Source organism: Gluconobacter oxydans (genome assembly GCF_006539685.1).
Lineage (GTDB): Bacteria > Pseudomonadota > Alphaproteobacteria > Acetobacterales > Acetobacteraceae > Gluconobacter > Gluconobacter oxydans.
Genome location: NZ_BJNM01000012.1, coordinates 1 through 57,671 on the forward strand (window position 1 = coordinate 1; position 57,671 = coordinate 57,671).

Annotated in this window: 55 protein-coding genes (1 of these 55 running past the window's edge); 14 read left to right on the top strand and 41 right to left on the bottom strand. The window is 59.3% G+C overall.

Going from position 1 to position 57,671, the window contains the following annotated elements; genetic code table 11:
• From GOX01_RS06745 to GOX01_RS06850, 21 genes are all read right to left on the bottom strand, one after another.
• The gene (locus tag GOX01_RS06745) at window positions 1–573 is read right to left on the bottom strand and encodes a hypothetical protein (protein WP_194253180.1); all 573 of its coding nucleotides are present in this window, start codon (window positions 571–573) and stop codon (window positions 1–3) included.
• 4 nt (window positions 574–577) lie between these two features.
• Window positions 578–1,816, bottom strand: coding sequence for a hypothetical protein (locus GOX01_RS06750; RefSeq protein WP_011252780.1), 1,239 nt, complete (start codon window positions 1,814–1,816; stop codon window positions 578–580).
• Between the two features lie 42 nt (window positions 1,817–1,858).
• Complete coding sequence (locus GOX01_RS06755) at window positions 1,859–2,896, bottom strand: baseplate J/gp47 family protein (protein ID WP_231139136.1); 1,038 nt, start codon at window positions 2,894–2,896, stop codon at window positions 1,859–1,861.
• Between the two features lie 146 nt (window positions 2,897–3,042).
• Complete coding sequence (locus GOX01_RS06760) at window positions 3,043–3,402, bottom strand: tail protein (RefSeq protein WP_011252778.1); 360 nt, start codon at window positions 3,400–3,402, stop codon at window positions 3,043–3,045.
• Window positions 3,399–4,022, bottom strand: a complete 624-nt coding sequence (locus GOX01_RS06765; RefSeq protein ID WP_011252777.1) for a baseplate assembly protein — start codon at window positions 4,020–4,022, stop codon at window positions 3,399–3,401. The genes GOX01_RS06760 and GOX01_RS06765 overlap by 4 nt, the downstream gene beginning before the upstream one ends.
• Complete coding sequence (locus GOX01_RS06770) at window positions 4,019–5,080, bottom strand: hypothetical protein (RefSeq protein WP_011252776.1); 1,062 nt, start codon at window positions 5,078–5,080, stop codon at window positions 4,019–4,021. The genes GOX01_RS06765 and GOX01_RS06770 overlap by 4 nt, the downstream gene beginning before the upstream one ends.
• Window positions 5,077–5,289, bottom strand: coding sequence for a hypothetical protein (locus GOX01_RS06775; protein ID WP_024717029.1), 213 nt, complete (start codon window positions 5,287–5,289; stop codon window positions 5,077–5,079). The genes GOX01_RS06770 and GOX01_RS06775 overlap by 4 nt, the downstream gene beginning before the upstream one ends.
• Window positions 5,290–5,293: 4 nt before the next feature.
• Complete coding sequence (locus GOX01_RS06780; RefSeq protein ID WP_011252775.1) at window positions 5,294–6,208, bottom strand: hypothetical protein; 915 nt, start codon at window positions 6,206–6,208, stop codon at window positions 5,294–5,296.
• Window positions 6,209–7,250: 1,042 nt separating this feature from the next.
• Window positions 7,251–7,568 (bottom strand): hypothetical protein, encoded by a 318-nt coding sequence (locus GOX01_RS06785; RefSeq protein ID WP_011252773.1) that lies wholly within the window; start codon window positions 7,566–7,568, stop codon window positions 7,251–7,253.
• Window positions 7,565–7,990: a hypothetical protein gene (locus GOX01_RS06790; protein WP_011252772.1), complete on the bottom strand. Its 426-nt coding sequence runs from the start codon at window positions 7,988–7,990 to the stop codon at window positions 7,565–7,567. Before GOX01_RS06790 ends, GOX01_RS06785 begins: the two co-directional genes overlap by 4 nt.
• Window positions 7,991–9,478 carry a phage tail sheath protein gene (locus tag GOX01_RS06795; RefSeq protein WP_011252771.1) on the bottom strand — a complete coding sequence of 496 codons (1,488 nt, stop codon included), beginning with the start codon at window positions 9,476–9,478 and terminating at the stop codon, window positions 7,991–7,993. It lies immediately after the preceding gene.
• 95 nt (window positions 9,479–9,573) lie between these two features.
• A complete protein-coding gene (locus GOX01_RS06800; RefSeq protein WP_062269712.1) occupies window positions 9,574–10,557 on the bottom strand; it encodes a hypothetical protein in 984 nt (327 codons plus the stop codon).
• 12 nt (window positions 10,558–10,569) lie between these two features.
• Window positions 10,570–11,169, bottom strand: a complete 600-nt coding sequence (locus GOX01_RS06805) for a hypothetical protein (protein WP_011252769.1) — start codon at window positions 11,167–11,169, stop codon at window positions 10,570–10,572.
• Window positions 11,170–11,179: 10 nt separating this feature from the next.
• A complete protein-coding gene (locus GOX01_RS06810) occupies window positions 11,180–11,581 on the bottom strand; it encodes a hypothetical protein (RefSeq protein WP_011252768.1) in 402 nt (133 codons plus the stop codon).
• Window positions 11,582–11,635: 54 nt separating this feature from the next.
• Window positions 11,636–13,015: a hypothetical protein gene (locus GOX01_RS06815; protein ID WP_062269714.1), complete on the bottom strand. Its 1,380-nt coding sequence runs from the start codon at window positions 13,013–13,015 to the stop codon at window positions 11,636–11,638.
• 71 nt (window positions 13,016–13,086) lie between these two features.
• Window positions 13,087–13,584, bottom strand: coding sequence for a phage scaffolding protein (locus tag GOX01_RS06820; protein WP_228119251.1), 498 nt, complete (start codon window positions 13,582–13,584; stop codon window positions 13,087–13,089).
• Between the two features lie 14 nt (window positions 13,585–13,598).
• On the bottom strand, window positions 13,599–15,017 hold the full coding sequence (locus tag GOX01_RS06825) for a phage portal protein (RefSeq protein ID WP_011252765.1): 1,419 nt from the start codon (window positions 15,015–15,017) through the stop codon (window positions 13,599–13,601).
• 46 nt (window positions 15,018–15,063) lie between these two features.
• Complete coding sequence (locus tag GOX01_RS06830; RefSeq protein WP_011252764.1) at window positions 15,064–16,377, bottom strand: phage terminase large subunit; 1,314 nt, start codon at window positions 16,375–16,377, stop codon at window positions 15,064–15,066.
• Window positions 16,361–16,813: a hypothetical protein gene (locus GOX01_RS06835; protein WP_024717027.1), complete on the bottom strand. Its 453-nt coding sequence runs from the start codon at window positions 16,811–16,813 to the stop codon at window positions 16,361–16,363. The genes GOX01_RS06830 and GOX01_RS06835 overlap by 17 nt, the downstream gene beginning before the upstream one ends.
• Before the next feature lie 607 nt (window positions 16,814–17,420).
• Window positions 17,421–17,960 carry a hypothetical protein gene (locus tag GOX01_RS06845; protein WP_011252761.1) on the bottom strand — a complete coding sequence of 180 codons (540 nt, stop codon included), beginning with the start codon at window positions 17,958–17,960 and terminating at the stop codon, window positions 17,421–17,423.
• Window positions 17,960–18,265 carry a hypothetical protein gene (locus tag GOX01_RS06850; RefSeq protein WP_062269716.1) on the bottom strand — a complete coding sequence of 102 codons (306 nt, stop codon included), beginning with the start codon at window positions 18,263–18,265 and terminating at the stop codon, window positions 17,960–17,962. The genes GOX01_RS06845 and GOX01_RS06850 overlap by 1 nt, the downstream gene beginning before the upstream one ends.
• A gap of 196 nt (window positions 18,266–18,461) precedes the next feature.
• Between GOX01_RS06850 and GOX01_RS06855 the strand changes: the two genes are divergently transcribed.
• Window positions 18,462–18,770: a helix-turn-helix domain-containing protein gene (locus GOX01_RS06855; RefSeq protein WP_011252760.1), complete on the top strand. Its 309-nt coding sequence runs from the start codon at window positions 18,462–18,464 to the stop codon at window positions 18,768–18,770.
• Window positions 18,771–19,332: 562 nt separating this feature from the next.
• Here the strand turns inward: GOX01_RS06855 and GOX01_RS06860 are convergent.
• From GOX01_RS06860 to accD, 3 genes are read right to left on the bottom strand one after another with little or no spacing between them, the layout of a single operon-like run.
• A complete protein-coding gene (locus tag GOX01_RS06860) occupies window positions 19,333–20,847 on the bottom strand; it encodes a replicative DNA helicase (protein WP_011252759.1) in 1,515 nt (504 codons plus the stop codon).
• Window positions 20,848–20,892: 45 nt separating this feature from the next.
• Window positions 20,893–22,215: a bifunctional folylpolyglutamate synthase/dihydrofolate synthase gene (locus tag GOX01_RS06865; RefSeq protein ID WP_024717023.1), complete on the bottom strand. Its 1,323-nt coding sequence runs from the start codon at window positions 22,213–22,215 to the stop codon at window positions 20,893–20,895.
• Entirely contained in the window at window positions 22,215–23,084 is an 870-nt protein-coding gene (accD, locus tag GOX01_RS06870; RefSeq protein ID WP_011252757.1) for an acetyl-CoA carboxylase, carboxyltransferase subunit beta, read from the bottom strand. The genes GOX01_RS06865 and accD overlap by 1 nt, the downstream gene beginning before the upstream one ends.
• Window positions 23,085–23,356: 272 nt before the next feature.
• On the opposite strand from accD, the gene GOX01_RS06875 reads away from it, so the two are divergent.
• The gene (locus tag GOX01_RS06875; RefSeq protein WP_011252756.1) at window positions 23,357–23,923 is read left to right on the top strand and encodes an HdeD family acid-resistance protein; all 567 of its coding nucleotides are present in this window, start codon (window positions 23,357–23,359) and stop codon (window positions 23,921–23,923) included.
• Between the two features lie 43 nt (window positions 23,924–23,966).
• On the opposite strand, the gene trpA is transcribed toward GOX01_RS06875, so the two are convergent.
• The gene (gene trpA / locus GOX01_RS06880) at window positions 23,967–24,779 is read right to left on the bottom strand and encodes a tryptophan synthase subunit alpha (protein WP_011252755.1); all 813 of its coding nucleotides are present in this window, start codon (window positions 24,777–24,779) and stop codon (window positions 23,967–23,969) included.
• Complete coding sequence (gene trpB / locus GOX01_RS06885) at window positions 24,776–26,014, bottom strand: tryptophan synthase subunit beta (RefSeq protein WP_011252754.1); 1,239 nt, start codon at window positions 26,012–26,014, stop codon at window positions 24,776–24,778. Before trpB ends, trpA begins: the two co-directional genes overlap by 4 nt.
• Before the next feature lie 180 nt (window positions 26,015–26,194).
• On the opposite strand from trpB, the gene GOX01_RS06890 reads away from it, so the two are divergent.
• Window positions 26,195–27,172, top strand: a complete 978-nt coding sequence (locus GOX01_RS06890; protein ID WP_011252753.1) for a magnesium transporter CorA family protein — start codon at window positions 26,195–26,197, stop codon at window positions 27,170–27,172.
• Here GOX01_RS06890 and GOX01_RS06895 read toward each other — a convergent pair.
• The 5 genes from GOX01_RS06895 to alr form a co-directional block, all read right to left on the bottom strand.
• Window positions 27,169–27,615: a DUF934 domain-containing protein gene (locus GOX01_RS06895; RefSeq protein ID WP_011252752.1), complete on the bottom strand. Its 447-nt coding sequence runs from the start codon at window positions 27,613–27,615 to the stop codon at window positions 27,169–27,171. The genes GOX01_RS06890 and GOX01_RS06895 overlap by 4 nt on opposite strands.
• Complete coding sequence (locus tag GOX01_RS06900) at window positions 27,602–29,275, bottom strand: nitrite/sulfite reductase (protein ID WP_011252751.1); 1,674 nt, start codon at window positions 29,273–29,275, stop codon at window positions 27,602–27,604. The genes GOX01_RS06895 and GOX01_RS06900 overlap by 14 nt, the downstream gene beginning before the upstream one ends.
• Window positions 29,272–29,589, bottom strand: coding sequence for a DUF2849 domain-containing protein (locus GOX01_RS06905; RefSeq protein ID WP_011252750.1), 318 nt, complete (start codon window positions 29,587–29,589; stop codon window positions 29,272–29,274). Before GOX01_RS06905 ends, GOX01_RS06900 begins: the two co-directional genes overlap by 4 nt.
• A 208-nt stretch (window positions 29,590–29,797) precedes the next feature.
• A complete protein-coding gene (locus GOX01_RS06910; RefSeq protein WP_011252749.1) occupies window positions 29,798–30,244 on the bottom strand; it encodes an RrF2 family transcriptional regulator in 447 nt (148 codons plus the stop codon).
• Window positions 30,245–30,329: 85 nt separating this feature from the next.
• Complete coding sequence (alr, locus tag GOX01_RS06915; protein WP_062269729.1) at window positions 30,330–31,478, bottom strand: alanine racemase; 1,149 nt, start codon at window positions 31,476–31,478, stop codon at window positions 30,330–30,332.
• Window positions 31,479–31,595: 117 nt separating this feature from the next.
• On the opposite strand from alr, the gene GOX01_RS06920 reads away from it, so the two are divergent.
• Together GOX01_RS06920 and GOX01_RS06925 are read left to right on the top strand one after the other, a co-directional pair.
• Window positions 31,596–32,060 (top strand): Lrp/AsnC family transcriptional regulator, encoded by a 465-nt coding sequence (locus GOX01_RS06920; protein WP_011252745.1) that lies wholly within the window; start codon window positions 31,596–31,598, stop codon window positions 32,058–32,060.
• 90 nt (window positions 32,061–32,150) lie between these two features.
• Entirely contained in the window at window positions 32,151–32,351 is a 201-nt protein-coding gene (locus GOX01_RS06925; protein ID WP_024717021.1) for a (2Fe-2S)-binding protein, read from the top strand.
• Window positions 32,352–32,404: 53 nt separating this feature from the next.
• Here the strand turns inward: GOX01_RS06925 and bfr are convergent, their stop codons facing one another.
• The 4 genes from bfr to GOX01_RS06945 form a co-directional block, all read right to left on the bottom strand.
• Window positions 32,405–32,893, bottom strand: a complete 489-nt coding sequence (gene bfr, locus GOX01_RS06930; RefSeq protein ID WP_024717020.1) for a bacterioferritin — start codon at window positions 32,891–32,893, stop codon at window positions 32,405–32,407.
• A 161-nt stretch (window positions 32,894–33,054) separates the two neighbouring features.
• Window positions 33,055–35,313 carry a Ca2+-dependent phosphoinositide-specific phospholipase C gene (locus GOX01_RS06935; RefSeq protein ID WP_024717019.1) on the bottom strand — a complete coding sequence of 753 codons (2,259 nt, stop codon included), beginning with the start codon at window positions 35,311–35,313 and terminating at the stop codon, window positions 33,055–33,057.
• A 131-nt stretch (window positions 35,314–35,444) separates the two neighbouring features.
• Complete coding sequence (locus GOX01_RS06940) at window positions 35,445–38,345, bottom strand: TonB-dependent receptor (RefSeq protein ID WP_041242736.1); 2,901 nt, start codon at window positions 38,343–38,345, stop codon at window positions 35,445–35,447.
• A gap of 84 nt (window positions 38,346–38,429) precedes the next feature.
• Window positions 38,430–39,524, bottom strand: a complete 1,095-nt coding sequence (locus tag GOX01_RS06945) for a Gfo/Idh/MocA family protein (RefSeq protein ID WP_011252740.1) — start codon at window positions 39,522–39,524, stop codon at window positions 38,430–38,432.
• 563 nt (window positions 39,525–40,087) lie between these two features.
• Here GOX01_RS06945 and GOX01_RS06950 point away from each other — a divergent pair.
• The 7 genes from GOX01_RS06950 (at window position 40,088) to GOX01_RS06980 (ending at window position 47,246) form a co-directional block, all read left to right on the top strand.
• Entirely contained in the window at window positions 40,088–41,038 is a 951-nt protein-coding gene (locus GOX01_RS06950) for a glycoside hydrolase family 76 protein (RefSeq protein ID WP_024717017.1), read from the top strand.
• A 161-nt stretch (window positions 41,039–41,199) separates the two neighbouring features.
• Window positions 41,200–42,486, top strand: a complete 1,287-nt coding sequence (locus tag GOX01_RS06955; RefSeq protein ID WP_371858527.1) for an extracellular solute-binding protein — start codon at window positions 41,200–41,202, stop codon at window positions 42,484–42,486.
• On the top strand, window positions 42,483–43,355 hold the full coding sequence (locus GOX01_RS06960) for a sugar phosphate isomerase/epimerase family protein (RefSeq protein WP_011252736.1): 873 nt from the start codon (window positions 42,483–42,485) through the stop codon (window positions 43,353–43,355). The genes GOX01_RS06955 and GOX01_RS06960 overlap by 4 nt, the downstream gene beginning before the upstream one ends.
• The gene (locus GOX01_RS06965; protein WP_011252735.1) at window positions 43,352–44,293 is read left to right on the top strand and encodes an ROK family protein; all 942 of its coding nucleotides are present in this window, start codon (window positions 43,352–43,354) and stop codon (window positions 44,291–44,293) included. Before GOX01_RS06960 ends, GOX01_RS06965 begins: the two co-directional genes overlap by 4 nt.
• 9 nt (window positions 44,294–44,302) lie before the next feature.
• Window positions 44,303–45,202: a carbohydrate ABC transporter permease gene (locus tag GOX01_RS06970; RefSeq protein ID WP_011252734.1), complete on the top strand. Its 900-nt coding sequence runs from the start codon at window positions 44,303–44,305 to the stop codon at window positions 45,200–45,202.
• Window positions 45,199–46,026, top strand: a complete 828-nt coding sequence (locus tag GOX01_RS06975) for a carbohydrate ABC transporter permease (RefSeq protein ID WP_024717016.1) — start codon at window positions 45,199–45,201, stop codon at window positions 46,024–46,026. Before GOX01_RS06970 ends, GOX01_RS06975 begins: the two co-directional genes overlap by 4 nt.
• Entirely contained in the window at window positions 46,023–47,246 is a 1,224-nt protein-coding gene (locus GOX01_RS06980) for an ROK family transcriptional regulator (protein ID WP_062269717.1), read from the top strand. The genes GOX01_RS06975 and GOX01_RS06980 overlap by 4 nt, the downstream gene beginning before the upstream one ends.
• On the opposite strand, the gene GOX01_RS06985 is transcribed toward GOX01_RS06980, so the two are convergent.
• The 6 genes from GOX01_RS06985 to GOX01_RS07010 form a co-directional block, all read right to left on the bottom strand.
• On the bottom strand, window positions 47,243–48,235 hold the full coding sequence (locus GOX01_RS06985; RefSeq protein WP_011252731.1) for a CobW family GTP-binding protein: 993 nt from the start codon (window positions 48,233–48,235) through the stop codon (window positions 47,243–47,245). The two genes, GOX01_RS06980 and GOX01_RS06985, sit on opposite strands and share 4 nt — an antisense overlap.
• Window positions 48,232–49,722 carry an amidohydrolase family protein gene (locus tag GOX01_RS06990; RefSeq protein WP_011252730.1) on the bottom strand — a complete coding sequence of 497 codons (1,491 nt, stop codon included), beginning with the start codon at window positions 49,720–49,722 and terminating at the stop codon, window positions 48,232–48,234. The genes GOX01_RS06985 and GOX01_RS06990 overlap by 4 nt, the downstream gene beginning before the upstream one ends.
• Window positions 49,723–49,754: 32 nt before the next feature.
• Entirely contained in the window at window positions 49,755–51,197 is a 1,443-nt protein-coding gene (locus GOX01_RS06995) for a M20/M25/M40 family metallo-hydrolase (RefSeq protein ID WP_011252729.1), read from the bottom strand.
• A gap of 79 nt (window positions 51,198–51,276) precedes the next feature.
• Window positions 51,277–51,798, bottom strand: a complete 522-nt coding sequence (locus tag GOX01_RS07000) for a RidA family protein (RefSeq protein WP_011252728.1) — start codon at window positions 51,796–51,798, stop codon at window positions 51,277–51,279.
• Entirely contained in the window at window positions 51,773–53,176 is a 1,404-nt protein-coding gene (locus GOX01_RS07005) for a purine-cytosine permease family protein (protein ID WP_011252727.1), read from the bottom strand. Before GOX01_RS07005 ends, GOX01_RS07000 begins: the two co-directional genes overlap by 26 nt.
• Complete coding sequence (locus GOX01_RS07010; RefSeq protein WP_011252726.1) at window positions 53,176–55,701, bottom strand: TonB-dependent receptor; 2,526 nt, start codon at window positions 55,699–55,701, stop codon at window positions 53,176–53,178. The genes GOX01_RS07005 and GOX01_RS07010 overlap by 1 nt, the downstream gene beginning before the upstream one ends.
• 428 nt (window positions 55,702–56,129) lie before the next feature.
• Between GOX01_RS07010 and GOX01_RS07015 the strand changes: the two genes are divergently transcribed.
• Window positions 56,130–57,284, top strand: coding sequence for a histidinol-phosphate transaminase (locus GOX01_RS07015; RefSeq protein ID WP_062269721.1), 1,155 nt, complete (start codon window positions 56,130–56,132; stop codon window positions 57,282–57,284).
• Between the two features lie 13 nt (window positions 57,285–57,297).
• Window positions 57,298–57,671 carry the beginning of an FAD-binding oxidoreductase gene (locus GOX01_RS07020; RefSeq protein WP_011252723.1) on the top strand. It continues 1,033 nt past the right edge of the window, so 374 of the gene's 1,407 nt are visible here — the first part of the coding sequence; its start codon is at window positions 57,298–57,300; its stop codon lies off the right edge, out of view.

The following is a 57,671-nucleotide window of genomic DNA, read 5'->3' on the forward strand; positions in this document are numbered from 1 at the left end:
TCAACCCTGCAGGCTGCCGTAACGCAGGGCCGCTGCACCATAACCGTACCCCCCGCCCATGGCAGGCGACGTTGCGCAGCCAAGGGCATGGCAGTCAGAAGCATTCAGGGTTTCAATGATGACCGGCTGCACACCGGTCGCCGCAACAATCGCATTCGTCACAGCCTGACGTGTGTTGCGTTCGGCAAACAGCGAAGCACTGATGCGCTTGCGATAGACGGCATCCGTTTCGGAAGCCTGACGGACCAGACTGCTTTCACCGAAATAATCGTCCGCAGCCATGTCCAGAAACGCGCCGCTCATCGTCGCAAGACGCATCTGGGGGGAACACTCCAGCATCAGTTGCCAGATGCCAGCCAGGACAGTGCCAAACCCGCGCAGAAGAGCCGCCAGTACTGGTGCGGCCTCCTCATCCAGCCCCTGAGGTTCTGAAGGAAACCATCCCTTGGGCAAAAGCCGCCGGAGCCGGCCTGCGAAATCATCTATCGAACCGGGAGCCGGTCTCGTATCGAAAAGGATGCTTCCATCCGATGCCCGGAGAATATCCCGGCCTTCGTCATAAAGAATACCCATCCGGTCATCCCCCAGCCTGGCTGGGGCTCATCAGCGGAATACGATAATCGGTACCATTGACGTTGATATGGAGAAAACCGCCATCTGCTACAGTCGGCATCGTACCTCCGGCTCCAGTGACCGGTGACGTGATCTGAAGTTCTCCCCCGCTTGCGGGAAAAAGTCCCAGATTTCCGGAGCCTCCCGTCCCTTCCTGCACATACAGACCCGCTGCCTGCGTCCCGGCTCCCGCCTGAACCTGAAGCGCATTGGTCGGGCTGGCCATGCCGGCAATCGAGAAGAGTGTTTCCCCCTCGATATTGCCAAACAGGATCCCGTCATTGGTAAATTCCTGCCGCGTGCCGCTGGTGCGTTCCGTCACCGTGGAACGGACAAATGCTCCCACATTGGCACCTGCCACCCCGGAAACGGTCTCGGGCGTATGCCACTCGACAGCATGATTCCGCGCCAGCGAAACAGCCGATGCATATCCGGAATCCTTTCCATCCGTTCCCGTCAGGGACTGGGCCCCAAAAACGATACCCGTCTGCCAGGAGTTCGGATTGGAAACGAATACTATTCCTGCCGCAGCATCAGACGTCCCCGACGTCTGCCCGCCACCCGCGCCAAGCTGAATTCCATACACGCCACCACCAACATTCGGCGCATAAGGGGTGGATTGCCCCACCGCAAGGCCACCGAAATTGACGGCCTCAAGTTCCATCCCGAATGTCGGCTGGTAATCCACCCCTGCCATCCGCCACGCTTCACCATAATAGGCGTAGGCGGTCGTGGTGGTAGGATTGGATGTGTCATCCGAAATTCCCCAGGACGCCACCCCGATGGAGCTTGGCTGAAACCCGAGAACCGACGAGCCGCTCACCGCATCGGACGTCCGCGACGCCGCGACGAACGCACTGTTGCCGAACTGCGCAACCGACGCGCACTGGGCATCCTGCAAGGCCCAGGGACCAATGGACGTCGCCGCCATGGTCTCCGACAGCCAGTCATTTTCCGAAGAACTGGCCCGGTCACTCAGAGCGGGATTTTCCGCCGCAACACCCACCAAAAGCCGGTCCGCAAAACGTTTTACCTGCGCACCCTTGTCGGCATAGAACTGACCACTGGCCGAAACGGTGACAGGAGCCTCAGTTACCTGCGCCACAGTCGCCGTCACTGTCCGTGTTCCGCTGGCATCCGCCAGAACAAGGACCTCTTCTCCCGTCAGGGATTCGAGTTTCGGATATGTATTAAATACCGCCATGAAAATTCCTCATCCCTGCCGATGGATCCAGATTCCGGATCCTCAGCCCTGGGTGACATTGATCTGAATGCTTCCAACCACGAGCGCCTGATTGCCGTTGGCAGGAATATCAGCCTGCCCTCCATTAAGACGGACATTCAGAACCGACGTCACAGAGATCCCCGCGCCCGCATAGGCCAGGTAGGAAAGACGGCTGTACGGATATCCGGCCCCCACAGTCATCGCGACAATATCTTTCGACACGACGGACTGAATGGCGCTTGCCGCCTGCTGAACCGAAACGGAAGAGGGCACCACAACATCCATGGAAACATCCACCGTCAGAACCTGGGGCGCCTGCACCCCAAAACCGACCCCCAGGGCCCGAACAGAATCAATGACCTCATAGACATTCGACAACAGCTGATCCGAAGGCACCCCACTTCCGTCATTGACCACAGCCGTAAAGTATCCGCTCCGCGCAACACCTGCCGCATCAAGACCATCCCGGAGCGAATAACTCAGATCCGTCTGGACATTGGCAATGGCATTCCCCACTGCGGCCCGACTGGCAGACGCCTTTGCCGCCAGCCAGAGCGGAAAACGCGCCCTCAGCTGACTATCCGTCTCCTGGTCGGAGCCATTCAGGAAAGGCGCCGTATTCGTCACGGTATCCAGCCCCGAGACCGCCGTGCCCATCAGGCAGATCGCACCGACCGAGACATTTCCGACCGCCCCCGCTACCTGGCATGAAACAGGCACAGACAGCGTCGTCGCACCTGCCTCACGAACATATCCGCCAGCAGACGCGGACCATGTCGGCAAGGACTGATCCTGCGTCACGACAAAGGATATTCCTCCCACAGTGCGCACAATCACTCCCGGCGGAACAACAGCCGACTGCTCGCTGGCCATAAAGGACGTAAACGTCACAAGCCCTGTCGCCGGCGTTCCCGGCAGACGGGTCATGCCAAAATCATTGACGAAACTGTCACAGTCCGCCCCCGTCGACGTCGCAAGACGGGTCCGCAACAGCGACTGCAATACCAGATACTGCAACCACAATCCCACCCCGCCGACACCTTCCATAAGCGCCCTCACAGGCGATCCGATGGAAACGTCCAGCAATTGGGAACATGAGGCCTGCGCCGTTGTCACTGCAGCCGAAACAGTCGTGGAAAAGGAACGTAAGGAGAGAGACATCGCATCCTCTTGGAGCGGTTCAATACTGTGCCGCTCTCATCATTTCAGTAGGAAAAAGACAGGCTCTGCTGCTGACCGGATGCTGCATCGACATAGGACACGTCGCATCTGCAGACACCGCCGCCCTCATCCGTCACAGTCACTGTCACGGCCTGCGATGAATCCACCCCGGCATCTGCCTGAACCTGCGCCCGGATGACAGATTCCATCGCTTCCGGTGCAATGACCTGACCGACCATGAGTGGCAGCCCCACCCCGTAATCCAGCTGCCAGATATAATCCCCGGGAACAGTCAGCAAACGCCTCAACAGACTCTGTCTCGTCAGCTCCGTGCCAGAGACCGTCTGAAGCGTGCCGGAGTTCAGAACCAGATCGTTCCCGAAAACATGTGAAAGAGCGATCATCCAAGCGGTCCTTCCGTCTTCTGACTTCCCAGCAGATGGACATGCTCATTCAGCGAATGCTGATCCGTACGCACATCCCCCCCCGAAACCGTCAACCCGGCGGATGTCAGGGTCATGCTTGTCCCACCAACAGAAAAACTGATTTCCCCATCCTTCAGAACAATCCGTGCATTTCCCGCACCCACCGCCACACCAGCAGACCCGACATGCAGCCAGCCCGCTCCCGAAGACGTCGTCCCGGAAGCGCCTGACGAGGAAAGTGGCGGACGACCACACCCCCCTTTGACAAGCAGTTCACCAGGCTGAGCAACGGCTCCGGTCAGAGGAGACACAGGCGCCATCACCACCGTGTCAAACACACATCCCGTCACGACAAGATGCTCTCCGTCCCCCTCAACAGGCTGAAGAACAACATGCGTGCCTGGAGAAGACGGACACGCAATCCGCAGATCTCCCGCATGCACCCCGCCAGCATCTGGAATCCAGCCCGTTTCCACGTTTTCAGGCTGGATCCGGACCTTTACGGCATGATTGACAGGATCAACGGCTGAGACGATTCCAAACATCGTATGCGCCGTCCTGCCCTGAAGGGCAGCGGCATCAAAACGGGCATCACTCATGTCCCACCTCCGCGGTCCCTCAGAACAACCTGCTGCACAAATCCCCGCTCCACGGAAAACCGGGAGATCACCTGATCAATCCCCAGGGTCTTTTCCCCATTTCCCGTTACGACAGTCATGTATTTTCTTGGCGCAATACCCGGCACACCCGGGATCCTGATCCGCACAGACAACGCATGCGCCGCAATACGTGCATGCTTGCCACGCGCCAGCCTTTGCAACTCGTCCAGCCGCCGTCCGGGAACACGAAAGGTATGGATACTGGCATTTCCAGACGGGGCGTCCTGAGAGAATGAAACGCCATCATAATAAATCTGCGTCGTACTTCTCTGACGTGAATCCCACGATGCCATGTGCACAACCACACCCGACAGAAGCTGCAGATCCCGCGCAATACTGGTTTCAAGAACCGCGTTCCGCATGTCTGTCACCTGCACACCCGTATCGGAAGATGAGCCCAGTGGCTGGCAAACAAGAGATGTTCCACTGGCGTAAAGGTCGCAAAAAGAGTCGCGGGCAATCGTGAATGCAAGATCCGCCGCCGTCTGAAAACGATGCTGCCCCATGAGAGCACCGCGCTTATGCTCGATCTGCCAGAACTGACCCGCCATGAGCGTAGCCTGATCAGAGGGTAGCGCAATCGCCGCATTCAGGCCTGCGGCCTGCGCCATGATTCCCAGCAATTCCTGCTGGGTATGGTTGAGCCACGCATCCTGAATCCGCAGATCCATCAGAGCCGCCAGCGCATCCCGGCATTCCATTTCCAGAACGGCATGCTCGGCCGCATATTCAATATGGTCGATCCGGCCCTCAAACAGCGTAGTCCACGAAGACGAAACGCTCTGCGTATCCCGCATCTGGAGGATCACCCATTTCCGGGCGGGGTGCTCCGTTTCAAACCACAAAGCCTGCTGCGCCTGATCCCTGACGGCAAAACGCAGCGATGCGACATCACAGGCTTCGTACCGGTTCGCATCAATTTCGAACTGCAGAAGCGCCAGAACCGGATCAACCTGCCCATCAAAAAGAACCTGGACTTCCAGGTTTCTGACGCTCATTCCAACACCCCGTCAGGCAAACCCGATACCAGATCACTCTCGACTGCCGGCACCTTGAGCACGACAGTTTCGGAAATCCATCCCAGATCCGGATCCGTCATCCCGTTGACCTGCGCAATCCTCCACCATTGAGAAGCATTTCCAAGCTCACGCGCGGCCACATGAAACAGCGAAATATCCGCAGCACTGACAATAATATCCTGCATCATGTCCTCATGCGAAAACGGACGGCAAAGACGTCGATTGCCCCTGCGCCACAGCAATATTCGCCGCAGAGCGATTCACCAGACTGCCCGCATCGGCCGCAGCGCTCAGAAGCGCCGCGTTCTGTCCCAAAGCGTTCAATGAAACACTGTTGACCGGCTGAATGGCTTCAACATTCTGTCCGGCTCCGGTCAGAATGGACTGCAACCCACTTCCCGCATTTTCCAGCCCCCCGGCAACAGAGGTCAGCGCGGAAGGCACCGTAGCGAGATTCATACCACTCTGCGCCACGCCGTTGACCGTCCCCAGAGCATCCGTCACCTTCGAGGCAAAACCCCCGGCACCAACAAACGTCGCCAGCGGCATGACCTGCCCGACAACCGAAGACACCTGCCCCACCGCCGTAAAAACACCTTCGGAAACATCCGAAACCACGCTGGAAAAACTGTCGAGAGCACTCCCGACATCGTCTCCCAGCACTCCGGACAGGGTACCGGAAGCCTGTACAGCCGTCGTTTCCTGTGGTCGCTCAAGAACCAGCGTATAAGAACAGACAGCGCCTTTTGCCTGGTAAACGTAATGAAACTGGGCAATCCAGACCTGGACGGAAAGCCCCGCAGCCGAAAAAGCAACCTGCTGCCCGGCCATCCGCATGCGTTCAACCGCCTGAGCCCGCATCTGCGCATCCGGACCAAGAAAGCGCCCTTTCAGCTCCAGACGCCCCGGATCGTTGCCCAGCGCATCAACAACACGCCCGCCCCCCGGAAGACGATGCACAACCAGCATCTGCCGACCGCCAACCTGCAGCGTATCGGGAACTTCAATTCCCGTCAGAACCAGATTTCCCAGTATGACAGGAGATGACGATCCCAGCCGTCCTACGGCACCAATGGCATTTTCGATGTCGGAAAGACCAATACCCATCGGGGAACACTTCCTCTGTCAGAAAAATCCGATACTTCGGCCTGGATACTGAGGCTGCATGATTTCATCCACGCCCCCGCCAGAACGTCGCGCCGCCAGACGGGACCTGCGATTGCCGAACGAGAAATCATCACGCCTCATCTCGTGATCCGCATCACCACTCACAGTGTTCCTGTCGTGATAATTCCGGAGCACCGGAGAGGCTGGAAGCGTGTCATGTCCCCGTCCAGCTCCTTCAGATGATGGCGCGTGAACAGTCTGTTTCCGAACTGGCGGAATACAGGCCGAACCTTCATCCGCCCGTATTGTCCGGCGAACGACAGGAGACACCCCTGTCGCACCATGCCTGATGCGTCCGACAGGCAATGCACGCTCGATCATTTCCCCCCGACCGGGGGATATCATCACTCGTTCAACATCAGCAGCAGCCCGTTTCCGCGCCACCACAGTCCGTCCCGACTTTGCATCCAGTCGCCCCCACCGTTTCGGAAAAGCAGTCATCTCATGCACAGCCGCACGTATTCCCGCTTTTTCTGCAACAACGGAAAAAGGCTTCAAAGGAAGACCTGGTCGCAGAATCCGCACCGCCCGCTGTTTTTCCCGAACGGGAAACAACACCGAATGAAGTACTCCACCCCATTTACGAACAGGCGCAATCTCCTGGATGCCCTCTCTTCTTTGAAAGCCGCCACCTCGCATCGTCCTTCCGGAAACCAGAGCCCCCCTGATGCGCGACGGCACGATCCCAGCCTGTTTTTTCAACCGTGGCACCGCCGCAACCGGAAACGACCGCTGCGCCCATGCCAACCCTCTGGAAGAAGCTGCAAAACACGTCCTGACCGAGAGAAGAGACCGCCAGATGTGCTCCCGCATCATATCTCTCCCCGATAACCCATCATATCCCAGTCAAAACAGTGCCCTTCCCGCTCTCCGGTAATGACACACGCGGCCAGACGCCGCGCTCTCGACCATCCTCGCAAAACATCCCACGGCACCCCGTGATCCAGCAGATACAGCATCTCCTGGAACCCGGAGTGCCGGCTCAGTTTTTTGCGACGTCCCGCAGATCCTCATCCGCATCACGCTCGAAAAGCGGCGTCAGCGCAGCAATTCCGGCCTTGCCGACCCGACGGGCCAGCTCGCGGATTTCATCCTTCGTCTGCGGCATCTGAACCGGCACACCATCAATGGCCGTCACCGAACAGATCATCTCCGCATAACCGAGCCATGCGGATGCCGAGGCGCCATTGATCGCACTGCCAGCCGCCTCGATCAGATCCAGCATATCTGCCGGATCAATCTCGCGCAGCGTCAGACGCCGGTTATCGGACAGAACAACTTCCTGCGGAAAATCACTCACGAAATCTTCGTCCTCGTAGAAGCAAAGAACTGAACCGTCTGATGGATCATGTGGTCCGCCTGCCAGGGATCACTCTTCAGCTGCATGGAAACATTGCTGAATTCCCAGGTGCTGGTCGTCCCATCCGGTTCGGTCACGTACTGATAGATCGTCCCACTTCCGACCGTCCCTGCATTCCAGTAAGCGGCCTCGACAGCCGCCACTAGATTGTCCAGCGCCGCATTGGCCCGGGCAATCTGGAACGCTCCCCGCCAGCCATTCGGAACATTGAATTCCAGTGGCACGCCGTTCAGCGGGTTGGCACGCAGAGCCTGCGTTTCCTGGGCCGCACTGAAAGACGTGACATCCCTCAGATCGACGCGCTGCCCATTCCACAGAACGGTAATCCGGCAATCCCGGCCAATGCTGTATGGATTTGCCATTTAGCCGACACTCCCCGATGCAGAGGACACGGTGACAGACGCACCACCCTGCAGATTGACGATGAATTTCTCGTTGATGCCCTGGTACCGGACCGCAACATCCGCCTGCACATAGCCCAGCGCCGTGCGGGACTGCGGGTTATTGCTCGAATCACAGACCACGCTGTAAGGCAGTTCACCATTCTGAACGCCCAGAATCCCCTGCGACAGCAGCGACGACAGAAAACCCAGAAGCGTCGAACGGATATCGCTGAACAGCGTGTCGTTGATCACCTCGCCGACATAAGCGCCCATGCCACCCGCAAGCGAAGACGCAATATAGTTCGTCAGGCGCGTATAATTGTCACCATTCATGGTGCTTTTGCTGGACGAATTATGCCCGCAGCGTACAGCCCAGTACGTTCCACCCGGCGCCGGATTGCAGATCACATCAATCCCAGCCGTAAACAGCACTGACAGTTCAGCCGTGGAATAGGTCGCACTGCTGCCCGTCAGACCCGCCTTCTGGCTCCCCACGATCCCCGACAGAGCCTTGTTCAGACTGGACTGCTCCGGCGAAAGAGCGGCCAGCCTGCCCCCTGCAAATGCCTGTGGGCTGACCAGCATCATGCCGTTGGTATCATCATTCCACCACAGCCAGTCACCGAACATCAGCTTGACCGACGCCGCATCCAGCCCACTCGCCGCCTTGACCGAAATAGCATTCGTCACCGTATCGGAAGCCGGCCCGACAGCGATCATATAGACCCCTTCGGACGTCCCGAAAGCCGCCTGAGCCGTATAGGACGTGCTGTCCGTCACACCATGCAGCAGCGCCACCGCACAGCCCTGCCCGCGCAACGCATACATACCGGTCCGCACCGTGCTGTCCTGCCCGATGAACTGAGCCGTCGTCGGCACACCGCCATCCGTGCCCCCTGCAAGTGTCACACTCGCTGCAGCCACAGCCGGAACCGTCTCCGGAAGCACGACCTTCACCAGCGCATTCAGATCCTGCGCCACAGCCGCCGCAATGGCAGACCAGTCCGCCCCCGCATAGGTCGCCGCCCCCAGATCCGCATGCGTGACCGCAAGCGCATATCCGGAACCCGTAGCCGTCACGGCGACAACGATGCCATTACCCACGCTACCCGTATGGACAGCCTGGATCGTCACGCCATCCAGCGTGCCGGATGCCGCCACATCCGTCCCGTCCGTCACCCGAACGACAACAAAAGACGATGCTTCCTGCATCACAGCGATATTGACCGCCAGCCCCGCATCCGTCGTCTTGTTCTGCTTGGCGCCGAACGCCGCGACATAGTCGCTCATGCCTCCGATCGGCAGCGGCATCCCCACCGGCCCCCAGCCGGCAGTGCCCACAATCCCCAGCTGCGAAGACGATGCTCCCGCCAGGGCCAGCGTCTGCGGCTGGGCGATCTGCACATAAAGATTTGGCACGGTCAGTGCCGTGGTATTCAGCGTTCCCGCCTGATAGACCAGAGACATCCCCGGATCGCTCTCCAAAATGCAGAAAGCGGGCGCTCCCACAGAAGCAACCCGCTTTCCTGATGAAATTTCAGCGCTTTGACTCAGTTTCTGCGTCAGGCAGCAGCGACCACTGTCCCGAACTGATCAACTCCAAGCCCCGGATAGGCCGTGGCGGCAGCCTGCGCCGCAACCACAGCCTGCATGGCGTCCAGAGCCGCCGTTACCGTCTGGTTCGCTCCCCCGGGAGCCAACTCCCCGAAAGACATCGCTGCCCCGTCATCTCCAGAGAGGTTCCCGATGCCGCACAACATTTCGGAAGCCCACTGCACCTGAAGGGTGTCAAAAACCAGCTCATAGAAATAATCCCGCCGATACAACGCTTCGTTCTGCATCGTGTCGACATCTTCCACGCTCTGGAACCGGAGCTGAGCCTCCCGCCCGTCCAGAGTGCTGATCCAGCTCTGCTCCGCCAGCGCCGTATCCAGAACGGACGCCAGTGTCTCCCGCGCCGTCGCATCCGCAGTCCAGATCGAAACCCGATAGAGCTGCGCCTGCCGCCGCGTCACCCGCACGGACTGCCCATACCCACCGGCATGACCGTTCAGAACCCGCCCCGGCACACTGACAGTCGCCCCGCTCGCCACACCATCCGTCAACGCCGCCGCCAGAGCTGCCGCAACCGTCGCTGGCGTATCCTGCGCCGTCACCGCATAAGCCGCAGAAGGAGCCCCCCCACACGGCATATCATCCAGCCAGACCGCCACCACACCCGCAGACGTGGATGTCCCGGAAAAGACGATTTCAACCGCCCCATCCGCAACGACAACCCCGACCGTAGGCTCAACCTTCTGCTGCACGCGCCAGGGCCGTCCCAGAGGTTCAGCCCATTCCGGCATTTTCCGGGGCGCCATGGTGACCGTAACGAAATCGATGTTGTTGCGGATGTTCTGCGCCGCAAAAAGATCGCTCGGCAACAGCCATCCCCGCCGCAGCACCACCTGCCGCCCCGTCACCGAAGATCCTGACAGACCCTGCGGATAAAGGATCTGCACACAGTTATAGGCCAACGCCAGCCCGACCCTGGAGGCATCCGTCATTCTTATCCTCCCTCAGACCTGCTGAAGCGACATGGTACACCGGATCCCGAAGCCGGAAGTTTCCACCGCATTAACCGTATAAGTCGTGCCCAGATCGGTCGTGACCGTCATGTAAGGCGTCAGCACCACCCCAGGCAGAAGCGGAAGATACATCACGGACTGTCCCGGACGCGTTGCTCCCGGAATCCCACTGCCCGAAGACTCCCCTTTCGCCCGCATGATAACGGCCGCCGGACAGTCCGAGACCAGCGTCTCCACCGTTCCCGTAACCCCGCTGACCGTCACGGTCCGGCTGCACACCACACATAAAGGCGGTCGCACAGGCTCCACGGACGCGACAAAATAGGTCCGCCCGTTTGCTACAAGAATATCGGCAACCTGCGTATCATCCCGCCGATCCGTCAGGACATATTCTGTCGGAATCCCCCACCCGATCGGCCGCGCAAACGAAAACCCTGCATCGACGTCAAAAGCCAGCATGGGCTGCGCATGAAGGGTTTCCATCGGCGACAGACCGCCCGAAGGACGATACTGTTCCCCCAAAGCGCCAAGAACGGCCGCCGCCTTCGCATACCCTCTGGAGAGCCTGGCCGCGATCATTGCCTGCTGCACACAGCCCTCCTCAAACCACGATCGCCCGGCCGTCCTGCAACTCCAGCCCGCCAGCCACCCCCAGAAACGCACACAGACGCCTCCGCCACAGCGTAAACAGCATCACCCGGTCCTGGACTTCCCGACCATTGTGATACCAGCCCGCCGCCCGCGCCGTGTCCAGATTGTCCGACGACGCCGTAATCGCGTTTTCCAGCGGATAAAGCTGCGCCAGATAAAGCCGGATCTGCTGAAGCTCCGCCCCGGACAAACAATTCATCCGCCATTCCAGCGCCCCTTCCACCTGAAAGAAACGCCAGGATTCTTGATTACCCTCCCGTGACCCGATCGCGGGATAACCACAGAACCGACGGATATCCATTTTCTCTCCTTCCGAGAGAATATCCGTCGATAAACCAACCGTTCCGGACATGTCATTCTCCCCGCAAGAGAGGCCCCTGCCTTACAGACAGGGGCCGGAAAAACCTCAGAACGTCAGACCAAGCGCATCCGTGCCAAGGCTCTCGATCACGACACCACGCTTGAGATAGCTGTTCGTGGCCGTCGGAATGACCGTCATATCCGCCGTCACGTCGGTCGGCAGTGCAAAACCGCCAATCCAGTACCAGGACTGCGCAATGATCTGGCGCAGACGATCCAGCGGCTCACGTGTCACCATCGCCACGCTGTCCACCATCTCGATCAGCGCACGCTCGGAATCCGGAATATCGGAATGACCCGTGGGCGCGCAGTCACCCTCAATCAGCGCCCCCTGCCCCAGCAGCAGCGCACGATGAATGGAACCGGAACCCAGAGACACCTGCTGCGGCGCTTCCGTCGTCGGGATGAACCGCACACCCAGAAGCTCGATCACCTGACCGGAACGATACTCTTCCGAACCATAAGCACCACGGTACAGATGCTTGAAATCCGGATCGCGGAACAGCGAGAGAAGCTGCAGATCATCCAGATAACAGTGATATGCACCATTGATCATCGGCACGTTGTTACGCCGCAGCGTCGCCACACCGGCCAGAACCTGCTGAATGCCCAGCGTATCCGCCAGACCACTCGAGCTTGCCGTCTGCAGTGCCGCCGTTGTCAGACGACCATTCGGACGGATCACCAGCGGCGCCGTGGACGCCACAACCGCCTGACCTTCCGTCCCATCCGCAACCGACACGGACGCGGAGAACGTCATCTGACCCGAAACACCGCCCGGCGCTGTGGACACATTCGTCGCATCCGCCGTCACGCTGACAAGGGTATAAACATCGCCGCCCACCGTCACGGTCATACCATTGGTCGCGCTGATCGGCGTCACCTGACCATTCACGATCACGGACTGGAAACCACGAATGTCGTCCACCGCGATGGTGTCGCCAGCACTCCCCAGCGTCGCCGTCACACGCGTGTTGCCACCCAGGTAACCGCCCACACCATTCTGCGCACCGCCAAACAGCGTATTGCGCGCCAGACGATCCAGCGACTGCATCGCCTGCACACCATTGGTGTTGGCATTGGCCAGGAACTGCGACGCAATTCCCACGCCACTCGTGACCATGTTCAGGTCGATCGTATCGCCATACTGGTTGATGGAGAGCGTGTACTGCTCGACCGACCAGCCGGACGGGCTCAGACCGTTATCGAAATTCGTATTACCAGTCGGGTTCAGCGGCGTCGTCACCGGAGCCTTGAGGCTCTTGCGGGTTTTTGTCAGCGTCTCACCGATGGCATTCGGGAACACTTCACGATCGGCAACCTGCCGGAAACCCAGTCGGGATTTCAGACCATTCTCGAATTCACGGGCCAGAAAACCCTGCTGAATGGCGGCCTGAAGCTGAACAGGAAAATTATCAATGCTCATGTGTTTTTTCCGTAAATGTGTTTTCTGAACCCGGCCTGCCATCAGACCCGGTCAAATATCGTCCCGGGCCTTCAGCCCTGGGCCAGAAACTGCCATTTGCGCGCTTCATAATCCGCCTCACTGACGGCGCGCGCATTGAACGGTTCGATCCCGCCCGGACGTGGCGCTGCCTGCCCGACGGTGGTTCCGCTCGAATATCCGGGTCGCAGCACCTCGCCGAACAGATAGGCCCGCTCCTGACGGGCCTGCTGCAAAGCCTCGGCCACACCGACCACGGAACCATCCTCACCCCGATTGATCCTTTCCAGATCAATCAGCCGCACGACATCATCAGGATTATGCGCACCATTGCGGATCGCCTCCGCTCGAAGCGCCGCCACAATGACTTCCCGGTCACTGTCTTCCCGCATCCGGGCGAGTGCTTCCTCATGACTGCGCTGAAGCGTCTCCTGCCGCGTCACAACATCCGTCATTTCCTGACGAACCGCCTCAACTTCGCTCCGCGCTTCATTCAGCGCCCGACGCAGAGCCTCCACATCCTCAATGGTGTCATCAGTTCCGGACATCATTCCCCCGTCAACACTCATGCTTGTTCAGAAGCACACCACTGCTCCAGCATTTTCCATTCCGTATTCGGATCAGAATTTCCCGATGCCATCGCAAACATCCGAACCGCCGTCTCGCGGCTCAGAATTCCATTGGAGACCGCCGTCACCAGACCCTGCGTCAGTGACAGAAGCTCCGGATCGGTAGACGGAAACCATGCCGGCCACCGCAAGCTCATGCGGCAGTACGGCAGGTCCTTGACCAGCCTTCCCCCGATCCGCAGCCCGTTTTCCAGAACACAGGAAAACCGGCACGCCATCCGGTAAATCGAGAGCAGTGCTCCCTCGCCATAGGAATGCCGCAGACGATCCACCAGCCAAATCAGCGGCTGGCACATCATCTCCATGGCCTTGCCCGACTGCGCACCACCAACCCGGTCGCCATGCGCCCGGTTGCCATGCAACTGCTCAAGCACCACCAGACGCAGCTCCCGATAATGATCGAGCACCGCCCCTGCCGCATTCCCGTTGATTTCCAGAAGCTTGGCATCACCTTCCGGCGGAAGCGTCAACGCCGAAGCCGCCCCGCCCTGATGTGCCACACCATCGGAAAACCCACCCGTCTTCAGCACAAGCGTCGGATCGGACCCGTATTTGAGCCCGCGCCCAGCCTGAGACAGCAGATAATCCGCCTCGATGACCGTATCGATCGCCCGCTCGAACGTGCATTCACCTTCCGGATCACGCCCGTAAGGCCCACCCAGATTGCGCGTCCACACGATCGGCACAAACCCCAGCCCATGCCGCACAGACCGGCTCTCATCCCGGACCCCACCATCCATCCCCACAAGCCAGGGTACGGAAACCGCACAGTCCAGAGGCGTCCAGACCCGCTGCCACCAGAACTGCGCGCCCAGAAGCTCATCCGCAATCGGATAACCCTGCGCCGCCAGATCCCGCCCCCGGACCAGAAACCGTTCTTCAACCCGAAGCAGTTCCCCCGTCGCATCATCCCAGAACGGCGTCAGATACGCCGTCTCCAGAACCGACAGCTTCGGAACTCCAGCCGAGACCTCGAACAGGATCGCAACCGATCCCACCGATCCCAGCCGCGCCGCTTCCATCAACAGCGACGCCAGCCTGGTCTGCGAAGCGAACGTGCCCAAGGCTTCCGTCACCCGCGCATCATCCGTCACCAGACCCGGCCAGTGCGTATCCCCGAACAGCAGCGAAACCGACTCATCCACCACCGTCCGGCACAGATTTGTCCGCACCGAAGGACGCCGGCTCGACAGCGGGATATATTCCCCCGCCCCCGACTTCTCCATCGAGAACGGATGCGGCAGCGCATCATACTGCGTCCCGTCCAGAACACGCTTGAGCGCCAGCAGCCGCGCCGTCCGCGCGGACGCACCCGCGGGAACAGCGTAACGCTGTTGCAGGGACAACCAGTCCATGTGTTCTCCATTGTTTCAGGCCGCGATCCCGACCCGGACGGTCGGTTCAGCGCGCCAGCGAAAATCCAGACGGACCCCAGCCCGTCATGCCGCCACTTCCGGCAAGCATCAGTTCACTCAGCCCCCAGACCATCGCATCCGCCCGATCCGGAGACCGTGGCCCGCGATACCCGCTGACCGAGAAATGACAGAGCTGATCCTCCAGAGCCGTAAACCGGCCATGATGAACAACCCTGCCAACCTCATAGAACGCTGCAACCGGCTCAGCGCGCGCCGCCTTGCCCCGCGCCGCCGTCACCAGCTTGACCGAGGCATGCGCCCGCACACTCCGGATCGTGCCCTCTACCAGAGCCCCGCCGAAGTTCCGCTCCGCAACAATGCGTTCAGCACCCCATTCATCAAATGCCCGCAGGGCCCTGGCAGCCCAGCCCGCCGGACTATCCCTGGCAGACAGATCTTCCAGAACATGCCCCACACCAGCCGCATCAATGCCGCAGACCACAATCCCGATTTCATCGGATCTGTAATCTTCCGGTCCCGCAGCCCCCGAAGGATCAACAGACACCAGAATACGCCGCATACGGGCCGCCACATCCGCCCGGCTCTGCGCCGTAATCGCCGCCTCACGCTGGAACAGCTCCAGCCGCCACAGCGCGCCTTCAACAACCGATTGATATTCACCATAAAGAAACCGCCGCTTTTCCCGCTCAGGGAGCGCTTCAAGGCTGGCGAGATAATCCTCGCTCAGATTATCCCGGTTAGCCTGCGGATTGAGGATCATCGTCGCATACAGCGACCTGTCCGCTAACGGTTCTCCCGACTTCGGCTCGATCCCGCTTTCGAAAAGCGCATAAAGCCAGTGTCCCATACTCGGCGGATTGGCATCGATATATTCCTTAACCGCCAGACCGGTCTTCTGTGCCAGACGCGTCAGAAGCATGTTCCGCGCGCCATAACTGATCTGGCTGGCCTCGTTCAGATAAACCGTCGCGAATTCCAGACCGAGGATCTTCTCGGTCCGCTGCTCGTCATCCAGCCCCCCGAAAAAGATCGTCGATCCATTCGGGAACGTCACGACACAGTCCTGCCGGTCCAGCTTCCACCCGACCTGCGGAAAACACATCCGCATGACCTTCGGAAACGTGTCCCGCAGAACCGACGCCTTCAGCGCCGTCAGCCGATGGCGAAAAATGCCATGCCGACTGTCCGGTGCCTTCAGCGCCCGGATCACAACGGCCCGAACCAGAACAAAGGTCTTCCCCGACCGCGACCCGCCCCTCAGAAGAATATGCCGCGCCGGCCCACCAAGCAGCCGCACCGCCTCACGCTGCGAATCATTGAGCCTAAAGGGCGTTGTCATCACTGCTGATGCTGATCGAGATCGTCCCCGAACGCCCCTCGGATTCCATACCCGCCCTGAAACGGGACGGACGATGCGCCCGAAGCAGAAACGCCATCAACCCGTCGCTATAGCGTTTGCGAACAATGGGATTTCCCGTATCCGGATCGCAAACAACACGCCCAGCATAGGTAACAGGCTCATCATATCCCTCGATAGCCCTGCGCCGCGCTTCCGCTTCAAGAGCATCCGCAGCCTCTTCCAGAGCCTCCTCCCACCGGGAAGAAAATTCCTTATCCGTATCTTTCCAGAGGTATAACGTACTGCGCCGGACCTCAGCGACACGCCCGGCTTCAGAAATATTTCCACTCACAGACAGATGTTCGAGAAATCTCTTCTTCCGTTCCCAAGACTGTTCCCGTCGCAAAGAACATTTACCAGATACGTCTTCATCCATCTGCTTCAACCTTTTTCCCCAGATCGCCCTGAGAACCAACCATCAGACGGCTCTCAGCGAAGCCTCCCTGCGGCTCATCATCATGCCACCCTCAAGCCAGACCGCCCGAACCGGCTTGTGCCGGGGCCGATCCCTCGGACCCGCCCCTTTTCGCGCCAGGGTTTCCACATTCCGCTGCGTCTGCTCACGTTCGGCACGCAGCGCCACACGGGAAAGGGTTTCCGGCGCGATCCGTCCAATCACCCGGGCGGAAAGAACCGACCGCTGACAGGGAATGGACCTGCACCGGACATCCAGGCGGGAAAGACCTGCATCCACCAGTTCATGCCACTCCAGAACGACATCCGCCCGATGAACCGGCTCGCCTTCATAAACGAGAGGACACCCGACAAATGAACCTGCATTTTTCTGAAGAACAATGAATGTCTGCCTGCCAGACAACACAACGCTACCAGAAGAAATTTCACACTTTTCCATAAATCAGGAAACTTCCAAAATAAAAGCCGGCCTTCTTTCGAAAGGCCGGCTTCATATTTTCATGTCGTAATTCTTCAGTATGTATTTTTTGTATCAAAACTGTGCTCAGATATCAAGCGGTAATTTATCGTTAACCAGATTTTTTCCTGTTTTTCTTTTTGGACAGCGTTTCATAGACATGTGCCAGCTGCTCCAGAAGCAGTGCACACTGAGCCGACACCTTCATCCGCGCACGCCCTTCCGACAGAGCCGGATAGAGATGCCGCGCCATGGCCGAAAACGACATCTCCCGCGCCAGGAGCATCTCGAGACGAACATGCGCACACAGCCCCAGCATGTCACGAATCTGCGTAATCCGCGCAGAACACTGTCCGCGCCCCATCATCCAGGTGTGAATGTCTCCCCGCTCCCTGACACGGCCATCAGAAGGCGGATTTTCCACCACCCCCAGAGAGGCAAAGACATATTCGCGATACCAGCGATCCGCAGCAGCCAGTTCATCATCCCCGATATCGCCGGCGTCATACATGGACTGCACCGCGTTCACGACCCGGAACGTATTTCCAACCTCGCGGATCTCCGAATGGCGGTACCGCTCCCCAGTCGGCCTGACCACACCATCAGACAGTCCCGCAGCAGCAACCGGTATTTCCCGCACCATCTCGAACATCAGTTGATCTCCAGCCCGGCCTCACGGCCAGCCATCGGCTGCAGTCCCGGAAAGACCGGCACCAGATCCGCACCCCACAGCGCATTCCAGCTCACGGGATGACCGGCAGGAAGCGCCTCAGCCGTTTCCCTGTCCGTCACCATCCGGACGCGCGACGAGGACGTTCCGGATGTTTTTTTAGCAGAACGTCCCCGTCCCTTGCGGGCAATGCCCTGCTCAGGTAGCCAGCCATCGGAAGCAAGCATGGCAGCGAGAGCGCTTGCGGAGACCCGACGGGGTACGGAACCTGACTTGACCTGCCTCATCTCAACATCCTTTATCAGTACAGAACTGTTTCCAACTTTGGCAAAATGCCACAGTGTGTGATAAAAAAAACTTCTTCTGGATTTGGCATAAAGCCATTGCTAAAAAGGCCTCATGGCCAAACACAAGCGCCCGGACTCTCTGACTGCACTCCAACGAGCCATCGGAACTCGCATTTCCTGGGCTCGTGAACTCGTCATGCCCAATCAGAGCGAATGCGCCCGCCTGCTGGGCGTTGACGCTTCGACCCTCAACAAGATCGAACGCGGTGACCGCGCGCCCAGCGTCTTCCTCATTGCGGCACTGTCGAACCGCCTGCGCGTCTCGACAGATTTTCTTCTGAAAGGCGTCCTGAACGGTCGTACCGACGAAGAACTGGCCCTGCGGCTGGCTGCCCTGCACCCAGAACTGGTGCTCCAGCGGCAAGACATGGCTCCGAACACGGACAGAAACACATCTTCCGACACACCTGATCCGCCCAAGAGACCAGATGAGGAGATCCATTAGTGACTGTTTCACCGGTTTCCATACGCATTCAGGCGCCCCCCATTCGATACGACACGATAAGCTCGCCTCATCGATGGAATGAACAAATCGGAAACATCGCCGGTCATCAAAGCATCTGAATTCATTGACCGGTTCCCTTCCTTCCCCGTTGATCGCCCCCATGACAACCACCGATTAACGATAAATTAATGGCACTGTGCCATTGGGTCAAGGAACAAATATGGCTTTGAGCCATTAAGACAGGTTTTGGCCGCCGCCAATTTTCCGCATTGCAGCCACAATCCGGCACAACGGACAGGCATCTTCAACCGCATTTCACAGAGAAATCACGCTGAAGAGTTTCATATTACAGCTTTTTTCTGACTGTATATTTTAATGAAATCAGTACTTTTGAAGTACTGATTCAATTATCGAGACATTCCATGTCCGCCCACGCGGACGCTTTTTCGAAAAAAAGTCCCGACAATTTTTTCACGATCCGAACCGCCAGACGGCCCCTTCCCTCAGACAGGATCGTCTGAGGGGTACCGCGTCATTCAAAGTACTCACCCCGTGCGCAGAGCTACTCGTGAATGACGTCCAGATCTCCGAACCGGGTATATTCCCCTTCGAAATACAGCTGGATCATTCCGGTAGGGCCATGCCGCTGCTTCTCAAGAATCAGCTCTGCCTTGTTGTGCACCAGAGCCATCTTGCGCTGCCACTCTTCTGTCGCAGCCTGGAACTTGTCATTGCTGTCGTAGGCACTGTCCTTGGGCTGACGCTGCTGCAGGTAATATTCGTCGCGATAAACGAACATGACCGCATCCGCATCCTGCTCAATCGAACCCGATTCGCGCAGATCCGACAGCATCGGCCGCTTGTCCTCACGCGATTCGACCTGACGTGAGAGCTGGGACAGCGCAATCACGGGCACGGAAAGCTCTTTCGCAATCGCCTTGAGTCCCTGCGTGATCATCGAGATTTCCAGAACACGACTGTCAGGCTTCGTCCCAATGGCCGGCCGCATCAACTGCAGATAATCCACCACCACCAGGCTCAACCCCTGCGTCCGCGCCAGGCGACGGCATCTTGTCCGCATGGCAGACAGGGAAATCGCCGGTGTATCGTCGATATAGAGCGGCAGTCGCTGAAGCTCGCGCGCAACCCGGACAAACCGGTCAAATTCCTTCTGCCCGATATCACCACGACGGATCTTCTCACCCGAAACTTCAGCTTCACCCGAAAGAATACGGGTCGCCAGCTGCTCGGATGACATTTCCAGCGAGAAAATCGCCACCGATCCCTTGGGCTTCTCGCCGCTGTCTTCGGCATCCCGCAGGATCGAGCGCGCCGCCGAGAATGCGATCTTGGTCGCCAGCGCCGTCTTGCCCATCGCAGGACGCCCGGCAAGGATGATCAGATCGGAAGGATGCAAACCACCTGTACGCTTGTCGAAGTCCCGCAGACCCGACGTCAGACCAACCACGTCGCCACTGCGCTGATAGGCCTTGGTTGCAACACTGACCGCTTCCGTCAGCGCCTTGGTAAACGAGACAAATCCGCCTTCCTGGCCCCGCTCCGTCGCCAGCTTGAACAACGCTTCTTCAGACGCCGCAATCTGATCAGAACCATCCAGATCAGGCCGCGCCCCAAAGGCATTGTTGACGACCGTCTCACCAATATCGATCAATTGCCGACGGACCCAGGCGTCATGGATCACCCGCCCATAATCACCCGCATTGACGATACCCACCATCGCCGTCAGCAGCTTGGCCAGATAGGCCGGCCCACCCGCAGCATCCAGAACACCGGTATGCTCGAATTCCGCCCGCATGGTCACGGGATCGGCCAACTGCCCCCGCTCGATGCGCCGGGCAATGGCCTCGTAGATCCGTCCATTGAGCGGATCGGAAAAATGAGCCGGCTCCAGAAAGTCCGAAACCCGCTCATACGCCTTGTTGTTGGTCAGAATAGCGCCCAGAAGCGCCTGCTCGGCCGCCGTGCTGGACGGCGGACTGCGCCTCAGCAGGACACCCAGATCTCCGTCGTTCGAGGAAGCATCAGAGACGGTCGGAGAAGAATGCGATTCGATCATGTTCACGCTGCCCTTCTACCATTCTGCATCGCGACCAGAAACGGATTACCGCGCGACCCAGCCATCCTCCGCCAGAACCACACCCGCCAGATAAAGACTGCCACAGATCAGTACGCGTGCAGGCGCACCCCCTTCAGCCACCAGACGCTCCAGAGCTTCCCTGACAGTCGGACCGGCAATCGCCCGCCCCCCCGAAGCCGCAATGATCTCTTCGACCGGCATCGCCAGATGCTGCCCCGGCTCCGCCACCGCCTGAACCGAAGCCGCCCGCTCAACAATCGGCTTCAAGAACCCTGATGCATCCTTGGTCTGCTTCACACCCGCGATCACATGGACAGGCCGGTCTTTCCAGCCATCCAGCACCGTTCCCAGCACCTGTCCGGCATCCGGATTATGCCCGCCATCCAGATAGAGCTCCCAACCGGCCGGAAGCATCTGCGCCAGCATGCCATCCAGTTTCTGCAACCGCGCAGGCCAGAAAGTCTCGGAAATCCCACGATAGGCCGAAACCGGCAGACCCAGCCCCGAAACCCGCAATGCGGCCACAGCCAGTGCTGCATTCCCGGCCTGATGCTGGCCTTTCAGAGCCGGCATCGGCAGCGACAGCGCACCATCCGCATCCCGATATTCCAGACCATCGGCGTGTTCGGTAAAAACAACATCCTCCCCGATCACCCGAAGCGGCGCATTCAGTTCCGCAGCCCGACGGCGAATGACATCCAGCGCCTCCGGTGCCTGGGAGGCCGAAACAACCGGCACCCCCTCCTTGATGATCCCGGCCTTCTCCCCGGCAATGGCCGCAACCGTACTGCCCAGAAACGCCTCATGATCCAGACTGACCGGCGTAATCACGCAGGCCGCAGGCTTCGGCACGACATTGGTCGCATCCAGCCGCCCGCCAAGTCCAACTTCCAGCACCACCAGATCAGCCGGAACCTGCGAGAACAGCAGGAACCCCGCCGCCGTCAGAACTTCGAAAACCGTAATCGGAGCACCAGCATTGACCTGCTCGACCTTCTCGAGCGCGGCAACCAGAACATCCTCGTCCACAAGCCGCCCCGCCAGCCGGAAGCGCTCGGTCACGCTCACCAGATGCGGGCTGCTCATGACATGAACGCGCAGACCACCCGCCTCGGCAATCGCCCGCAGATTGGCGCAGGTACTGCCCTTGCCGTTCGTCCCGGCCACATGAATGACCGGCGGCAGATGACGCTCGGGATTGCCCAGCTTCGCCAGAAGCGCCTCAAGCCGCCCCAGCGAAAGATCAATCAGCGCCGGATAAAGCTCCTGCAACCGCGCAAGAACGGCACCCGGCCGTCCCTGATATTCGCCGGACAGCCGAACCGGTGCCCCACGCTCCGCAGTCATCAGGCCGCCGCGTCGGAAACGGTTTTCTGGCGCATCATGATGCCCAGAATCCGCCCCAGCAGTTCCGGAAGCTCGGAGCGCTTGGCCACGATATCGACCATGCCGTGCTCACGCAGATACTCCGAACGCTGGAAGCCTTCCGGCAGCTTTTCACGAACGGTATCCTGAATGACGCGCGGCCCCGCGAATGCGATCAGCGCATTGGGCTCGGCGATATGCACATCGCCCAGCATCGCAAAAGACGCCGAAACACCACCCGTCGTCGGGTTTGTAAACACGACAACATAAGGCAGACCTGCTTCCTGAAGCATCTGCACACCGATCGTCGTCCGCGGCATCTGCATCAGGCTGACAACGCCTTCCTGCATCCGCGCCCCGCCCGAAGCCGTATAGACCACCAGGGGTGCCTTCTGCAGAACAGCCAGACGGCAGGCGGCCACGAAAGCCTCGCCCAGCGCAGCACCCATCGTCCCCAGCAGGAACTCGGGGGCCATGACGGCCACAACAGCCTTCTGCCCCTTGATCATGCCGTGAGCAACGACCAGTGCCTCATCGAGATGGGACTTGTGCCGCGCATCCTTCAGGCGGTCCGTATAACGCTTGGAATCCTTGAACCCCAGCGGATCGACCGGCATCTTCGGCAGCTCGATGGTGGTGTATTCCCCCCCATCGAACGTCCAGCCCAGACGTTCCTTCGCCGTCGCCCGCATGTGATGCCCACAATGCGGACAGACCTTCTCGGACCGCTCCAGCTCCTTGGTGAGCATCATCTGCCCGCAGGACTCGCAGTTGGTCCACAGATTGTCCGGCACGTCCCGCTGAAGCAGGCCACGCAGCTTGGGTCGGACGTAGTCGGTCATCCAGCTCATGTCGTCTCGTTACTTTCTGCCCGCCTTCAGGACAAAGGACGGAATGGGGGGTTAAAGCCCGGCGAAGGGCTGCATTCTCTGGCGCGTTTTAACGCCCGGAGGCCAAATATGCCAGCCCAACCATCAGCGGGCCCGTTTTATCTCTCCCGCCTGCATCACAAATCATGCCATCTTCCCCAACACGACCCACCACAGCGGACGTCACGTCCGGGATCCGGCGTCTTCCCCACAAAGGGCCGCCCGACAGACCACGTCCCTGAACGGAGAAGACCATGTCAGACAGTTTCAACACCATCCGCTTCCCCAGCCCACAGGGCCTCAAACCCGGCTGGTTCATCGGTTTCGGAGCTTTCCTGATCATTCTCGGCATCCTGGCCGCCCTGGATGCCATCACCACCACCCTGACCAGCATGGTCATCCTTGGCGTCCTGATGATCATCGGCGGCGTCGCCCAGGTCATGCAGAGCTTCGCCCATCGCGGCCTGCCCGTCCCGAACCAGTGGCTCTCCGGACTGATCGGCGGCCTTTATATCCTCGGCGGCATTCTCCTGATCGAAGAACCCGCCACGGGCTCCATTTTCCTGACCGCCATCCTCGCAGGCTGCCTGATCTTCGCAGGCCTCGCCCGCACCTTCTGGGCCGGCGGCCACCGCAACAACAGAAGCTGGCTTGCCCTCGCCATCAGCGGCCTCGTCACGCTGATCATCGGCATCATGCTCTACATGACGCTGCCCTGGTCCGGCCTGTGGCTGATCGGCATGTTCATCGCCGTGGAACTGCTCATGGCCGGCGTCGCAACCGTCCTCTTCGGGCTGTCCCTGCGTAACGACGGAATCTGAGTATCCCATTCCGGCAGGTACCAGCCTGCCGGAACATCACAAATCAGGCCCGGACGGCGGCCGCCAGACCTTCAAGCTGCTTCAGAACTGCCGGTACGGTCCGCTCCGTCGCCTGACCATTCTCCAGCGTTGAGGCCATGGTCTTGATCAGGGCCGAAGCCACAACAGCCGCATCCCCGATCCGAGACGCCGTCCGCGCCTGCTCCGGCGTGGAAATTCCGAACCCGATGGCCACCGGCAGGCTGGTCGCCTCCCGGATCCGCGGCAGCGCCTTCTCCAGATCCGCCGCACTCGCACTGTTCGTCCCGGTAATCCCGGTAATGCTCACATAATAGACGAACCCGCTCGCCTCCCGCAGGACATGAAACAGACGGGAGTTCGACGTCGTCGGTGCCACCAGCGAGATGATATCGAGATCAGCTTCCCGCGCATGCGCATCCAGCAGATCCGCTTCTTCGGTCGGCATGTCGACGACGATGATCCCATCCACACCCGCCTGAGCCGCATCAAAGCAGAACTCGGCCGGACCATAGCTGTCGATCGGGTTCAGATACCCCATCAGCACGATCGGCGTTTCATTGTCGGTCTCGCGGAACGCCCGGACCATCTCCAGCACACGCCCCAGCGTCGCCCCGGCCTTGAGGCCACGAAGTGCTGCCGCCTGAATCGTCGGTCCATCCGCGGACGGATCGGAGAACGGCACCCCGATCTCGATCAGGTCCGCCCCGGCCGCCGGCATCGCCCGCAGCAGTTCCAGCGACGTGTCATAATCCGGGTCACAGGCCTGCAGATACGGGATCAGCGCGCCGCGCCCTTCCTTCTTCAGGGCCGCAAAACGTGTCTGGATACGGCTCACAGCTTCACTCCCAGATGATGCGCCACAGTAAAGATGTCCTTGTCCCCACGCCCGGAGACATTCAGGACAATGATCTGGTCCTTCGCCATCGTGGGCGCGATCTTCATGACATGCGCCAGCCCATGCGCGCATTCGAGCGCCGGGATAATGCCCTCCGTCCGCGTGCAGACCTGGAACGCCTCAAGCGCCTCCTCATCCGTCACACCCACATATTCAGCCCGCCCGATATCATTCAGCCAGGAATGCTCCGGCCCGATCCCCGGATAATCGAGCCCTGCGCTGATCGAATGCGCCTCCTCGATCTGCCCGTGCTTATCCTGAAGCAGATACGTCCGGTTGCCGTGGAGCACACCCGGCCGCCCACGGGAAATGGACGCCGCCGTCTTCCCGGAATCCAGCCCACGCCCCGCCGCCTCGACGCCAATCAGCCTGACGGACGCATCATCGAGGAACGGGTGGAAAATCCCCATCGCGTTCGACCCGCCACCGATGGCCGCCACGATCACATCCGGCAGGCGCCCTTCGGCCTGGGTAATCTGCTCCTTGACCTCAACCCCGATGACGGACTGGAAATCACGAACCATCTCCGGATACGGATGCGGCCCTGCGACCGTACCGACGAGGAAATACGTGTCGGCGACATTGGCCACCCAGTCACGCATGGCCTCGTTCATCGCATCCTTGAGCGTCCCCGCCCCGGCCGTTACAGGCTTCACTTCCGCGCCCAGTAGATGCATGCGGAACACATTGGGCTTCTGCCGCTCGACGTCGGTTGCGCCCATGTAAATCGTGCATTTCAGCCCAAAAAGCGCACAGACCGTCGCCGTCGCCACACCGTGCTGCCCCGCGCCGGTCTCCGCGACAATCCGCGTCTTGCCCATCCGCCGGGCGACGAGAATCTGGCCCATGACGTTGTTGAGCTTGTGCGAGCCGGTATGGTTCAGCTCTTCACGCTTGAAGTAGACCTTCGCCCCGCCAAGCTCCTCCGTCAGATGCTGCGCAAACCACAGCGGGCTCGGACGACCGACATAATCCTTCAGATAATAGTCCAGCTCCTTGCGGAATTCCGGATCGGCCTGCGCGGCGCGATAGGCCTCATCCAGCTCCAGCAGCAGCGGCATCAGCGTTTCCGCAACGAAGCGGCCACCGAAAATCCCGAACCGCCCCCGGTCATCCGGACCGGAACGGAGGGAATTGGCCAAAGGAGGGGACAGGGGGGAAGGTGTGTTCGTCATACCGCACTCGGCTCCACTTCAGGGCCCCAATGCGATACCAAGGGCAGCCCGCGCCGTCCATCCATCTCGCTGATTTCCGACGCTTCCTGAAACAATTCCGGGACAGGACCTTGCGATCCCGCTGCAGGCAGGACATGAGAGAGCCTCACAGCCATTTCATTTGTCCCAAGGATCTGCCTGATGTTCCTCGTGCGCCCCGCTGGCGTTCCGGCCCGGGAAATCGGACCGGATGTCGATATTTCCAAAGCGGTCTGGCTCGATCTCATCAATCCGACCACGGACGAAATCGACCGTGCGGAAAAGGCCCTTGGCACCCATATCCCGCGCCGGGAAGAACTTGAGGAAATCGAAAGCTCCTCCCGCCATCACGAAGAAGGTGGGGTCCTCTATCTTTCAACCCCCCTCGTCAGACGCGCGGAAGACACGGCATTTTCCCTGCCAATCGGCTTCGTCCTGACCGACAGACGCCTCATCACCGTCCGTTATGCCGACTATTATGGCTTCGACATCGTCGGACGCCGTCAGGCCGAACGCGACCCCGCCAAAGGCGAGCCCTCCGCCAACGAAATCCTCGTCGAGATCATTGAGGAAGTCATCAACCGTCTGGCAGACATCCTGGAGGGCCTGGGCCGCGACCTCGACGCCATCTCCAAACGGGTCTTCAACACCGACCGTCCCCGTGACCCCGCCCGGGCCGGTGAGATGCTGCGTGAAACCCTGCGCCGCCTCGGTGATGGCGGCGACCTTGCCTCCATGACCCGCGACAGCCTGCTCGGTCTGGACCGGATCCTGATCTATATCGGCGACAGGACAGAAAAAGACCCCCAGGCCCTGAGAACCCGCATCAAGGTCGCAGAACGCGACATCGCCTCCCTCAACGACTTCGATGCCCAGACCGTCAACAAGGTCCAGTTCCTGCTCGACGCCACACTCGGCTTCATCAGCATCGAACAGAATGACGGCATGAAGGTCCTGACCGTCGTCAGCGCGATCGGCATCCTGCCGACCCTGATCGCCGGCATCTACGGCATGAACTTCCACAACATGCCCGAACTGTCATGGAAATACGGCTACCCTTACGGCCTGACCCTCATGGTCCTTTCGGTCGTCCTGCCGCTCTTCTGGTTCTGGCGCCGCGGCTGGTTCGGCGCCCGTTAGGGCGCCTCTTCCACCCGAAGCCCCGGCCCCACGGACCGCTCCGGCAGAACCGAGCGCTGATACGCCACCGGAAACTGCCGGAGCTGCTTTTCCCACAGAGCCGGGTCACCATTGCCGTCCTTCGGCAGGACCACACTGTCCACCCCGCACCGACGTAGAAACGCCGCCTGGTCCGGCAGGATATGCCCTTCCGCCCGGATCTCGCCCGAAAACCGCAGATATTCCCGAAGCTCCCGCGCCTGCGTGAACCCCCGCCCATCCCGGAAAATCGGGAACCGAAGCACCACAAGATCCAGCCGGTTCAGATAAGGCTTCAGAAGGGCGGGATCATCCGCACTTTCCAGCAGAACCGCCCGCGCATCATCCCGCTCTGCCAGTTCTGCAAGCGTCACCAGCACATCATGAACCTGTGCGGTCCGCTCGCCGAGTTCAAACAGTTTCATATGCCGCCTCCCTGAAAGGCTCATGCCCCAGCCGCGTCAGCGTATCGAGGAATGTCTCTCCGCTCTCCCGGCGCCCGAGATAGCAGTCCACAAGCCGCGCAATCGCATCCACCGTTTCGTCTTCCGGCAGAGCCGCCCCCAGAATCGTCCCGATCGCCGCGCCATTCTCGGCCCGGCCACCAACCGTCAGCTGGAAGAACTCTTCCCCGCGCTTGTCCACACCCAGAAGCCCGATATGCCCGGCATGATGATGCCCACAGGCATTGATGCAGCCCGAGATGTTAATCCGCAGCGCCCCGATTTCGGCCTGAAGCGCCGTATCCGCAAACCGGGCCCCCAGCTTCTGCGCAATCGGAATGGACCGCGCATTCGCCAGCGCACAGTAATCCAGCCCCGGACACGCCACGATATCGCCAATCAGACCGATATTCGCTTCCGCCAGCCCGACTTCCGACAGACCCAGCCACAGATCCCGCAGCCGGTCCTTGCGCACATGTCCCAGAACCACATTCTGCAGATGCGTAATCCGGATCTCCCCGAACGAATACGCATCCGCCAGATCCGCCAGCCGTGCGATCTGGGCCGACGTCGCATCGCCCGGAATCCCGCCCGCCGGCTTCAGCGAAATCGTGGCAATGATATGCCCCGGATCGCGATGGACATGCGTATTGCTCCGTACCCAGCGGTCAAAGAGCGGATCCTCCCGCCGCTGCTGCGCCAGAACAGCATCCGCATCGGCCGGAGCCTCAAGCAGAGGCACAGCAAACCGCGACCGGATCGCCGCAACAGCCTCCGGCGTCAACCGATACCGCTCCAGATCCATCTGGGCGAGTTCCGCTTCAACAGCCTCGCGATAGGCCTCGACCCCGATCGCCTGAACCAGAATCTTGATCCGCGCCTTGTAGATATTGTCCCGCCGTCCATGCGCATTATAGACGCGCAGAATGGCCTCAAGCGTCGCCAGAAGATGCTCTTCCCGCACGCTGTCGAACAGCTCTTCACCAATGACCGGCGTCCGCCCCAGACCACCACCCACGAAAATCCGGAACACCGGCGCCCCATCCTCACCCGGACGGGCCAGAATCCCGATGTCATGGAATCGCGCCGCCACCCGGTCATTCGGACTGCCCGAAATCGCAATCTTGAACTTGCGCGGCAGGAACGTGAACTCGGGATGCAGCGTGGACCACTGACGCAGGATCTCCGCATGAACCCGAGGGTCCACCAGTTCATCCGCCGCAGCGCCCGCATACTCATCCGCCGTCACATTGCGGATGCAGTTCCCGCTGGTCTGGATGGCATGCATGTCCACCTCAGCCAACTCACGCAGAATGGCCGGGGTGTCCTCCAGCCGGATCCAATTGAACTGAATGTTCTGGCGCGTCGTGAAATGCCCGTAATCACGATCATACCGCCGGGCAATCTCGCCCAGCTTGCGCAACTGCCGGCTATCCAGAATTCCATAGGGAATGGCAACCCGCAGCATATAGGCATGAAGCTGCAGATAGAGCCCGTTCATCAGCCGCAGCGGCTTGAACTCATCCTCGCTCAGCGTCCCGTCCAGACGACGCTGCACCTGCCCCTCAAACTCGGCAATCCGCGCCTGAAGGAAATCCCGGTCTATCCGGTCATACTGGTAATGGCCGACAGGAATGCTCACTGTTCGGTCTCCACTGCAAATTCGGGATGAACTGTCGGGCCATGCGCCCGGATCTTTTCACGAACCGTGACAGGCTCTGGCGGAACAGCAGCCTGTACCGCCGTATCATAGACGCCCACCACCCCATCACGCTGGGCTTCCCCGGCCACACGCGCGAGCACTGCTTCCGCCTCATCCGCATCCAGAAGGGCCGCGCGTCCAATGTGAAGATCCCACGCCCCGTCCGCACACCACCAGACGGTACGACCATCCAGCAGGCGATTGGCAGTCAGAACCAGCTTCTGGCCAGGTTCAAGTCGGACAGGACGTTTCATCAGCGCTCACCTTCCTGATGAATCCCGACCTGACCTTCAGACCGGACCCATCATGAATCCGTCCCTGTTCCCACGCCTGAACAGCAGAGCGCAGGCATATCAGAAACAGGAAATTCACCACAGCAGATCAAACATTGATCCATCATGGTAAGATATCCAGCCCTGTAAAACCTATTTCGTGGTTTTTACAAAATACTTTTTTTAATAGTTATATGGAGAAGGAAATCGGTGCCCGGCTTGGACGCTGCATTCCGGCCTCTTCCGCATTCTGCAGCAGATGCTCCAGCGTGACGGACGCCATCTTTTCCGAAACCTCATGATCCACTGACTGCCAGAACGGCTCCAGAACCTTGGTCCGCAGAAGATTGACCCCATCCCCCGGCATTTCCGGATCTTCCGTCACAGTCCGGACGATCTCGTTCAGCGTGATGGTCCGCGGCGGCCGCCCCAGGCGATAGCCGCCCTTGGGCCCACGGACACTGGAAAGCAGACCGGCCCGGGACAGCGCCTGCAGCACGGGCTCGATCCCCCGACGCAGCATGTCACCACGTCTGGCAATATCCGCACCACTCACGACCCCGGATCGGCCCGCATGGAAAGCGACATCCAGCATGATGGATATGGCGGTCAAAGCTCTATCACGGCGGAGATACATGAGAATTCCGATTTGCTGCGACAGACGATATCATCATGACATAGTCCGATTTCAGTTCGTCTATCTTGTTTTCCATGCTGGAATGTCAATCGCCCCGTGAGGGGTTCTCCTGATTTCCAACATATTCCCGATGAAAACGGTGCCCCAGAGAGGTCAGGACCTCGTATCCGATCGTTCCCGCCGCTTCCGCGACATCATCGACACTGCGTCTGGGCCCGATCAGATCGACCATCATGTCGGGACCAAGTTTTCCTTCCGGCACATCTGAAATATCCACGATCAGGGAATCCATCGAGACCCGCCCCAGAATCGGCAGACGGATATCCTCGAACCACGCACAGCCCTGCCCGGCGCCATGCCGGGAAAAACCATCCGCATACCCGACAGCCACCGTCGCAATCCGGCGCACCCGCTCAGGCCGATAGGTCAGGCCATAGCCAACCCCCTCACCTGGCAAAATCTCACGGATCTGCAGAACATGGGCCTGAAGCCGGACCACCGGCGACAGCGGATTGGGGCCAGTCCGGTTGGGTGCAATTCCATACAGTGCGGCACCCGGTCGCACGACATCCAGATGATAGTCCGTCCCCAGGAAAATCCCCGACGATGCAGACAGACTGAGCGGCGCAGGCGGCAGCCGCGCGGACATCTGCAACAGCCGGTCTTTCTGGGCGTGATTGGCAGGATGATCGGGCGTATCGGCACAGGCCAGATGGCTCATGACAAGACCGACCTTCAACCCGTCCACAAGCCCCTTATCCGCCTGCAGGGTTTCAAGATCGGCGTCGGAGAGACCGAACCGTGACATCCCGCTATCAACCTGAAGCGCCGCTTCAGGGAGCGCGTCTGTCCGCGAGCCCTCGTCGCGCCACAGCGCAATCTGCTCAAGACTGTTCAGGACAGGCCGCAAACCATAGCGCACGCAGTCCGCGGACGCCCCGGGGCGCGGCCCATGCAGCACCGTAATCCGGGCCTTTTCCGACACAACGGACCGCAGCCTGATGCCCTCATCGACATGCGCGACAAAGAAATCCGTGGCTCCGGCATTCTCCAGAACCGGGGCAACCCGCTCGATTCCCAGCCCATAGGCATCCGCCTTGACGACCGCCGCACAGGAAGCGCCTGAGGCCAGCGTCTGAAGATACCGGTAATTGGAAGCAATCGCGTCCAGATCCACCGTCAGGCGGGCACCGGCACGATAGGAAGGCCACAGAGGATCAGGACATGCACTCATCATGAAAGATGAGAATATCCTCTTCCCGATCAGAATATCCTGCCGGACGACCGCATAATCTTTCAGTTAACAAAAAATCTATGATCGAAAATGCGAAAATAGACCGATAATTCCATCATGATCTTCGACCGCACCACCGAATCCATCCTGCGCATCCTCCAGCACGACGGACGCCTCAGCAATGCCGAGCTGGCACAGCGTGTGGGCCTCTCCCCGTCGGCCTGCCTCCGACGCGTCCGCCTGCTTGAGGAACAGGGCATCATCCGGGGCTACCGAGCCGTCATCGACGAACGCTCGGCCCACAAACTCACCACCGTCATCGTCCAGATCACCCTTGAGCGCCTGACGGATGAAACGCTCCGCCGATTCGAAGCCCGTATCCGCGAATGCCCCGATGTCCGGGAGTGTTATCTCATGACGGGTGAGGCCGATTACCTGCTCCACGTCGCCGCACGCGATCTGGCGGATTACGAACGCATCCACAAGGAAGAGCTCTCCCGTCTCCCCGGCGTCGTCCGCATCCAGAGCAATTTCGCAATCCGCGCCGTCGTCCAGCGCTGGATCAGCCAGGATTCTCCCTGAGTCGCCCAAAATCAAAAATGCATTTGCGAACCATTTGCATTTGAACTAGGCTCGCTTCATCGGTCCCAGTGAACGGAAGCCTGCTTCTCCATGATCGTCTGCTCATGCAACGCGCTGTCCCACCAGGACATCGAAATCGCAATCCACAACGGAGCATCCCGACCGGCGGAAATCTACTCAGCCCGGAAATGCAAGGCCAAATGCGGCAACTGCGTCCCCGGCATCGTCTGCCTGCTGCGCTCGGCCCTTCAGAAAGCCCAGTCCGAACAGACACATCTCAACGCCGCATAAAAAAACAACCCGGACAATGCCGGGTTGCTTGAACGTCATACTGTAACGCTGCTTCAGTCCTGATCGGGTGCCGAAGCGGAGTTCTTCTGGATGTAACGCTCGATCCCAACCTGCTTGATCAGGTCGAACTGACGATCAATGAAGTCCTCGTGCTCTTCTTCGTTGACGAGGATTTTCAGCAGAAGATCGCGCGAGACATAATCCCGGACGCTTTCACAGTAAGCGATCCCTTCCCGCAGATCCTGAATGGCCTTCTCTTCAAGCTTCAGATCGCATTCCAGGACTTCCTGAACCGTCTGGCCAATCAGAATCGGGTTCAGACGCTGAACATTCGGCAGACCACCCAGGAACAGGATCCGCTCGATCAGCCAGTCCGCATGACGCATTTCCTCAATGGACTCGTCATATTCCTTCTTCCCCAGATGGGTCACACCCCAGTGCCGGAGCGTCCGGGCATGAAGGAAATACTGGTTGATCGCCGTCAGCTCATTCGTGAGCTGCGTGTTAAGATGCTCGATCACAACAGGATCTTTGATAGCCATGGTCCCAGACTCTCCGAAAAAAGGTGAAGATATCGAACACGGGGAACAAAGGAAAATCATATTCCCCACAGCCCCCGTCCTCAAAATCCAGAATCAGGCCGTGCGACTACCCTCAGTCGCGAACAGAGCCTTCTTCCGCTTCCAGACGAGGGATCAGGAATTCAGCGCTCCGCACGCCGCACTTCAGAAAAATCCTGCGCCAGAACCTCCGGAGCGCACAATCCGCCAGGTTGCGTACAGCCCGGAACCTGAGGATAGAGCACGACAGGCAGCGCCTTCCCATCCAGATCACGCAGAGCCTGCGGAGTCTGGGACTGGATGAAGACACGGATACGGCGCTCCCCGGTTCCATTTCCATACACCGCAAATCCCAGGGCAGATCCGATGGGAATCTCATCCTCGGCATAGCCGGGAACACGAAAATGAAGACCCAGCATGGTCTGCAGGGGACCGATCGTGTCGTCATGCCCCATATAAAGCCTGAATGCAGGCCCACCCTCATCCCGGAGATCCTGAAGCAGCCGCGCCCTCATCTCGCGAGAGAGCGGTTCGGCCAGAGCGCGGGGACGCACCACCGCTTCCAGCATGCCAGCGTGCAGGGCGCTTAAGGTCCCGAGGTCGCCCACATCCAGAACACCTGACGGTGTCTGAACCAGCGGCTTTCCATCGAGATAGGACAGCATGAGTGCTTCGGACAGGGAAGACGCCTGCGCGACCGGCCCCGTAAGAACAAGCTGGTGCCCCGTCGCATCCACACCAACATGCGCAGGCGCGCTCAGAAACCCACAGGATGCCGGACCACAATCCAGCACACGCCCCAGCAGTTTGAGAGCCTCACCTTTCGCACGGAAAATGCGATCCGCATCAGGCAGTTGCGGAATAATCGCAGACATATCAAAACGCGCCGGATCAGCATCCAGCGGAGAAAAAAGAACATCCGGCTGACCAGGCGGCTTGTGCATGACCGTCATTGAACAGCCCGGCATGAAGCCACGCACAAATGCCTCAGCACTGGCGATAGTCCGCGCGGAGGAATTGGCACGGACCGCCACAGCGCCTGCGGACGGACAGGCTTTCGCCGGCATCAGCCCCGCTTCCGCCATCCACACCCGGTCAAATGTTCCAAGCGCCGTCAGCCCCAGCGCCCCATGAGGCGTCAGATCCCCTGGAGCCCCACTCCATTGCGGCCATCCCCCTGCAATCCCAACACCCGCGGGAACCTGCCCGGCAAGAGGAGAGCGGATGCCATGCCGCATCACCATGATCATCCGCTCAAGGTGAAAATCGCCTTTCGCAGGCGTCTCGATCAAACGGGACTGACAATCGGCCGGCGCGGAGACCGGATTGCAGCGAACAGCGGCGTTATCGAGAAACCCGACATGATAACCGCTCCATCGCGCAGGTTCGGCATCGGGGTAATCCGTACTGACAATCTGCGCCCCACTGGCCAGCATCGCATCCCGACGCCCCACATCTCCCGAACGCCCCTCAACGGTGTCGGCATCAGAGCGCGTCCGCACGAGAAAATGACGGCGTACCAGCGTTGCGATATCGCCCCCGGGCCCGTCATTCATCTCGGTAAACGCAGCATCCGGCGCACCCGGATCAGCATTCGTAAAAGCCACACGCCCGCGCAGCGCGGAATGCCCTCTCAGATACAAGCTCCGGTCACTGCGCTGATCCAGCAGAAACACGACCTTCCCACGCGCCTGCCCCATCGTGGGCCAACCCTTAGTCAGGATCGCGCTGCGCAGATCAGGAGCATCTCCCCGTACGTCATCCGGCGTCAGAAGCTGGGACGGCAAAAATACACTGCGAATGGCCGAATCAAGCGCATCGAATGTCGCCGCATCAAAGGGCTCAGCTTCCGTCCCGCCGGGAATATCGTTGTGCTGCTCCACTTCGAGAATAACGAAAACCGGTACATGCCCCGGATGCGCGACAGACCAGTCCCGGATCTGGCTCAGACACTGAAGCAACGGCTGGCACGTCGCGTGCTGGTCAATGTCCGGAATGTGCATGACCTTAAAACCGGGCTGACGCATGATCGCCTGATCGGAAGGCGAAAGTGACCACACATCTTCCGGAACACCAGGCCGATGCGGACGGGCAAAGCGGCCGCCCGCCGTATCCGCATAGATATCCAGTTCAAGCTGCCGGACACCCCCATCAAGCTGCGCAGCCAATGGCGGATGCTGGTAGTCCAGTTCCCGCACGAGGTCGGGTGCGGATGCCAGAAGCCGGGACCGGATCGCAGGATCAAGACCGGCATGATAGCTGTTATGGGATCCGATGATCTGAATCTGATCCAGACGCAGACTGTCCTGCCGCGTTTCCGCCATGGCCGTCGCCGCTATCGAGACACCCCCCGCAGCCACGAGAGCAATAGCCAGACGCGAAGCAACGGGGAGAGAAATCATGGCTCTGTTCCGCAATAAAATCCGGACGATAACGCTATCCGGACAAATGAACGTCACGGCACCCGCCGCGACAGAATAAAGACAACCGTCCGGATCCCGGGATCCGGACGGCGCATGTCATGTCTCGGAAATCAGAAGCGATAACCGGCGTTCAGGAAGAAGGTCCGCGATGTCAGGATATTCTGCGGAACCGCATTGCTGTGCCGCCCGATCGTCAAACGATAGAAACGGTTCACACCCAGGTTCTGGGCCGAGAAATCCACATGCAACCGCTTGGTCACCGCATATCCCAGATGCGCATCCAGATTCAGGCTCGGCTGCACCCAGGCATCAAGCGAACTGCTGTTCAGGTTCGTCTTGAAGTTGTTCGGCGTTCCCCACAGACCGTATTCGTACAGATAGGCATCCACAAAACGCCAGTTCAGATCGAACTGGAACGACCCCTTGTTGTAAAACGCCCCCGCATTGGTCATCCAGCGCGGCGCATCCTGCATGTTTTCCGTTGAACTGAGATATGCATTGTTCAGATGGGCCCGCGACATTTCCCATGTCGCCGTCCCGCGCACTCCCAGACCATCAAACGGCGCGGGCAGCCCCTTGAACTGATGCTCGAACGCGAATTCGAGACCAAACAGCGTCGCACTGCCACCGTTTTCAGGATGGGAAACGCTGTTGGCAATTCCTGCCGTGGTGGTCTCGTTATTATACGAACCACCATTGTCATAAATATAATTGGAAAGCTGCTTGTAGAACCCGGCCAGCGAGAAGCTCGTGGTCGAACTCGGCATCCACTGCCAGGACAGATCGTAATTGACAGCCGTCGTCGCCTTGAGGTTCGGATTACCTGTCGTAATGCTCAGCGTTCCGTCATCATTGCGGGTAATCTGCGAGCCACCACTCAGCTGGAAGAAGGACGGCCGCGTATAGCTTGTCCACACCGATGCACGATAGACGGTATCCTGCCGCGGACGATAGGTCAGATGAATGCTCGGCAGCGCCTTGAAGTAATGACTGTTGGTCGCCGACCAGCCATAATGGGCATCCGCAGTCGAGACACCTTCATTGCCACTGGCCCAGTAGGTGTTATGCAGATCTGACTGCTCGAACCGGATCCCGGGAACGACCTGCAATTTTCCGAAATGCATCTGGGCGGAAACATACCCGGCATAGACGGTTTCGGTCCCCCCGATCGTGTTCCCGTTCCAGGCATCCTTGTCCATGTATTTCCAGTTATAGGGATCCGCCAGATAGTTGCTGAGCAACGCGGAACGGCTGATGGTCGGCGTATAGAAATTATACGCCCCCGGGATCAGCGAAGAGAGGCTCCCATCCACCAGTCCGGTCTGCGACAGCGTGCCACCGGCAGGATAGGCGCCAGAGCCCCCGTTATCCTGACCTTCCGTGTCCCGGTTGATATAATTCCGCCAGCTCGTCTGATACTTGAAGCCCGCAGAAATCGTGTCGATATGGAATCTGTCGAGACGATAACTCATATCGAGCGACGTCCCTGTACGAAGCTGCCAGGCATCCGACTGGACATATTCGCCGCGGTTATGCGTCGGAAAATCCAGGGTCCCGTTCGCAACAGCGGCCTGCGCAGACGTCAGCCCGACAGTCGGCATCCCGTCCTTGTAAACGAAATTCGGCGCGCCATCGAAAGCCGCAACACCCGACTGCCAGGCCGATGTTTCAATATGATCGCGGCTGATGGTGCCCCAGCTCAGAAAAGCCGAAGGCGAAATGGAAAACCGTCCGAGCTTCTTGTCCATGCCCAGCTTCATGGTGCCAAGCTGTTCAAGTGTCGGGTTTGTTTCGTACCAGTAATGGACATTAGTCCGGGTGATCGACGGCGCATAGGACCCGTCCGCCTGCTCGACATAGGAAATCATGCCAGCGCTGGACGCACCGCTGTCATTTCCGTGAATCGCGACCTGATAGATGTCCTGCTGCGTGTCGGAATAGGATTCCGTGCCCTGAAGATAAACCCGCGTCGAACTGTCCGGACGCCATTCAAAACCCGCAGTACCGCCATAGCGTTTCGTCACACCGATACTGGCCTGCGGATCAACGCCAAACAGCTGGAGACTCTTGACCGGATCCTGCCCCGGATAAAGATCGCCCTGCGCATCCATGGCACGCGACACCCCCCATTCACCACCCGAATAGGTCTGCTCGCCGGCCGCGAAATAGCGCTGATTATAATATCCGCTCATGTAAAACCCGAACTGGTCGGATTTTCCGAAAACGGAGGAAATTTCAGCCGCACCATTTCCGCCAATGGCACTCGCACCGTAATCAGCGGCCTTTTCGTTATACTGCCCCCCAAGCTGGAGAGAGCCATGCGTTCCATGTCCGTAATCAAACGCATTCGGCATTTCAAAATTGACGATACCGCCAATGGCATCTCCATCCATGCCAGGGGTCAGCGTCTTGTTGGCATCAATCCTGAAAAATCCGGTCGGCGGCAGCAGATCCAGCGAAACCGTCCGGCTGAATGGCGCCGCTTCCGCAACATCGATACCGTTGATCTGGTTGATATTGTACTGCCCGTTCATCCCACGCAGCGACACCGTGGCTCCCGTGCCGCGGGCAGCCGTATCAATACCGCCGAAATTGCCCTGCATGCTGGTCGGCATGACGGTCACACCCGGCAACCTGGCCAGCGCTTCCGTCACATTCTGGGCCGGTAGCCGTGCGAGATCTTTCGCACTCAGGCTCATCATTTCATTCTGCGCCTTGAGCTGCCTCCCCGAAGACGTCCCGAACCCCGTGACATGCACCTGTTCTTGATCATGGCTCACCAGATCACTGGGCGGAACATGAGCAGCCTTGGCGGCAGGCGGAACGGCAGCAGGCTTTGCCTGCGCAGCGGCAGGAGCCTGATGCGTTTTCACGGCCTTGCGGGTATGGGTTTTCTTGAGCGACTTCGTTTCGGCGGCGGCCGGCTGCCCAAGCTGGACCCCCACGATCACCACAGGAATAAGACAGCTGAACGCCTTCCAGGGCGACTGCTGCCGGTACGATTTGGACATCAGGACTTCTCCATGGAGCGCGCGAACAGCTTCCCCATCCGGAGATCCTGTCCACACATTGATTTCTGCTAGGGGTAAGCGCCCTCAGACGGGCGACATGCTAGCTTTTGCAACCTCGATGATCTGCCGGCACAGGGTCAGATCAGCGAGCGCATTGGAAAAGGGATCGACAAGCGGCGCACCCGTCACGACCGCGTCGTGAAAAGCGACCAGCTCCGCATTGAACGGATCTTGATAATAAGGACCATATTCCGTAACGCGGTTCTCGGAACCGACGGTTTCCTGGAAGGTGACACCCGCCGGAAGATTCCGGATGTAAGGGGTGTCGTAACGGACCTGAAGCCGCTGCGTATTTGAAAGCACCTCAATGGACGATTCAAATCGCGCAACATCGTCGATCAGACATTCATAGGAAGCAATGAAGCTTCCATAATCAAACCAGATACTGATTTCCGTCCCCGTAGCGCCAAAATGCGCCGCGAGAACACGTTCCGGGCTGCCCCGCAGGACACGCATGGCTGAAAACGCATGAATTCCCAGCCCGGTGAGAACCTCGTACCCCCGCAGAAGCGAGGGAGGAGCATCGGCTCCACAGACGGAAAGAATTGCGTCTCTTCGCGCCTGCCGCCCAGCGACCAGCATATCGTCCGGAATGTCACCATCCGGCACGGCAACCGGCGTCACCTGCCCGAAAAACCACGGCCCCTCACAGATAACATCCCGGATACGGACATGACGGATTGGTCCAAGTTCAGGCAGAAGCGTACACGCCTTCTGGAACGCCGGAGCGTAACAGCGCATGTAACCCACCATCCCCACGCGATCCGTCCGTTCAAAATCCTCGTTAAGAGGCCTGAATTCTGCTTCCGTCAGACATGCCGGCTTTTCGAGAAAAACATGCAGCCCTGCAGCAAAGGCCTTCCGTGCATGTTCCGCATGATACTGGTCCGGACTGAGGATCATGACGGCATCGAACACCCGGTCCGCAAAAAAATTCTCAATATCCGTATGGATATGCGGCACCCCCCAGTGACGCCCGACAGCCTGCGCCACTGAAGGAGACGGATCATAAATCGAAACGACATCAAACCGATCCGACAGCTGGTGAAGAATCGGGAGGTGAATGAGCTGGGCCACTTCGCCAGCACCAATCAGCCCGAGGGTAAGCCGTCTCACCATGATGAATGATCCTTGCCGCGAATTAATTTCCTAAAATTGATTTATTTGAGAGGGCACCCGTTTAGCAACGGTAACTTGATGAAACTATCATGACACCCAAAAACCCTATTCGAACATGTCGGAAAAATACCTCTCCCTGCTGCCCGGCGATATATAAAACAATTTATTTTCAATTACTTGCTATCAACAATCATTTAAAGGAGCAGCTTTTTTCGCGAAAGTTTCACTTTACTTTTGCCCAGACAACATCAAAGCCTGATTGCGAACGGAACGTCCGTTCCAGGGACGAAAACCGCACCAGAAAACATGAAAAAGGTGCGAAATTTCAGGAATAATCTTCTATTTTAATGATTAAATCTTTTAATGAGATTAAATATCTTTCCAAGAATCCTGTTTTTTTACCCACTCATTCTCACCATTCCGAAGACAGTTTCAGCCTTCTCGCATCACAAAAAAAACTCTGCCCGGATTTATTCCATTCTGATTGTCAATTTTCACGATGAACCCACGGATGTGTCATGCCAGCCTGCTCTGCTCCCATAAGCTCAAGGCCTGAAACCCCGATGGCACGCACATGCTCTTCTAAACAGGCGATCCGGACCATCACTACCCTGACAGTCTTTGCGCTGGGCGCATTTCTTCCTGCCCCGAGTGCCTGCGCACAAAATCCGGAAAAAGAGCAGACGGCCCGGACACTCCAGACCCTCATGAACCGCTACGAAACTGCCAGCCCTTCAGACTGGCGGGATCTACATGCGTGGCAGCGTTTCGTGACGGTCAGTACGCTGTCTGATTATGAAATCATGTCGGGGAGTACCCGCTTTCACAACAGCGCCCTCCGTGCGCTCCAGAACCGTCAGGGGCTGGACGGAAACGACGATGACCTGTGGGTCGCGCAGGCGGACCTCGACATGGCACGCCTTACACACAACCCGACCCAGATCCAGGACGCACGCAATATCTTCGATACCATCGCCTCGAAATACTGGGACGGGCATTGCGGTGGCGGCGTATGGTGGGACCATGCACGAACCTACAAAAATGCCATTACAAACGAACTGTTCCTGAGCACGGCAACCCGACTTTATCGCTTCACGCATGAGCAAGCCTACAGAGACTGGGCCCTGAAAAGCTGGTCCTGGTTCCGGAACAGCGGAATGATTGCCCCCGACAACCTGATCAATGACGGGCTGGACAACCAGTGCCGAAATAACGGCGGCCCGGCATACAGCTACAATCAGGGCGTAATCCTTGATGGGCTTCTGGAAATCTCGGCCCTGACAGAAGACGGCGCGCCACAACAGACGGCATCGCGAATTGCATTGGCCGCCATCAGGGCCTTCACGCCTTCTCCCGGAACATTCCAGGAGCCCGGCGGCCCCATGAACACGGATGCAAGAATTTTTCGCGGCATCTTTGTCCGGGCACTCGGCCACGTTGCAGCTTCAGAAGTCGACCATACGACGCGCACCAGAATTGCGGACTGGCTGTCGCAGCAGGCCCGATCCGCCTGAAACAGCAGAAAACCGGACGCCCTCACCAGCGACACCTGGAACGACCATCCCTTTCATGCCTCAGCGCAGGGACAAATCACCGCAGCCTCTCTCTTCATGGCCACCGCCCTTTCCCAAGGCACAGAAACGCCGTGAAAAAGAGGGGACAAGTCGGACACCCGGTGCGCCGGAAAAATATATGGTCATGGACTCTCTGCGGGCTCCTTCTTGCCGGAACAGCCGCTACTTGTCCTGCCAAGGCCGCCACGCTGACCGTTTTCTGCTCATCCAGCGGAACCGAACTGTCCCTGTGCCATCAGGCCGTCCAAAGCTGGATGGAAAAAACGGGCCATGAGGTCCGGGTCATTGCCCTCCCCTCCGACTGGGGAACGGTCCTCCCGCTCTACCGTCAGCTGCTCTCAGCCCATCATCCCGTCGCCGATGTCCTGATCCTTGACAGCACCTGGATCGGAGCTCTGGCCCCGCTCCTTCTGGACATTCCCCCCACCGACGATGACGCGGCCACCCGGCCGCCGCCCTTTCAGATTGAGGGCCGACAGGTCGCACTGCCGTGGTACCGGGACATCGGGCTACTGTTCTACCGTCGCGATCTGCTTGAGCGCTATCACCTGCCGGTCCCGACACGCTGGAGCGATCTCGAACGAACCGCCACACTAATTCAGAATGCTGAATATCAGAGAGGTCACCCGATCTGGGGCTATGTCTGGCAGGGCCGGACCTCGGAAAGTCTCGTCTGCAATGCCCTGGAATGGGACGGCGCGGAAAATCCCGTCGCAACCGATGGTACAGTCAGAACCAGCCTGCCCGGCCTGCAGCGCGCCCTCGAGCGTGCCACCCGCTGGGTTGGCACAGTCTCGCCCCCGGGCGTCCTCAACTACGACGAGGAAAATGCCCGCGGCATTTTCCAGTCCGGTCATGCAGTCTTCATGCGGAACTGGGTCTATGCCTGGGCCCTCGCCAACAGCCCCGACAGCCCCGTTTCCGGAAAGATCGGCGTAGCCCCCCTGCCCCGAGACACGCAGGATGCCCCGAGCGGCATAGACGGCACAGTCTATCTGGGGATCCCCCGCAATACGGCACACCCTGCCGAAGCCCTCTCCCTGCTGCATTATCTGACCAGCGAGGCCGTTGAACGCCATCAGGCACTTGCCGGAGGCTATATCCCTGCCCGGACATCCCTTCTTGATGATCCTGAAATCCGCAGCGCCATTCCCATCCTGGACACCATTCGCCCGGCCCTCGCCTCCCTCGGACTCCGGCCGGTCGCACAGACCGGAATCGACTATCCCCGCGTCTCGTGGATCATGGCGAACCACTTCAAGGACGCCCTGCGCAGCACACACCCGTCGCCGCAGACGCTCACTTCTCTCGTCTCCTCACTGGAGCAGCTTGCCATGCTCGGTCAGTGGACGCTTTCCAACTCAATGATCGAGAGGCACAGACCATGACCATCCGAACTGCCACTGCCCCTGATGCATGGGGCGTCTGGTACGCCAGTGACCCGAAACAGACCCCGTGGGAGCGTTACCTCGATGAGGTCGCAGCCTCCGGTTACAGCTGGACCGAACTCGGTCCGTGGGGCTATCTCCCGACTGATCCCGCACAGCTTCAGAACGTGCTGTCCAGCCGTGGTCTCGGCCTGTGTGGCGCAGCGGTCGTTCATCCCCTGACCGCACCGGATGCCCTGGAAACCCTGCGTGACAGACTGCGCCCCCTGTGCCGGACCCTGGTCGCCACCAACACGCCTTGGCTGCTGCTGATGGATGATTCAGACGCCTATCTCACCCCTGAAGCCCGGATCGCCACCCCGGAAATCTGGAAACGCATGATGCATGTCATCACGACGGTTGCCCGGGAAATCCGGCATGAGCATGGTCTGCACCTCCTGTTCCATCCCCATGTCGGCACTGCCGTCGAAACCGAAGCGGAAATCCTCCGTCTGCTGAACGACACCCCTGCCGATCAGGTCGAACTCTGCTTCGATTTCGGCCACCACGCCTATACCGGAGCGGATGCACTCGCTTTCATGCGCCAGCACGCATCGCGCATCCCGTATTATCATTTCAAAAATCTGGACGGAGCCATCCATGCCCGGGCCATGGCCGCGGGAACACCTTTCATGGAAGTCTTCCAGAATGGTGTGATGTGTGAACTGGACAAAGGTATTCTGGACTTCACCGAAGTCGTGGATTTCCTGCGCAAACAGGACTTCGACGGCTTCGTCGTGGTCGAGCAGGATATGTATCCCTGCCCCCCTGACAAACCCCTTCCCATCGCACGCCACAACAGAGACGTGCTGAAACGGCTCGGCCTGTGACCCCTTCCCTGTCCCGATCTCCCATTCTCGGAATTGACGTTGGCGCCACCAAGATCGCGGCCGGCATGGTCAATCCGTGTACGGGAGAAATATGCTTCCTCACCCGCATCCCCACGCGGCGTCACGTCGCGCCCGGGGAAATCGTCTCCGACATCACCGCTATCGTGGCACAGGTCATGGACGCGGCCCGGCGGGATCCCCACGGCCCCGATGACATGCCCCGGGCCGCAGGCATTGCCGTTCCGGAACTGGTGGACATCACAGGACAGATCCGGAGCGCCTGGAACTTCCCGCTCCCCGATCTTACCCGCACCATCCACGAACATACCGGCCTCTCCGTCCGGCTGGAAAGCGATGTCCGTGCCGCGGCCTTTGCGGAAGCCCGTTTCGGGTCCGGCCAGTCCTGCGACAGCTTCGCCTATTTCTCCCTCGGCTCCGGGATCAGCTATACGCTGTGCCTGAACGGGCGCCCCTACAGGGGCACACATGGTTTTGCCATCCATTTCGCCAGCTCCAGCCTTGCGGTCCCCACGGAAGACCGCACCCGTCTCAGCATCGCCATCCCCGAGGATTTTGCATCCGGGCTGGGGATGGAGCGTCTGTGGGCCGCGCGGGGCGGCGAAAAACTGAAAGAGGGCGTCCATACGCTCGAAACCCTTGCCGCCGCCGGAGACAGCCGTGCAAAAGGCGTCATCGAGGACGCCGCCGGCATGACCGGTCGCCTCATCGCACAGGCCGTCAACATGCTTGACCCTGAAAAAATTGTTCTGGGCGGCGGTCTTGGATGCTCGGAAGGATTTTACCGCCAGAAACTGGAGGAACATATCCGCGCCAATATCTGGGAACGCTCCTTTGCGGACATTCCCATCCTCATCGCCGGACTGGGGGAACAATCCGGCATCATCGGTGCGGCGCTGAGCGCGCTGGCGGCGGACTGACGATCTCCCATGCTGACTGTCCCGCTTTCAAAACGGTTTGACTGGCGCCCCTGGGCTCTTGTCGCTCCGGCACTGATCGTGCTGATGACAGTCACCGCAATTCCGTTCGCCCGAACGATCTGGCTTGCCTTCCATGATGATCCACACGGCTTCATGCAGGCACAACCGGGATGGAGTCTGACCAATTTCCGGGTTCTGCTTCAGGACAGGGCCTGGTGGACCGCCGTCAGCACAACGCTGCTTTTCGCAGCTGGAGCCGTCATCAGCGAAACCTGCGCCGGTCTGGCGATTGCCATGCTGCTTCAGGGCTACAGTCTGAAACTCCGGGGCATCCTGCTGGCCATTATCCTTCTGCCCTGGGCCGTTCCCTCCGTCGTGGCCGCCCGTCTGTGGAACTGGATGCTCAATGACCAGTACGGCATCATCAACGCGATGCTCGTCCGGCTGGGCCTGCTGCATCAGGGCGTTGCATGGATCACCCATCCGCGCAGCATGGTCGCCGTCATGATCGCCATCGACTTCTGGCAGGCGACCCCTTTCATGGCGCTGCTTTCCCTTGCCGGATTACAGTCCATCCCCACCGATGTTTTCGAAGCTGCAAAACTTGATGGCGCCTCACCCTGGCAGCGCTTCATCTCCATCACCCTGCCCCTCGTCGCCCCCGTCCTGTCCATAGCCGTGCTGTTCCGTCTGCTAGACGCCCTGCGGATGTTCGATCTGGCCAGCGTGCTGTACGGAACGGATATGAGCGGCATGACCCTCTCCGCCTTCGTGCAGAGCCAGATCGTCCAGTTCGGAGCACCAGGCTACGGCGCGGCGTCGGCGCTTGGAACCCTCGGCATCATCGCTCTTGCCGCAGCGCTCTATGGTGTGTGCCTGAAGATTCCAGGGTGGATACGCTCATCGTGAGACTCACAACAGAGATGCTGGTCACAGGACGTCTGGTCGCGATGGCCTTCATCATCCTGCACACGCTGTTTCCACTCTACTGGGCGCTGGTTACGTCATTCCGTCACGGAACCACACTTTTTTCCACAGCCCTCTTCACGTTCCCCGACCTTGAAAACTACAGAAAAGTCCTCGGCGGTCCCGAACTGTGGCGGGAGACGTTCAACTCGGTCCTGTGCGCCGGTTCCGTTACGCTCCTCTCACTCCTACTCGGCATTCCAGCAGCCTATGCCCTCGGTCAGATGAGTTTTCCCGGGCGCCGGCTGGTGCTTGGCCTCCTGCTGCTCTGCTCGATGCTGCCCCAGATCGCCATCCTGTCCGGCCTGTTCGAACTGATCTCGGCCATGGGGCTGTATGATCACGTCGAAAGCATCATTTTTGCCGACCTGTTCTTTGCCCTTCCCTTCACGATCTGGTTATTGACGGGTTTTTTCCGGGACCTCCCCCCCGAACTGGACGACGCGGCAAAACTGGACGGCTGCAGCCTGATGCGCCGGATCTTCAGCATTCACCTGCTCCTGGTCTGGCCGGGAATTGCCGCCACAGGACTGCTGAACATCATGACGTGCTGGAACGAGTTTCTTTTTGCCCTGACCTTCACACTCAACGACTCAGCCCGTACCCTTCCGGTCGGTATCGGACTGACTTCCGCTCCAGGCCGGTTTGAACTTCCTTTCGGGACCATCATGGCCGCATCCCTTCTCGCAACCCTCCCCCCGATCCTGCTCGTCCTGTTCTTCCAGAACCGCATTGCCTCCGGCCTGACTGCGGGGGCTGTCAAATGAACGAAAACACCCGATCCGACGGCGCCGGGCAGGCCTATTCCCGGATCTACAACCGTCGCCTGATCTTCGAACTCCTCCATCAGGCCGGGCCACTGAGCCGGGTGGACATCGCGGACCGTATCGGCCTCAAACCGCAGACAATTTCCGGCATCACCCGTGAGCTTCTGACACAGGGCCTCATTCACGAGGTCGGCAAATCCGTGGGCCAGCGCGGACAGCCCCAGACCTATCTCGCCCCCAATCCCGACGCCGGATATTCGCTGGGCATGCATGTCGATCAGGGACGGATCTCGATTGTCCTCGGCGATCTTCTGCTGAACATCCGCCAACGGATCGAATGGGTCGGCGAGACGACCGATCCCGCAGCCACGACGACCGTCATGGCACAGCTTGCAGAGACCATGATTCTCGAAAGCGGGATCGAAAAGCAGAAGATCTGGGGCATTGGCCTCGTCCTTCCCACACTCAACGCGGATACCTACGAAGCCGAAATGACCATGCCTGGATGGGATCTGTGGCGTGGTTTTGACGTGGCTGGAAAACTCGGATCCCTTCTGGACCTGCCCGTCCTGATGGAAAACGACGCCACCGCGGCCGCCATGGCCGAACTGTTCTCCCATCCCGGAACCCCGCCCCGCAATGCCGTTCTGGTCTATATCGGATATGGCACCGGGGCAGGCATCGTCGTGGACGGAATGCCCATGAAAGGCGCCCGCGGGAACGCAGGTGAACTCGGCCTTCTCCCGCTGCCTCTCTGCCTCCCCGACAGTCCCGGCGGCGTGATCGATGACCAGCTTTCGCTCCATGCCATCGCCCGCATGCTGCACTGCCCGGTGGCGGAACTGACCCCCGAGACGATCGGCAACATGCATGCCAGCCGTGACAGCACCCTCATGCACTGGATGGAAACAGCGACGAAGACCCTCCGCTTCCTCGTAGCAATCATAGAAACCGCATTCGATCCCGAAACGATCTTACTGAGCGGCGGATTCCCGGAATCAGTCCTTTCGGCACTGGTGGAACGGGCCTACCCCCTTCTGCCCTCGCTGAGTGCAACCCGGGATCGCGAATTACCGCGCCTCACCACAGCGACCCTCCTCACAGATGGCCCCGTAATCGGCGGAATGACATTGCCAGTCTTCGTCAACACAAAACCGAATTTCCGCCATCTCTACATACGCCAGGTCGGCAGCGACGAACGCCCGTTCGATCATCGCTAAGGATTTAGTCCCGCATTTCGAGAGGCCCTCTCTCTCATAGCGTCAAGATCATCCTTCAGCGCCTGCGGATCAAACATCCCTTTCCGACCAATGAACACAAGTCGGGTGTCGGGATCGGACCGGGCCTTCTCGGGTGCCCGCCCGATGGTAATCCGGGACCCTGTCATCTGAAGCAGCAATGCACGCTTTGGAGCAGTCGCGAGATAGAGGATGCCTTTTGCCCGAAGCAGCACCGGAGCATGGCGTTCGATCACCGCGCGAAATCCCGTCAGGTCCAGCGGAAACTCCCGTCGCCACTCCAGGCTGACGAAATCATCGTCAATGCTCTCCCCTTCAGACCGAAAAAGGGATTTTTCCGTTTTCCGATCCAGGGGACGAAAAAGCCCCTCATGCATCAGCAGGCTGCCTGAAAAAGGCAGGACCGGTATCCCGCGCCCGATCTCCCGAAGTTGGTCTTCTGCATCCCTGACACCAGCTTTTCCAAGCTCGTCCGTATGGGAAAGAACGATCATGTCCGAAGACAGGATCTGCTCTTTCCACAAAGGATCTTCAGTCACCCTGGCCTGCGCGACCACATCGGCAGCGTTCACGACACAGATCACCCCTTCAAGGGCCGCATACTGCCAGAGAATGGGATCTGCCAACGCCCTGCGCATTTCCTGAAGCTTCGAAACCCCGCTGCATTCGATAAAAATGGCCTCAGGCAACGGCCGACGGGACAGAACCATTCTCAGCGTAGAGAACAGATCAGCCTGCAGGGAACAGCAGATGCAGCCATTCCTCAGCGCCAGCACGTCCTCATCCCGCCGCTCCACCAGCAACCCGTCGATATCAATCGCGCCGAAATCATTGACGAGAATGGCAAGACGCCGATGCTGCTGCGCCCTGAGCAGTCGGTTGAGCAGCGTGGTTTTCCCGGCACCAAGAAAACCGCCCACCACGTGCACCGGAACGGCCGCAGCCTCTCCCAGGCCAGCTTCCCGGCTCACACCACCCCGCAATACCCACGGACGGGCTGTCCCGGAAAAGCGTCCCGGTTGAGTTCGCCCCCGGAAATCACGGACTGACCATTGACCAGAAGATAACGAACCCCTTCCGAAGGGCGGTTCATGGCCGCGAAATCCGCACGATCCGTAATCGTATCGGCATCGAACACGACAATATCGGCATCACACCTTTCCTGAAGGCGCCCCTTCCGGCGCATCTGCGGGGAAACCGTCTCGAGGATTTTCGCGGGGCCAAGCGAACAGCGCCGCATGGCCTCGCATAACGAAACCCTGGAGCGCTCACGCAGATATTCCCGCAAAAACCGCGAAAAAGTCCCCGACGAACGGGGATGGGCCACCGCCGTCTCAGGCAAAGGCCAGTCCAGCCCCTCGTAAACGGAACCATCCGGAAGCGTCCAGGGCATGGCATCCGAGGCAATGACCCCGCCCGGATAAAGAACCGACACATCCAGCAGATCCTGCGCCGACGGATCGCTCTCCACATCCAGAAAATGCCAGAGCACGAGCGTATCAGGCCGCTCCCGCTGCACGTCCAGAACCTCTTCACGGCTTTCGAACCGATGCCCGTCATCGACCCGCTGGATTGCCGTATAGGGACTGCCCGTCCGCTCCCGGAACGCCGCCTCACCAAAAAGCGGCGACCCGATCACCGTGGAACCCGTTCCATACGGATAGGCCTCGACCGTGATGTTCAGCCCCTGCTTCTGTGCCGTGGACACAAGCTCCGCCGCCTGCCGGATATCCAGCAGACTCGTGCTGTTGAAATGACAGATATGCATGTGCGCGCCGGTCGCACCTGCATAGCCGATCAGACGGGTATAGGCCTCGATGGAACTGCGCGGATCGATATTCGAGGAGTAGGCGATATGCGTATAGGTCGGCACCTCATGACGCTTCGCCAACGTACAGAGATCCACGAGTTCCTTCGCCCCGACGCCGGGAACATAGGCATGGGGAATACCGATCCCCAGCCCCCCTTCCGACAATCCCTGCCCGACCAGCGACAGAATATCCCGCAGCTCCGAAGAACTCGCCGTATTCTCGCTCCATCGGGGATCATCGTAACACTTCCCCATGAACGAAAGAGAAGGCTCCACCGGCCGGCCGATCATCGCGCTGATCCGCGCAAAGGCCCACGCCACCGAGGCCCCATAATTCAGAACCCGGCCACGCTCCTGCTGGCGGGCATACCAGTTAGAAACCGGCAGAATCCCGACTTCCAGTTCCAGAGATGTCGTCACCCCGTCAAACGCCTGCATGCGATCGGAGGCCACACATTGCCCATGGGCATGAAGATCAATGAAGCCGGGAGCCACCACGAGCCCCGTCGCATCGATTTCACGCTGCGCATTGCCAGAAAAAGAGCCGACACGCTGGATGATCCCGTCCTGGACCGCCACATCGCCGACCTGCTCCAGCCCCGTTTCCGGATCAACCAGCAGACCATTACGGATCACGAGATCAAACACGTGCGCCCCCTTTCACGACGTCCGGCCTGCCCTCAGTGAGACAGATCCGAAAACAGCACCAGCAGATCCTCGATGGCAGGCGCAATGCTGGCCACAGGCGTGCGCTCGTTCAGGCCATGCATGAAGGAATCCGAGTTCTTGATGAAAATCGGACTGATCCCGTAGCTCGGCACATCATGGAAGCGGAACCACATGCTGTCACTCGCCCCTGAAGACAGCGCCGGGAAAACGGCAACACCCGGATAGGCGACCTGCATCCCATGCTCGATCGCCTTGATCACATCCGGACGCATGGGCGATGCGGCAGTCTGAACCGATCCTTCCGTCGCATCCTCGATCTTCATGGACGGATCCTGCGCAGCCTGGCGCAGTTCTTCCATGATGGCCGCGCGAGGGTGGCCCGGGAAAATCCGGCAGTTGATATCGGCCGTCACCTTCTGCGGCAGGGCATTCAGCGCATGCCCCCCCTCGATCATGGTCACGACGCAGGTCGTTCCGATGCGGCCAATATAGGACGGGTCTGAAGACAGCGTGCGAATGGCTTTTTCATCTGCAGGGTTTTTCGCAAAAGCCTTCATGGCAGCAGCCATTTCCGGCTTTTGCCAGCGCGCAGCATTCAGGAAATAACTGCGGCTGAGCTCGTTAACTTCCGGTTTGAAACGGTGCTGCTGGATCCGCAGAAGATCAGCCGCAAGCTCGTCGATCGCATTCACCGGACGCGGCTCGGAAGAATGCCCCCCCGGATTGGTCACGGTCAGGCGGAAATCGGCATAATTCTTTTCCGCACCTTCCCAGGTGAAATAATCCGGCTTGCCCGTCTTCTCATCGAGCGTCCCGTTCGCGCCGTCCATGTTCAGCACCAGTTCGGCATTGGAGAGCTTGTCCGCGATGATGGCACCCGTCGCCATCGTGGTCTCTTCATCCCCCGAAAACTCGATGATGATATCGCGCCGCGGCTTGTACCCCTCGCGTTTGAGCTCCAGAAGAGCAGCAATCGCCAGCGTGTCATCCAGCTTCATATCCGTGGAGCCGCGGCCCAGAAGATAGCCGTTCTCGATCTGCGGCTTGAACGGATCATGCGTCCAGTCCGACGCCTTGGCTTCCACAACGTCCATGTGCCCTGAAATCACCAGAGGCTTGAGGGACGGATCCTGCCCCGGCCAGCGGGCGATCAGATAGGCCGTGTCCTTGTAAGGCGTGATCGTAATATCGGACGGGGCGAAACCGCCCTTGACCAGCGCATCGCGGAACAGCGCAGCCACTTGCGGCGTCTGGTTCCCCGGCCCAGCGACCGAGCGCAACGCAATGGATTTTTCAGCCAGCTCCAGAGCCTGGTCCGCCGCAGCCTGATGATCCGCCGGCGCACTCAATGCCTGGGCCACGGTCAGATCACCGGCCAGCAGCAGAAAGCCGCTTTTCAGCAGAGCCTTGCCCATCCGCTTCCGAGAAAGCCGCGTCCGCTTGAATACGTTCATGCCTTACCCCTTTTGATGCCCTGAAAATCCAGAGATGAAACCACGATCAGACGCCGCCTTCCTACTCCCGGCGGGAACATCATTTCGCAGGAAAACGTTTTTTATTCACATCGTTCCTCGATGCCACCACATCGATTTCGACCAGCCAGTGCTGATTGGTCAGATGAGGAACCTCGATAACGGTCCGGGCCGGAAAACCGCTTCTGAACCTGGCCCGATAAGTCTGCATCATGCCGTCGAAATCCATGTGGCCCAGCCGCGGATCAGCCACCAGATAGACATGCATCTGTACGACATCCTGCAATGTCATCCCGAAATGCCCCAGCGCCCCCGAGATCTGATCCAGCGCACTCCGGGTCTGCTCCGCGGTTGTCGTGCCGGAAGCCCTGTCCGGCGCAGGCCCCAGACCGGAGACATAAACTGTCTCCGCTCCTGCCGGGACCTGAACAGCCGCCGAAATCGGAAAATCATCCTTCGGATCAGAATAACGCTGCACGCCCTGCGCCGACGCAACCTGCACACTCCCCGCTACCCCGACAGCAAGCAGAGCAACCTGACACCACCGACGCCGCATATCAGCAGGAAGAAGGACGGGAGACATCACCGACACTGCTCCTTCGGGATACGACCGCATAGAACAGGCTGGTCACAACAAGACTGACCAGCCACGAAACATCCACCTTGTGAAGATAGGGGACGAAAAAGCCCGTGAAGAATTCATTCTTCAGAAACGGGATTTCAACGAGTACGCCGAGAACATAACTTCCGACCGCAGCCCAGTTGACGTAGCCGTATATGCCCCCGTCCTTCCGAAAAAAGGACTCAACATCATAATCGCCATGACGCAGAACGTAGTAATCGTACAGGTTGATTGCCGTCCAGGGCACCATGACCGCCATCAGGATATCCAGAAAAGCCGCATAGGACTTCATAAAACTGTCCGCCATGCCCAGCGCGAAAAACAGCGACAGACCCAGCAGTGCGCAGGTCAGGACAACCCGGCTTTTCAGCCCGGCCCGCCATGCAGGCAGAAAGGTCTGGATGATCGTGATGCTCGACAGCGCCCCGCAATAGACACTCATGGCATTGGCCAGGGCAATGGACAGGGACAGAACCACCAGCACCGGCGCGCCCCACACTCCCGCCAGATGACCCAGCGACTGCACCACACTTTCGCCAGGCCATTGCAGGACCAGAAAGGCCCCCAGGACCATCGGCAGGATCGTGCCCAGCACCGTCCCGCCGTAACTCGCCCAGAACGTGTTCCGGACGGACAGACTGTCCTCAGGCAGATAGCGCGATGAGTCGGAAACATACGGCGCATAGGCAATCTGCCAGAGTGCCGCGATCGAAAACATGCCGCAGAAACCGGCGACCGAGCCATGCAGTTCCGTCAGAAGCGTGACCGGCATGTGCCAGAACCCGACCACCAGACAGTACATGACCGCAATCCCGGACAGCCAGGTCACGGCCTTCGAACACGCATGGATCGCCCCATACCCCAGAATACAGGGAACGAGACTGATAAAGGCCAGCAGCAGAACGGCCGGGACCCGCCCCAACACAGGCAGGGCATCGTCCAGAGCCTCACCACCCACGACACAGTTCGAAGCCGCGAACCCGATATACATCAGCACGACCAGAACAATAATCGGAACTGCTCCCCAGACGCCGAACTGTCCGCGGCTCTGCACCATCTGCGGCACACCCAGAACCGGGCCCTGCGCGGCATGGAGCGCCATGAAAACCGCGCCCACCAGATTGCCGGCAATCACCGCGACAATCGCCCAGATCAGGGACAGATCGAAGATCTTTGGTCCCAGCGCCCCGGTTACGATCGTCAGAAGCGTCATGTTCGTACTGAACCAGACCGTAAACAGGTCGCGGACACGTCCATGCCGGTGTTCCGTCGGGATCCGATAGATCGTATGAACCTCGACGGACTGGTGGAATTCAGCCCTGCGCACCTGTTCCGTCATCAGAATTCCGCCTTGAGCGTGCCATAGTACTGACGCGGCGCGCCCACAAGGAACGACTGGTAGTCGCCCGACATCGGCACACCCGTCTCACCCATCGTGGAAATATACTTCGTGTTCGTCAGGTTATAGACATTGAACTCGAAGGTCAGGTTCTGGACGAAATCCAGACTTCTGGAATATTTTCCAAGGTTGCCGAAACGATACCGCGCACCCAGCGTCTCAATCCAGTAAGAGGGAATTTTCATATCCCCTGTATAGCTGTAATTGCGCGTGCCAAGGAACTGGGTATCGAGATGCGCGGAGAAGTTCCGCCACTCATAGGCCAGGCTCGCCTTGTACATGAAGCGCGGATAGGCAACGATCTGCTGCCCCTTGATGTGATAGGTCGTTCCTGCTTCCGTAACGTTGTTGTCATAGGTTGCATGGTTGTAGCTGATGCTGTTGTACAGCGAGAGTCCCTTGATGGGCATCAGCGTCAGACCGGCATCCACGCCATTCATGGTCACGCCACCCACATTCGCAACCGTGGAAACCGGGTTGACGATTGAACCCGACGTCACCTGCTGCAGGCGATTGTGGAAATTCGTTCTGTAGGCATGCACGGACGCCAGAGCGTATTTGTGTGTGAAACGATAGCCGACCGCAAAATTCCAGTCCGTCTCAGGCTTCAGACCACCATTCTGCAGCAGCTGGTTATACGCGGACTGTGAAACGGAAAAGGGCGACGCTCCTTCCTTGAAGGCCTGGACAGGATAGGACTTCACGTTCTCCGCGATATCGAAATAAAGCTCATGATGCTTCAGGAAATGCCAGTCTCCGCTGATATGCGGCAGGAACGCCTTGGCCGTCGTAATGCTGCCACCTGCAATCTGGCCAACACCCGTATAGCTCTCATCATTGGCATACTGCCCACCCCGCACCGTCTGCAGAAGCGACTTGAAGCCGAAATGCAGGGAAAGGTTGGGCAGAACGTGATACGTGTCCTGAACGAAAGCCGTAAAGCTGTTGGAATTAAGGTTCTGCCCCCATAGCGTGGCATAAGGATCGGGAAGTTCCCCGACCGAATTGACAGGCTTGGCCTTCCCGGATTCCACATCCGAAAGCAGCGGCTCCTGATACCCGAAACGTCCCACATCCGTATGGAAGTTTTCATACCAGACGCCACCGCTGATATCATTATGTGCGATCTGGTAATGAAGCGCAGACGTAAAACCAAAGCGCTGGGAATGCGTCACGGTCGCCTGGTCGATCAGCGGCGCACCATTGGGAGAAGAAACATACGGATTGGCCCAGGTTCCGCGCAGATACTGCCCGTGACCGTACACCACACTTTCCCAACGCAGCCGATCCGTCAGGGCCAGATTGGCTTTCAGACCGCCCAGATAATCACGCTCAACCAGTGCGCCATCGTAATAGGATGCATCCCACGGATCGGACATTTTGGAATAACCCGCCGGCAGCGCACCACCCGGCAGACCATTTGCCGAAAGCGCGGACAGATAGGCTTTCTTATAGGCGTTGGGCGTGCCGTAAAAGTTGTCGATCCCGTAGCCGCCATTCTTGAGCATGTCGAAGGACATGTCCTGATACAGATAGCTCTGCGTCAGGTTGTAATCGAAGAAAGACGAAATACTGCTGCGCTCACCAATCGGCTGGACAAACTTGGCGTTGACCTGCTGACCGAACTGGTCCCCGCCCCCTTTCCACTTATCCTGCGAATTGCGCATGTAGGAGACGTAAAACCGCGTGCCGCTCTTGTTCAGATCGCCACTATCCATCCGCAGAATCGTATGAAATCCGCTGTTTGACCCGAATGTCTGTGACGCCAGACCACCCGCCTTGTGCTTGGGATCGGAAGAAACATACTCGACAGCACCACCCAGATTGCTGGTGCTGGCAACGGATTCAGCCCCGGCCCCCATGGAAACATCCATCCGCCCGACATTCTCGGCCGAGATCGCATTGACGGAGTTCAGACCATTGAAGGTATGGAATTCCTGATCGCCCAGCGGAATGCCATCCAGCGTCATGCCGATCTGGTTCTGCAGGAAGCCATGCATATAGAACTGGGTAGACCAGGTATCCATGCCCTGCGGATCATCGGACTGGAACATGACGCCCGGCTGACGCGCCAGAACCTTGAGCGGATTGGTGCCCGGCACCGCGTCTGCCAGCGCTTCGGAAGATACGGTCGTAACGGCACCGTGAGGAACGTGATGGGCCGTCACCTGCATGCTCTCGCTTTCCAGCGCCTCACGCGCCGTCGCACGACGGGCCCGCGCGGCTTTCGAACGGACAGGTGCTACCGGAGCAGCCTTACCAGGATTGTGATGGACGACGGGACGGGTCTGCTTCTTGGGATCTGCGGCCTGGGCCGCGCAGCAGGAAAATGCCGTCGATGCGAGGACCCAGACCAGAAACGAAGATGCACCCTTTCGTTTCAGATCCGGCTGAGATCTGCTTCCTGAGACGGGAAAACAACAGGCATCCTGATCCGGTGATGGAATGTTATTCTTGGACATCATATTCCCGTACTTTCCCAAAGCAGTCGTTTGAAGGAGACACCATCAGTCACTGACAGGCTACAGAGGAAACCGAAAGGCATGCGGCCTTTTCGGGATAGACCATGTCATTCCGGAAAAAGGTTGTCTATGTCTATTCTGATATCGAACTGGTTTTTTGGAAATTCTTCCCCTTCAGCAGACACCATACCGACATCATTTTTCGCCCCAAACGCCTTAAAATATCCCCTTCTATCAATATCCTATTCTCTAAGATCGCGCCCTTGTCCACAACGGAAAACACCCCTGAAAAAAGCGCGTGAAAAGGCCTGAAAAACACATCCTGAGCCCCTTCAGCCTCTGGATATCCCAAAGAATCTATGGTTGTATTTACAAGTTAAATGATCCCGTCCCACACAGCCCCCAGCCCCTTCTTCCCGTGGAGCCATCGCATGAACACCGCCCCTGAATGCCGGACCCCTCCCCTCTCCCTGGCCCGGGCTGAAGTCCGTCAGCTGCCGGTCTATAATGCGGGCCTGTCAGAAGACGCCGTGCGGGCAAAATACGGCATTCCGCGGATCACCAAACTGGGCAGCAACGAAAACCCTTATGGGCCGTCTCCCGCGGCTCTGGAGCACTGGACCGAAATAGCCTCCAGCCTGTTCCGCTATCCGGACGCTTCTGCCGAGGGGCTTCGGGAGGAACTGTCCCGTCAGACCGGAATCGACACGGACCGGATTGTTATCGGAAACGGTTCCGAACAGATCATCCGCATGATCTGTGAAGCCTTCCTTTCCCCCGGAGACCGCCTCGTCACGGTCCTGCCGTCCTTCGGATTGCATCTGATCTGGCCACAGATGATGGGCGCCAGGGCAGAAGCCATCCCCATGACGGCAGATGCCCGTTTCGACCTGCCGCAGCTCCATCAGGCCGTAACATCCGATCCCCTCAAGGTCCTGATGTTCTCAAACCCGTCCAATCCCGTCGGCTGCCTGATGACAGGCGACGCCATGCAGAACCTGATCGACGCCTGCCCGGCGGACACGCTGATCGTCATCGACGAAGCCTACTGGGAATATGCGCGCTCCAGCCCGGATTATGCCGACAGCCTCACCATCCTCAAAAACCAGTCGCGCCCCTGGATGGTTCTGAGAACATTCTCGAAAGCCTATGGCCTGGCCGGACTGCGCGTCGGCTACGCCCTGACATCTGATCCCGGCCTCACCGCCGTCATGACCCGCGTCCGCGATCCGTTCAACAGCAACAGCGCAGCGCTGGAAATGGCCCGGCTGAGCCTGCTCGATCAGGAGCACATGCACAAAACGGTGGGCGCAACCCTGGCCGAAGGCAAAGCGCTGAAAGCGGCTCTGGAAGAGCGCGGTTATTTCGTCGCACAGTCCTTTGCCAATTTCCTGTTCTTCAACGCCCGCGAATCCGCTTCAGCCCTCGCCGAACGCCTTCTCGAACAGGGCGTCATCGTCAAACCCTGGAAGGAAAAGGGCTACGAGACCTGGATCCGCGTCAGCATTGCGCGTCCTGAAGACAGCCAGGCCTTCCTTGCCGCCCTCGATCGCGTCCGTCAGCCCTCACACTCCTCCGCAGCCTGAGAAGGAACGCGCCATGACCGGCCCCTCTGCCGCCGAACGCGCCGCCCGGCGTCTCTCCCCTCTTTTCGGGGATCGCCTGACCGCCAACGAGACGGTCCGCGATCATCACGCCCACGGCGAAGGATGGCGCCACCCGGATCAGACGCTGCTGCCGGCGTATGTCCTGTTTGCCCGCACAACGCAGGACGTGTCCGACGCCCTGCGGATCTGCCATGAGGAAAACGTTCCCGTCATTCCCTTCGGCGGCGGCACCTCTCTTGAAGGACAGCTGACGCCCGTTCCCGGTTGCATCAGCGTCGATCTGTCCATGATGACGGATATTCTCGACGTCTCGCCCGAGAACCTGACCTGCCGCGTGCAGGCGGGCGTGACCCGGCAGGATCTGAA

What these genes read in the sequence shown, in the direction of transcription:
- GOX01_RS06745 (WP_194253180.1), bottom strand. Translation starts at nt 573, where the DNA reads ATGGGTATTCTTTATGACGAAGGCCGGGATATTCTCCGGGCATCGGAT.
- GOX01_RS06750 (WP_011252780.1), bottom strand. Translation starts at nt 1,816, where the DNA reads ATGGCGGTATTTAATACATATCCGAAACTCGAATCCCTGACGGGAGAA.
- GOX01_RS06760 (WP_011252778.1), bottom strand. Translation starts at nt 3,402, where the DNA reads ATGATCGCTCTTTCACATGTTTTCGGGAACGATCTGGTTCTGAACTCC.
- GOX01_RS06765 (WP_011252777.1), bottom strand. Translation starts at nt 4,022, where the DNA reads ATGAGTGATGCCCGTTTTGATGCCGCTGCCCTTCAGGGCAGGACGGCG.
- GOX01_RS06770 (WP_011252776.1), bottom strand. Translation starts at nt 5,080, where the DNA reads ATGAGCGTCAGAAACCTGGAAGTCCAGGTTCTTTTTGATGGGCAGGTT.
- GOX01_RS06775 (WP_024717029.1), bottom strand. Translation starts at nt 5,289, where the DNA reads ATGATGCAGGATATTATTGTCAGTGCTGCGGATATTTCGCTGTTTCAT.
- GOX01_RS06780 (WP_011252775.1), bottom strand. Translation starts at nt 6,208, where the DNA reads ATGGGTATTGGTCTTTCCGACATCGAAAATGCCATTGGTGCCGTAGGA.
- GOX01_RS06790 (WP_011252772.1), bottom strand. Translation starts at nt 7,990, where the DNA reads ATGGCAAATCCATACAGCATTGGCCGGGATTGCCGGATTACCGTTCTG.
- GOX01_RS06795 (WP_011252771.1), bottom strand. Translation starts at nt 9,478, where the DNA reads ATGTCTCTGGTCTATCAGGCGGGAACGCTGAATACCACGGCACTGACC.
- GOX01_RS06800 (WP_062269712.1), bottom strand. Translation starts at nt 10,557, where the DNA reads ATGACGGATGCCTCCAGGGTCGGGCTGGCGTTGGCCTATAACTGTGTG.
- GOX01_RS06810 (WP_011252768.1), bottom strand. Translation starts at nt 11,581, where the DNA reads ATGTCCGGAACGGTTGGTTTATCGACGGATATTCTCTCGGAAGGAGAG.
- GOX01_RS06815 (WP_062269714.1), bottom strand. Translation starts at nt 13,015, where the DNA reads ATGAGCATTGATAATTTTCCTGTTCAGCTTCAGGCCGCCATTCAGCAG.
- GOX01_RS06820 (WP_228119251.1), bottom strand. Translation starts at nt 13,584, where the DNA reads ATGATGTCCGGAACTGATGACACCATTGAGGATGTGGAGGCTCTGCGT.
- GOX01_RS06825 (WP_011252765.1), bottom strand. Translation starts at nt 15,017, where the DNA reads ATGGACTGGTTGTCCCTGCAACAGCGTTACGCTGTTCCCGCGGGTGCG.
- GOX01_RS06830 (WP_011252764.1), bottom strand. Translation starts at nt 16,377, where the DNA reads ATGACAACGCCCTTTAGGCTCAATGATTCGCAGCGTGAGGCGGTGCGG.
- GOX01_RS06835 (WP_024717027.1), bottom strand. Translation starts at nt 16,813, where the DNA reads ATGGATGAAGACGTATCTGGTAAATGTTCTTTGCGACGGGAACAGTCT.
- GOX01_RS06845 (WP_011252761.1), bottom strand. Translation starts at nt 17,960, where the DNA reads ATGTTCGAGATGGTGCGGGAAATACCGGTTGCTGCTGCGGGACTGTCT.
- GOX01_RS06850 (WP_062269716.1), bottom strand. Translation starts at nt 18,265, where the DNA reads ATGAGGCAGGTCAAGTCAGGTTCCGTACCCCGTCGGGTCTCCGCAAGC.
- GOX01_RS06855 (WP_011252760.1), top strand. Translation starts at nt 18,462, where the DNA reads ATGCCCAATCAGAGCGAATGCGCCCGCCTGCTGGGCGTTGACGCTTCG.
- GOX01_RS06860 (WP_011252759.1), bottom strand. Translation starts at nt 20,847, where the DNA reads ATGATCGAATCGCATTCTTCTCCGACCGTCTCTGATGCTTCCTCGAAC.
- GOX01_RS06865 (WP_024717023.1), bottom strand. Translation starts at nt 22,215, where the DNA reads ATGACTGCGGAGCGTGGGGCACCGGTTCGGCTGTCCGGCGAATATCAG.
- accD (WP_011252757.1), bottom strand. Translation starts at nt 23,084, where the DNA reads ATGAGCTGGATGACCGACTACGTCCGACCCAAGCTGCGTGGCCTGCTT.
- GOX01_RS06875 (WP_011252756.1), top strand. Translation starts at nt 23,357, where the DNA reads ATGTCAGACAGTTTCAACACCATCCGCTTCCCCAGCCCACAGGGCCTC.
- trpB (WP_011252754.1), bottom strand. Translation starts at nt 26,014, where the DNA reads ATGACGAACACACCTTCCCCCCTGTCCCCTCCTTTGGCCAATTCCCTC.
- GOX01_RS06890 (WP_011252753.1), top strand. Translation starts at nt 26,195, where the DNA reads ATGTTCCTCGTGCGCCCCGCTGGCGTTCCGGCCCGGGAAATCGGACCG.
- GOX01_RS06895 (WP_011252752.1), bottom strand. Translation starts at nt 27,615, where the DNA reads ATGAAACTGTTTGAACTCGGCGAGCGGACCGCACAGGTTCATGATGTG.
- GOX01_RS06905 (WP_011252750.1), bottom strand. Translation starts at nt 29,589, where the DNA reads ATGAAACGTCCTGTCCGACTTGAACCTGGCCAGAAGCTGGTTCTGACT.
- GOX01_RS06910 (WP_011252749.1), bottom strand. Translation starts at nt 30,244, where the DNA reads ATGTATCTCCGCCGTGATAGAGCTTTGACCGCCATATCCATCATGCTG.
- alr (WP_062269729.1), bottom strand. Translation starts at nt 31,478, where the DNA reads ATGAGTGCATGTCCTGATCCTCTGTGGCCTTCCTATCGTGCCGGTGCC.
- GOX01_RS06920 (WP_011252745.1), top strand. Translation starts at nt 31,596, where the DNA reads ATGATCTTCGACCGCACCACCGAATCCATCCTGCGCATCCTCCAGCAC.
- GOX01_RS06925 (WP_024717021.1), top strand. Translation starts at nt 32,151, where the DNA reads ATGATCGTCTGCTCATGCAACGCGCTGTCCCACCAGGACATCGAAATC.
- bfr (WP_024717020.1), bottom strand. Translation starts at nt 32,893, where the DNA reads ATGGCTATCAAAGATCCTGTTGTGATCGAGCATCTTAACACGCAGCTC.
- GOX01_RS06935 (WP_024717019.1), bottom strand. Translation starts at nt 35,313, where the DNA reads ATGATTTCTCTCCCCGTTGCTTCGCGTCTGGCTATTGCTCTCGTGGCT.
- GOX01_RS06940 (WP_041242736.1), bottom strand. Translation starts at nt 38,345, where the DNA reads ATGTCCAAATCGTACCGGCAGCAGTCGCCCTGGAAGGCGTTCAGCTGT.
- GOX01_RS06945 (WP_011252740.1), bottom strand. Translation starts at nt 39,524, where the DNA reads ATGGTGAGACGGCTTACCCTCGGGCTGATTGGTGCTGGCGAAGTGGCC.
- GOX01_RS06950 (WP_024717017.1), top strand. Translation starts at nt 40,088, where the DNA reads ATGGCACGCACATGCTCTTCTAAACAGGCGATCCGGACCATCACTACC.
- GOX01_RS06960 (WP_011252736.1), top strand. Translation starts at nt 42,483, where the DNA reads ATGACCATCCGAACTGCCACTGCCCCTGATGCATGGGGCGTCTGGTAC.
- GOX01_RS06970 (WP_011252734.1), top strand. Translation starts at nt 44,303, where the DNA reads ATGCTGACTGTCCCGCTTTCAAAACGGTTTGACTGGCGCCCCTGGGCT.
- GOX01_RS06980 (WP_062269717.1), top strand. Translation starts at nt 46,023, where the DNA reads ATGAACGAAAACACCCGATCCGACGGCGCCGGGCAGGCCTATTCCCGG.
- GOX01_RS06995 (WP_011252729.1), bottom strand. Translation starts at nt 51,197, where the DNA reads ATGAACGTATTCAAGCGGACGCGGCTTTCTCGGAAGCGGATGGGCAAG.
- GOX01_RS07000 (WP_011252728.1), bottom strand. Translation starts at nt 51,798, where the DNA reads ATGTCTCCCGTCCTTCTTCCTGCTGATATGCGGCGTCGGTGGTGTCAG.
- GOX01_RS07005 (WP_011252727.1), bottom strand. Translation starts at nt 53,176, where the DNA reads ATGACGGAACAGGTGCGCAGGGCTGAATTCCACCAGTCCGTCGAGGTT.
- GOX01_RS07010 (WP_011252726.1), bottom strand. Translation starts at nt 55,701, where the DNA reads ATGATGTCCAAGAATAACATTCCATCACCGGATCAGGATGCCTGTTGT.
- GOX01_RS07015 (WP_062269721.1), top strand. Translation starts at nt 56,130, where the DNA reads ATGAACACCGCCCCTGAATGCCGGACCCCTCCCCTCTCCCTGGCCCGG.